Below are 57,671 nucleotides of genomic sequence, written 5' to 3'. Positions count from 1 at the left end.
GCCGTATTCCCGGCAGACGATCGCCGCGTGGCTCATCATGCCGCCGATGTCCGTGACCGTGGCCTTGATCTTGCCGAAGATCGGCCCCCAGGACGGTGCCGTGACGGTGGCCACCAGGATTTCGCCCTGCTGCACCTCGGATAGCTGGTCCGCGTCGGTGATGACGCGTGCCAGGCCTTCCACGACGCCGGGTGAGGCGGCCATGCCGCGCAGACCGCCGCCTTCGACTGCTTCGCCGGCCCCAAGCCATTGCTGGACCTGTTCGGTGGTGATGCCCCAAAGCATCCGGGTGAAGGGTTCGGTGATGATCTCCGGCGGGGTGTTCAGTGCCGGTGCGGGCCGGGCGGTTTTGAGCGCATCCACGATCCCGCGGCGGCGCTCGATTTCCTCCGGCCAGTAGTCCGGACCAATGGGCTTCGCGCCGACACCCCATCCGGTGACGAGGTCGAAGAGCGCGTCACGGACCTCGTTGCGGCCCAGGTAGAGCAGGTCGTCCGGTTCGGTCCAGAAGCCTTCAGCCTGCATCATGCGGGACAGTTCGCGGATCTTGCGCCAGAAGACGCCCATGGTCCAGTGCTCGATGTAGAAGTTGTGGTTCTCCACGTACGGGTAGGCGGTGGCGGCAAGGCCGCGCTTGGCGTCGAAAAGTGCCAGGTTTCCGCCTTCGAGCAGGTCCCGGTATTCCCCGATGATGCGGTCGCGTTCGATGATCAGGGCCTCGACCGGCCGCATGATTTCCTGGCCCTCGTCCACGCGGCGGATGTAGTCGGCGATGTAGCCGAGCGGGATTTCCTGGTGTTCGTTCCAGTACTTGTCGTGGCCGTAGAAGCCGTTGCCCACGGTGAAGTTGAACCACGGGTCCTTGGCGGCCTCGTACTGGGCCGTCCAGCGGTCCCCGCCGGGGGCCGCGGCGATGGCCGCCAGGGTGGACCCGACGTCGTCGGTGTTGCCGAAGAGCGACTGCAGCTTAAGTTCGACGGCCAGTTTAGCCAGCCCCTTCAGCTCGTCATCCGGGCGGAAGAGTTCCATGTCCACGCCCTGGACCATCGTGGCGATGGACTGGTCGGGGATGTTGGGGAAGACCTGCTTGCAGAAGTTGAAGAAGTCCAGGTAGGCGATGTAGCCGAGGTTGAGGAACTCGAAGTGGTACTGCCAGTTCTGGTAGGCCAGCTGGATCAGCCGGTCGTAGCTCTCAAGCAGCTTCTCGGAGCCGTCCTTGCCCTTGCCAGAGAGGATGTCCTCCATCGGGACCACGTCCGGGAGCTTGGGGAAGGAGATGGTTTCCATCTCGTCGATGGTCCCCTTGACCTTGATGTGCCACTGCTTGAGGAGCTCATCCCAGTTCTGGAAGTAGTGGCCAACCCGCTGCTCGAACAGGGGCACCCGCGCGGCGATCTGGTCCTCGGGCACCGGGATGGGCGACATGTAGAGGTAGCCCAGGTGGACCCGGAATTCGATGCCGTTGGCGTTGGGGATCATCAGGTGCCGGGCGTTGTACTGGCCCAGGCACTTGACCGCGAATTCGCCGCCGATGGTCTCGAAGGGCTTGAACACGGTGGGCCAGTGCTGGCTGTCGCAGAACCAGAACTTGGCGTCCTCCTGCTCCTTGAGCTTGTCCTGGAACACCAGGTAGTAAGGGTAGATCTTTTCCCAGCCCTCGGCGCCGGCGGGGACCGCAAGCTCGGAGGGCTTGGGGAAGGATTTCAGGGACATGGCGGTCCTTTCAGTGCGGGCTCGGCGTTGAGCCTGGGTGAGGGAGCGGGATAGGGGGTCAGGACTTGTTAGGTGAGCTGGCGGGGGCTGAGTCCGCTGAAGTAGCCACCAGCGGCAGCAGCCGACGGGACAGTCGGCTTGGAGGAATGCACCGTCTCGGGGCGGGACTGGAGCAGGAGCAGGTTTTCGCCGTCGGGCAGGTCGCCGTCGAGTGCCCATTCGATGTCCTGCGGGCATTTGTAGTGCTTCTCCGCGCGCTTGGCCATTTGCGCTACGGCCGCGAGTTCGGCGTCGCTGAGGCTGCGGCGGCCGCGGCGTTCGGCGTCGACCTCCCGTTCCACCAGGCGGCCGGCCGCGGCGTCGGGGACGAGTTCGGCGTGCTTGTCGCCGAGGTGTTCGAAGATGACGGCCAGGGTGACCTTGTCCAGCATGATGTTGTCCGGGGTGACCTGGCCGGAGACCACCATTTCGCCGACCCCGTAGGAGGAGTCGATGGTGATCTTGGAGCGGTCGCCGTTGGTGGGGTCCATGGTGATCGCGACGCCGGAAACACGGGCGTTGACCATCTTCTGCACCACCACGGCCATCGACAGGCCCTCGTTGGGGATGTTGTTCCGGAGCCGGTAAATGATTGCGCGGGAGGTAAAGAGTGAGGCCCAGCACTGCCTGATGTGCTCGGTGACGGCCTTGACGCCGTCGAGCCAGAGATAGGTGTCCTGCTGGCCGGCGAAGGAGGCGTCCGGGAGGTCCTCGGCCGTGGCACTGGACCGCACGGCGACCGGGACCGGCTCCTCAAAGCGGGACATCAGGGCGTTATAGGCTCCGACGGTGAGCTCGCGCATCGCCTGCGGCACCGGGCGGGAGCAGATGTCCTCGCGGATGGCGGCGGAGACCTTATCCACCTGGCCCATGTCCCCGGGGTCCAGATCGGCAAGGAGCTGGTGGATATGCCGGGTGATGCCGGCTTCTTCCATAAACGCATCGAACTGCGCGGTGGTGACGACGAAGCCGGGAGGGACTGGCATTCCGGCGGAAGTCATAGTGACCAGCGAGGCGCCCTTGCCGCCCAAGTTTTCAAGTTTCGGCTCGATGCCGCCGTCGAAGAACTGGATGTATTCGTTGCTTTGCATGTTTTTTAGGCCTTCCAGCTGACGGGGACGGTCTCGGGAACGCGGAAGGAGAGGTTTTCGCGGAAGGTGGTGGCATCCGGCCTCTCCAGCTGCAGCCCGGGGGCGAGCCGGGCGACTTCCTCGAGGGCGATTTTGGCCTGCAGCTTGGCGAGCATATTGCCCAGGCAGTAGTGGATGCCGAACCCGAAGGACAGGTGTTCGCGGGCATTGGTGCGGGTGATGTCGAAGTCCTCGCCGGAGCTGAACTTGCCCTCATCGCGGTTTGCGGCGCCCATCAGGAGCAGCAGCTGCGAGCCTTCCTCGATCGCCACCCCACCGACTTCGGTGTCTTTGAGGGCTTTGCGCCGCCACCCGACAATCGATCCGGCGTAGCGGAGGACCTCGTCGATGGCCGCAGGGATCGTCTTGGGGTCTGCTACGAGCTGCTTCCACTGCTCGGGGCGGGCCAGGAGTTCACGGAGGGCGTTGGAAATCAGTGTGGTGGTGGTCTCGTGGCCGGCGAAGAGCAGGCTGTAGAGGACGGAGGCGATCTCGTGGTCGGAGATCTCGGCGCCTTCCTGCTGCGATTTCACCAGGTCGGCGGTGAGGTTGTCGCCGCCTTCCTGGTGGGCCACCCTGACCAGGCGGAGGCATTCCTGCCAGTACTCCACGAGGTTGTGGGCGTGCGGGATCTGTTCCTCGTCGCTGAGGTCGCCCCAGGTCATCGCGGCGCGGGAATCACTCCAGCGTTTGAAGGTGTCCACCTGGGACACCTCCGCTCCGATCAGGGTCAGGATGGTGATGGTGGGGACGTCGTAGGCGAGGTCCCTGACCATGTCGCCGCGGTGGTCCGGGCTGGCCAGCATCTTCTCCAGCAGTTCGACGACGTTCTGCCGGATAAAGGGTTCCAGCGCCTTGTAGCGCCGGGGAGTGAAGGCCTTTTGGACCACGGCACGGATGCGGGTGTGCTCCGGCGGCCGGCGGGCGGACAGGCCCGAGTAGGCGGTGAAGCCGCCGTCTTCCATGATCTTCTTTGCTGCGGCGCCGCGTTCGCGGACGGGAGCCTGGGCATTTTCGCTGGAGAAGGTCTGCCAGTCGTCGAACACGGCTTTGATGTCGTCGTAGCGGGAAACAACGTAGAGGCCGATCCGCTCGTCGAACATCACCGGCTGCTCGGCCCGGAGTTCGGCGTACGCCGGAAACGGATCCTTCATCTGGAACGGCTCGTAGCCATGGTGCCCGGCGGGGGCTTCGGCGCCGTGACCATAGGGGCAGCGGCCGGCCGTTTCTGTCGACGATGACATCTGGGCTCCTAGATTTTTGGTCCCGCCGGCAGCGGCAGTGCTTGCCGGGGGTTCTTATTCATCAGTGTGGCCCCGATCACCCGCGCCGGACAGGACTGGCTTCCACTCAGTGGAAGCCAGTTGTCTTCCGTCACGGTGCGACGGCGACGGCGACGGCTCAGGCCGTGCCGGCGAAGTTGCTGCCGAGCAGCGTTTCCAGCGGGATCCGGGCCGTAGCGCGCTCGATCTGAGCGGCGATGCCCCGCAGGACGGGCAGGTGCCGGGTCATCGTGTCGGCCTGGCTGGTTGGCAGAACCAGTCCGATCGAGGCGCCAATCCGGCCGGTATGGAAGACCGGGACGGCGATCGAGCAGGAGCCCAGCCGGACTTCCTCCAAGGTCGTGGCGTAGCCCTGCTCGCGGATCCGGGTCAGCTCCCCGGACAGCTTCCTGGGGTCCACGTGGGTGTGGGCGGTGTGCCGCTCCAGCTGCCGGTTCAGGTAGGCCTCGCGGACCCAGTCCACTTCGAAGGCCAGGATGACCTTTCCGACGGCGGTTGCATGCATGGGCAGCCGGCCGCCGACCCGGGAGGCCCGCGGGACCCGCCTGGAGCCGTAGACACGATCGATGTAGAGCACCTCATGGCCGGCCCGGACCGCCAGGTGCGCGGTTTCGCCGGTGAGCGAGAACAGATCCTGGACGTAGGGACGGGCCGCATCGCGGAGCTGCCGACCGGTGTTTTGGGCCAGTTCCCAGAGCCGGATGCCGAGCTGGTAGCGGCCGTTGGGCTCGCGGGAGAGGAGCCCCCAGTCGGTGAGTTCGTTGACCAGGCGGTGGGCAGTGCTCAGCGGCAGCCCGGACTTTTCGGCAATGTCGGTGAGGCTGAGAGCGCCCCGGGACTTTTCAAAGGCTTCCAGGATGGCGAGGACCTTCGAGGTTACGGTCCTGCCGGGTTCGCGGCTGCCGCCGGCCATCATGACCTCCTCGTCGCGGGCTCAGGGCCGGCCGTCAGCTGGCCGTTCCCTACCCGGAATCGAGTCTAATCGGCACTGGCCGCGGCACGCTCCGAACGAGCCACGGCCCGCCTAGACATCGATGGTGTCCATGTTCGGGTACCTCGCTCCGGCTGCCGCCCCGGCCGGGGCCAGTTCGTCGAGGCGGGCCAGGTCGTCGGGGGAGAGTTCGACGTCGGGAGCGCCCAGGTTTTCGAACAGACGTTCGCGCTTCTTGGTGCCCGGGATGGGAACAATATGCTCGCCCTGGGCCAGCAGCCAGGCAAGTGCCAACTGCGCCGGAGTGCAGTCCTTCGTATCCGCCAACTCCTTCACCCGATCCACGAGCTGTAAGTTGCGGGTGAAGTTTTCGCCTTGGAAACGCGGGGAATGCCGGCGGAAATCGTCCGCCGCAAAGTCGTCAGGGCTGCGGAATTGACCGGTCAGGAAACCTCGGCCGAGCGGGCTGTAGGGGACAAAGCCGATGCCAAGCTCGGCGAGGACCGGGATTATCTTGGTCTCGGGCTCGCGTTCCCACAGCGAATATTCGGTCTGCAGGGCCGTGATCGGGTGCACCGCATGTGCCCGGCGAACGGTGTCCGCGCTGGCTTCGGATAACCCCAGGTGCCTGACTTTTCCGGCCTGAACCAGCTCAGCCATGGCTCCGACGGTTTCCTCGATCGGGGTGGCCTTGTCGACGCGGTGCTGGTAATACAGATCGATATGGTCCACGCCCAGTCGCTGCAGGCTCGCGTCGCAAGCGGCCCGCACGTAGTCCGGGGAGCCGTTGATGCCGACCCAGGATCCGTCGGCCCGGCGTTCGTTGCCGAATTTGGTGGCGAGCACCACGTCCTCCCGACGGCCGGCAATAGCCCGGCCAACAAGCGCTTCGTTTGTGAACGGGCCGTACATGTCAGCCGTGTCCAGCAGGCTGCCGCCGGCATCGAGAAAGGCCTGGATGGTTGCGATGGACTCTTTTTCCTCGCCACGACCGTAGAACTCGCTCATGCCCATGCAGCCCAGCCCCAGGGCTGAGACGGTGAGTGAACCGAGAGTGCGGGTTTCCATAGATTTCTCCTCAGTCAGATCGGCATGGCGGCCACCGGCGTCCCGTTCCGGAACCTGATGGGACTTGTGTCCCGGCTGCGGGACGTCGCCCAGGTGGCAGGTGGCCACTCTAGGCCCATCCGTCCTGGGGTACAACAAAAATCCGATTCGGCTGCGCTTGCGCGGTCCGCTGCGACTCGCGTCCGGTCGAATCGGCGCGTCCGGTCGAATCGGCGCGGCGGACGAAGCAACAGCACAGCAAAGCAGGCCCGACGTCGGCCGACCGCAGAGCAGCGCTCTCGGACGGGTTTTCTTCGCCTCAGCGCCGCCAGCGGTACGGCGTCGTCGTCGACACCCGGAGCAGGCCGTAGCGTTCCAGGATCGGCCGTGAATATTCGGTTGAATCGCTGTGGATGAGCGTTTTGCCCAGGGTCAATGCGGCGCGGGCCCGGGCCGCGGTGAGAGCGCGGTAGATGCCCCGGCCGCGCCACTGGCTGAGTGTTGCCCCGCCCCAGATTCCCGCGAAGTCAGTGCCTGACACCGGCTCGAGGCGGCCCGCGCTGACAATCAGCCCCTGATGTTCGGCGACCCACAATTCCATCCCGTCGCGGCGAGCCATCCGACGCAGGACTGCTGCAGCGTTTCCATCGGAGACGGGACTGCCAAAAACCCTGTCCTGCATGGCGTTCATGGCCCGGATGTCCTGTTCCTCGGTCACTTTTCGCAGGCTCACACCTGGTGGAAGATCCACCTCGACGCTCAGTTCGCTGGCCGGCCCGATCATAATCGACTCGGTCTCGTCGGGCTCGAATCCGTGCTTCAGCAGCGCCTCGTGGAGTCCGGGCGCATGATCGTGACCGCGGGTTTTCCATTCGATCCGCACAATGGCCGGATCGCGGCGGTAGAACGCCAGCGCTTCGGCCACCCATCGCGCGATCGTCTCGGCGCCGGCCCCAGCAAGGTCTTGGTAGGTGACGAAACCTCGTCCGCCCTCGAAGGTCACGAGCCGCAAGGGACCCAGCCGCTCCACGGCGGCCGCGCCGGGGGTCTCCGCGTCCGTGCGGAGCTGCTGGTCGTACCTCTTGAGGAGTCCTGAAATCGCCATCGCTCCACGGTACAGCGGCCGGCGGGGGCGCACGTAGGATCGGCACATGACAATTGACGAGTGGGAGCGCAGCGTAGCCGCATTCTGGACGGCCTTCGAGGCAGCACCGAGTGACGCCGACGACGTCATCGAGGAACTGGACGAGCTCGCTGCGGCTTCGCCGGCAACCGACGGCCGGGCAGACTTCGAACGCGCCTGTATCCGCGATTCAACCGGCCGGACTGCAGATGCCGTCTCCTTCTATGACTCCGGGCTTGCTGCCGGGCTCGACCCGATCAGGCAGACCCGCGCCTGGGTGCAAATGGCCAGCTCCGAGCGCGCACTCGGACACACTGACGAAGCTTTGAGGATCCTCTCCCGCACCGACCCGCACGCCTTGGGCGGAGCCCCCGGCGCGGTGCGGGCCCTGGCCCTGCGGGACGCCGGCCGGCACGACGAAGCCCTCCGGGTCGCACTCGAAGCACTCATTCCACATCTGCCGAGGTATCAGCACTCCATCGCGAACTACGCGAGGCTCCTTACAGACGGCTAGCGCCGAACCGGCAACACCTCCCGAAACCGCGGAACATCCCAATTAATCCACTCGGTGTAGTATCTGGTACTGCGTGCCGTTTCCGTGTCCGTTGCGTCTGAAGGAGTTCCCGTGAGTCACCGCCACAACCGGAGGGTATCCCCCACGTCCGGGGACGAAAGCCCCGTTGCCGGCTCAAGCGGGGTCCCGGGCGGCATAATGGCGGGACCGGCATCCCGCCAGCAGAAGGTGCCGGCAACGGCGGGCAGGGACACGGCAGCAGCTCTCCTGATCGGACTCCTGGCGGGCATCCTCGGCCTGGCGCCGTGGCTGATCACCGGCGCACGCCTGCCGCTGCAGAACCTTTGGGGCTCGCAGCTACTGCCCGGACAGATGCCCCTGGCCCTTCTGCCGCTTAGCCAGTACGAAGCCACCACACTGGTGTCGTTAATGACCACGGGCGCTGCGGCAGCCGGCCTGGCGGTCCGGCGCTGGTCCCCGGCGCGCCGTCGCCTGGTCACGTGGTGCGCCGCCGGGGGCGTACTTCTGGTGCAGGCAACAGCAGCGATCCAGGCATTTAATGTGGTCGGCGAGGGCTTGGCGCCCGGCGCGTTGTCACGCCTCTACCTGGCTGGCCTGTTGGCTGGAGTGCTGGCCGCAATCGCCGCCGGGCTGGTGTTGCTCTTGCTCCTCGCAGCCCGTTCTCCGGCCTTGGTCGCGTTGGGGGTTGGCCTTGCGGCCGTTCCGTTTGTGTCCTGGGTGACCTCCGCAGCTGCCGAAGTGGCTGGGGTGGGCAACGCTCCCGTATGGCTGACCTTGCTGTGGCGCTGGTTCCCCGCGGTGCTGGTCGGCGTTGCCCTGGCGTGGTGCGGGCTGCGCCCTGCGGTCCGCGCTGTGGTGTGGGCGGTGGACCTGGGCCTGCTCTGGGTGGTCCCCGCAGGGTTCACAGCAGTCAGCAGTGTCCTGGGCACACGGGTGCTGGGAGGTGACCTGCAGGAAATGTCAGCAATGGGAAGGCAGGTTTTCGCTGCGGCCCTTGGTCCCGCCGGCGGCGCCGGACCGACGGTGCTGCTGGCACTGGCGATCGCTTTGTTGGGGGCTTTCGGTCGATTCCCGGCCAAGAAAGGGTTGAATGCCATTTACCGGACACGGGCGCATGGCTTTCCCCAACCTCCGGGTTAGAAGATCCGCGGGGCCAGCCGGGGACCTGTCTAGACTGGCCCAATGAGGTCGAATTGGGGGATCTTTCGCTCTGCCGCCGTGCTGGTGGCTGCTGCTCTGCAGCTGACCGCCTGCGGCAGCACCGACGTCGTATGCCCTGCCGTCGGGTGGGTCAGCACCATCACTGTGCGGCTCGAAGGCGACCTCACCGCCGTCGACCACGTTGAGCTGTGCACCCCGGCGGGTTGCTCCGTTCCTGTTGTGGCCTCCGCCCAGCCCGCTGCTCCAAAATCTGCGGTTCCCAGCCCGCCGGCTGACCCTTCACCATCCGCAGCACCCTTCACCTCAGCCCGGACAGCGATCAATTCCTGGTTGTTCACCGTCCGGGGCCAATTGCCCGAGGACGTAAAAACTCGTGTGCTCACCCAAGACGGCACCTTGCTCGCCGGGCTGGAATCCCGGCCGGAATGGACCAGGGCGGGTGGGTCGGAAGAATGCGGCGGTCCCATGACCACGCCGCCCATCACCCTCCAGCTCCCGCACCGGCAGCAGTAGCAGCCTTGCCCGCCGACGAAAGGATCAGCCATGACCTTCTTTCAGGACTTCCCGGTACCGCCCACTCCCCCGCGCGGGCGGGCGGTGAGGTACGTCCCGCCGGTCTGGGCCGGCGCCCCGCCCTACGAGCTTCCGGCGGTTGTCCAGATCGGTCAGTTCCTGCACCGGAGCCCGACATTGGTGATGGCAGTCAAGAGCGCCGATGTCTTTTCAACGGGTTGTTCGTTCGATGTGTCATGGACCATCCGCCGGGGCGACCAGACCGATGCGGAGTGGGCGGATCTCAACGACGTGTTTTTCCGGCCCGGATCCGGCCCCCGAAGGGGCTCCGGGGGAGCTTCGATGCTGCACTTCGGCGCGGCTTTCCCTGACGGCTCAAAGTCCAGCACCAGCGCGCATCCGCACGGATTCTTCGAAGGCCCCGGGGAGCCTGCTCCGCCGGTCCTCCTGATGCGAAACGGAGGCGGGAGCGGCGGCGACGACGAGCTCTCCGGCTCCGGCTCGCTCTGGCTCTGGCCGTTGCCACCCGCGGGGAAACTTCGGCTGGTTGCCGAGTGGAAAGACTTCGGCCTGGCAGAGTGCTCCATTTTCCTGGACGGGTCCCGGCTGCGTGACGCCGCTGCCGGAGTGCAGAAATTCTGGTGAGCTGCGCATCGCAGCGCCCGGGCACCCGCCTGCGGCACCCCCCGCCGGGAAGGCGGCAGACTGGGTCGGGGGAGCTGCACACGACCACAAGGAGAATCCATGACCACCGCAATCTCAGTCATCGTCTTTGACGTCAATGAAACCCTCTCTGACATGTCCGCGATGGGGGGACAATTCAGCGACGTCGGGGCGCCGGCTGAGTTGGCCAAGCTCTGGTTCGCGACCCTGCTGCGTGACGGCTTCGCGCTTACAGCCAGCGGAGACAACGGATCGTTCGCCGCGATCGGGGCGGAGGCACTTCGGGGACTTCTGACCGGGGTGGAGCTAAACCGCCCAATGGATGCGGCGGTCGACCATGTTATGGCCGGGCTGACCGGTCTCAAGGTACATCCGGACGTCCCCGCGGGGATTACAGTCCTCGCCGCTGCCGGGTTCCGGCTGATCACCCTCAGCAACGGCTCTGCCCGGATCGCCGCGAAGCTGTTCAGTGGGGCTGGGATCCGTGACGAGTTCGAGGCGCTGCTCTCGGTCGAGGATGCGCCGGCCTGGAAGCCGGCCCGCAGTTCCTACGACTATGCGGCTGCCGCTTCGGGCGCCGCCCCGGCGGACATGCTGCTGGTCGCCGTCCATCCGTGGGACATCCACGGCGCAGCCCGTGCCGGGCTGCGCACCGCATGGCTAAACCGGTCAGGGAGCAGCTACCCGGGCTATTTCGAGTCGCCAGATTTTACGGTCAATGCCCTGACCGAGCTTCCCGGAGTGCTGGCCGCAGCGCACTAAAAAAGCAGCGCCGAGCCCCTCAGCTGAGCTGGCCCGGCGCTGCTTGCGGGTCGCAGCCCGGGGCACGGACGCGACGATGCTTCTAGCCGGTAAATCCTTTATCTTTGAGCCAGGCGGCAGCCGCATCCCGGGGGTTTACCTTCCGGTCGCCGGAGACTTCCTCGTTCAACTTCAGCAAGTCCGCCGTCGTCAGAACCCGTGACACTTTGTTCAGCACTTCCGTGCTCTTAGCGTCCAGCCGGTCCTTCAGCGCCAGCGGCACCACCTGTTGGGCCGCGAAATTGTTCAGCGGATCCGCCAGGGAAACCAGCTTGTTCTGGAGAATCAGCGGTGAGGTGCTGAAGACATCGGCGGCCTGGATCCTGTCATCGAGCAGCGCCCGGACTGTCACCGGCCCGCCACCGTCGCTGAAGGGGACGAATTCCTTAGGCTCGCAGCCGTAGTTCGCTTTGAGCCCCGGGAGGCCCTGGGGCCGTTCCTTGGCTTCCGGCGGCATACCGAGCGCAATCTGATCACACACCTTCCCCAGGTCGGCAAGAGTTTTGAGCCCGAATTTCGCCGCCGTCGCCTCGGTGACCACGATGGAATCCTTGTCCTCCGCTTGGGCCGCTTCGAGCACTGTCAACTCGTCGGGCAGCTTGCCGGGGAGTGCTTTCATGACGTCGTCGGCACTGGCAGCGGTAGCGTTCTTGTCAACGTAGCGGAGCAGATTGCCGCTGTAATCGGGGACGACGTCGATCGACCTGTCCTGCAAGGCCCGCACATACACCTCACGGGAGCCAATTCCTGGCTTCGTCGACGCGGGGATGCCAGCCGCGTTGAGCGCACCCGCGTAAACCTCGGCCAGCGTCTCGCTTTCCGGGAAGTTTGCCGAGCCGATCACCAGGGCAGCCCCCGGGGTGCTGCTTCCCGAAGGCCGGTCATTGTTCAGCGGATCATTTCCGGCGCCGCAGGCGGCCAGCGAGAGCGCGAGCAAAGTCCCCGCTGCCAGCGCGACGGTCCGGGCCAGTGGTTTCATCATGTTCATGTTCCTCATTCTTGAACCCGGCCGGTTCCGGGCCGAATTTTTCGTCCTGATGCGCCTGCACCCGCAGGACCATGGTACTCAGCACCGTCCGCAACTGCGGCAATGGCGCCTCAAGGATGCATTGGTCCGGGAACGCCGGCCGGGCTGACGGGACGCAGTGGCAGCATTTTGCGCGAGCCCGCATTTTCTGCCGCGTCCAGGGTCGGGTACTGGACGCAGGCGGGGACCAGCCGCCTGACATTCTTGGGCACCGGCGCCAGCGTCAGGACGGCATAGGCCAGGATGAATACGGCAGGTCCCCACCAACCCGTGCTGCCGAAGTAGTTCCGGATTTCATCGACCGACGGTAACGGGAACAGCAGGGCTGCCGCCGCCGCGGCAGCCACCAGGGCAAGCAGCAGGCCCAGCTGCAGGCCGGCCCGGAGCCGGCTAGGCCGGCCCGGAGCCGGCTGCCCGCAATGGGTGCGTTCGCTCCCCTCATGTGGCGTCTCCGGGGTCCCCGATGCGCGCCCGTTCCTTGTTCTCGGCCGTGTGAATGGCCCAGGCGGCGTTGATCAGGCCGATATGGCTGAAAGCCTGAGGGAAGTTGCCGAGCAGCTCGTTGCTGTCCGGGGAAACTTCTTCGGCCATCAGACCCAGATCGGTGGCAAAGCCGGAGGCCCGTTCAAAAACGGCGCGGGCACGTCCGGTCTGTCCGGCCAACGCCAGTGCGTGCGCCAGCCAGAAAGTACAGAGCAGGAACGTGCCTTCCTCACCGGACAGCCCGTCGTCCCCCTGGTAGCGGTACACCAGACCGCGGCTGTCGGTGAGCCGTTCATCGATGGCGTTGATGGTGGCCAGCATCCGCGGGTCATCGGCCGGGACAAACCCGACGATGGCCAGCATCAGTGCGGACGCGTCGAGCTCTTCGGAACCGTAAGCCTGGGTGTAGGCGTGGGCGTGGTCGTTCCAGCCGTTCACGCGAATCGAGTCGGCAAGCCGGGCCCGCGCTTGGATCCATTGCGGCACCCGGTCTTCGGCGTCCAGGACCGCGGCGAGGCCGATGGCACGGTCCACGGCGACCCAGCACATCAGCTTCGAGTGCAGGTAATGCCGGGGGGCACCTCGGACCTCCCAGATGCCCTGGTCGGTCGACTGCCACAGTGATGCCGCGGTGTCGGCCGCCCCGGCGAGGAACTTCCGGGTCCCGGGCTCCATCGCGGTGAGGTATTCCGGAAGGGTGGCTGCGGCGTCCAGCAGTTCGCCGTACACATCGAGTTGGCGCTGGTTCCAGGCTCCGTTGCCCACCCGCACCGGGGCACTGTTGCGCCAGCCCGGAAGGTGGGCGAGTTCCTGCTCGGACAAGTCCCGTTCGCCGCCGATGCCGTACATGATCTGCAGCGTCGCGTCGCTGTCCGGCCGGCTGGCAGAGACCGTCGCGAGGAAATGGAAGAACTTTCCGGCCTCATCCGGGCACGCAGCCACCCAGAGCGCCTGCAACGTCATACTCGCATCCCGGATCCAGGTGTAGCGGTAGTCCCAATTCCGGGATCCGCCGGCCACTTCCGGTAATGAGGTCGTCGCTGCGGCCACGATCGCGCCGGTCGGAAAGTAGGTTAGGGCCTGCAGGATCCGGCCGCTGGAAGCCACCAGTTCCTGCCAGGGCCCCTCGTAACTTTGGTGCAGCCGCGACCAGCTTGCCCAGCCCGCCAGCGTGTCCTCAAGCCGCCGCGCGATCTCCTGCGGGTTCCAGAAGGCCGGCAAGCCGGCGCCGGAGTCCTCGTGATGGAGGCCGAACTCCAAAACGTCGCCGGAGCGAAGCACCGGATGCGCCCGGGCAGTACCGTCCACCAGCTCGAAAGGAACGGTGGTGGACAGGGCCAGGATCCGGGTGCCGCCCCGAACAGTGACCCCACCCTCGACCCGGGCCAGCTCCGGCACGTCCCGGCCGTAGTCCGGGCGGGGAGCGAACACCACTTCCATTTCGATCTCCCCGCTGCTGCAGGCCACGTGACGCAGCAGCGTACCCGGCGCCCCGGCACCAAGCTCGTGGCCCCGGATCCCGTCCCCGAGCGCCAATGCGTCGGTGACCGTAACGATTCCCGCGGACGTGGTGTGGGTCGTCTCCAACACCATGGTGGGACCCAGGTAGCGCCGCGTCGAGGAATGCGGCGCAACAGGCCGGATTGACCAGGAACCGGCGGCCTCGCCCAGGATGCGGCCGAAAACGGAAGGGCTGTCGAACCGGGGAAAGCATAGCCAGTCCACCGAACCGTCCCGGCTCACCAGCGCCGCGGAGTTGCAGTCGGAGAGCAAGGCGTAGTTTGCGATCGGTTCGTTGGTCATTGGTGCCCCTGCCTTGTTGCCAACCCTGGCCCGCGGAAAACCGCGGGCGGTTGCCCTTCGTTCTACGACTATAGGCAAGGCCCCGGTCCGGGCTCTGCAAGTGAGGACACATTGCCGGCCGCAAGGCGCCTGGCCACGGACCTAGCCGTGCCGAAGCATCGTGGATTTCCTACTATGCCGAGGCCAGGGCGTCCCACGCGAAACTTGCCAGCCAGTGGCTGGACATAAACTCCTCGGTGCTGACGGAATCCATGCCTGCGGCCAGCAATGGCATCGTCGCGACGTCGAGTACGCGCACGGGCTCAGCCGTTCCCTCCGCTGCCGAGAGCGCTCGGCGGATCCGGATCAGCTGGCCGGCGCGGGTCAGGTTCAACCCGTTGAGGTGTGCCAGATACCCGTCCGACTCATCGGTGACAGTGGCTTTGGCAAGGATCCTGTCATCCGGCGCGAGACCCGGCAGGAACGCTGCAAACCACGCGGCAAAGGCATCCGCGTCGAGCACCCGGGCCATCAGGTCGGCCTCGCTCAAACCGGCGGACAGGAAATCCTGCCCGCTCATTTCCCACTCCCCCGGCCATCCGGCGTCGTCCTTAAACCAGTTCAGTGCCGCTTTCTCACAAACGGCGGCAGCCTGGTCCCTGCCCAGGGTGCGGAAGGCGTCCAGCATCATGCCCAGGCCGAACGCGGCATTGGTATGCAGGCCATGCCGGACCGGGAACTCCGCTTTGGCGGTCCAGCCGGCCACCAGGGAGGCGACAATGTCCACCAGCGGATCCAGGTTCTTGCCCCATTGCCGGATCTGCGCGTCCCGGGAAGAGGCGGCAGCAGCAGCGAGCCGAACCAGCCAGGCCCAACCGTACGGACGCTCCCAGCTGGGGTTCGCCAGCAGGTAAGCACCTTCGACGGCGAGGTTTTCCGCGGTGAGGTTCGCTGCCAGCACCGCCCGGAGGGCGCTGTCACGGCCGGCGTCGAGACCATGCTCCACCAGGACGACGCCGAGCCAGCTCATGTGCACCGAGGAATGCCAGTCGAACGAGGTGTAGAACGCCGGGTGAAGTTCCTGCGGGCTGGCCCGATCCGCCAGGGACGTTTCCACGTGGTGGGAGGCGTAGGGATACTCTCGGGTCAGGTTGTCCAGGACGATGTCCGCGTAGGCCTCGGCGAGGTGGTCCATTTGTTCCGTGGGATTCAGGATCATGCGTGCTCCTTTGAAGGGCAAAGTCAGTTGAAGGCCAGGAAGTACATCAGTGCTGTGTTGGCGCCCAGCAACGGAATTGCCGTGGCGATCTGGGCCCTGATGACTCCGTATTTGTTTTTCATTTCCAATAGCGCCGCCGGGACCAGGTTGAAGTTGGCGGCCATCGGTGTGCAGAGCGTCCCGCAGAAGCCCGCCAGCATGCCGATCGCGAAGATGATCGCTGGATTCCCATGGAAGCCCTGGACCAGGACCGGCCAGCCGATGGCGGCTGTCATGATGGGAAACGCGGCGAAGGCGTTGCCCATCAGCACCGTAAAGAGGAACATCCCAACGGAGTAGACGATCACGGCGGCAATCAGCGAACCCTCCGGAAGTATGCCTTTGGCCAGCGTGCCCACCGCCGTGCCGACGCCGGCTTTGGTGAACAAAATGCCAAGCGTGGAGAGCATCTGCGGCAGCAGTGCTGCCCAGCCGATGGACTCGAGAATGCGGCGCCCTTCGAAAATCGGGGTCAGCTTCTGCTTCGGCCGCAGAATAACGACGGCGACGACGGCAGCCGCGACGGCACCGACGGCCAGTGCCACGAGTGTTGTGTTGGTGGGATCGAAGATGGGTTGTCCACCGATCTTCAGCACCGGAGCGAGCAGCACAATGATCACCGTCACCACCGGCAGGACGAGCGCGGGGATGAAGAGCCTGTTGCCGAACCGGGTGGCGGATACGGCGCGCTCCGCCATGCTCGTGGACCTTGCTTTGCCATCACCAAGGGGTCCCGAACTGGCAAGAGTCACCAGCACCAGCACGGCCACGCCCAGGATCCACGGCGGCGCGGTGCCAGCCTGGACCCAAGTGCCATAGAAGAAGCACACACCCAGCAGTCCCCAAAAAGCCGCACTGCCCCAGCGCTTCGGATGGGTCGTATCGCGGGCAATCAAGAATGCCCAGGCAACAAAAAGAATGCCAATCAGCCAGAAGACAGCTTCAACCTTGATCATGCGTTGCCTCCGACAGTGGCGCTCTGGGCGGTCTTCGCTGCTTGTTGGGTTGCCTGGACGTCCCGGTCCAGCTCGCGGTCGAGCCGCAAGAGACGGAACCCGTGGATCAGGAAGGCGATCACGGCGGACGGGATAGCCCAGATGGCCAACTCAAGCGGCTCCAGGTGGAGCCCGTATGTCGCGTCCACGAAGGTGGTGATCAGCAGGATCGAGCCTACTGCGACAAAAATGTCCTCGCCGAAGAAGACGCCGACGTTGTCTGCGGCAGCGGAGTGGCCCTTGATTTTTTCCCGTACCTTCTCCGGAACCTCGCCGTACCGCCGCAGCGCGGCGCCTTCTGCCATCGGGAAGACCAATGGCCGCACCGTCTGCGCATGGCCGCCGATGCCGGTCAGGCCGAGGGCAGCCGTGGCTTGGCGGACCAGGAGGTACCCCAAAAGGACACGCCCGGCCGTGAGCTTGGCGAGCTTGGAAATCAAGATCTTCGCCTGCTCCTGGAGGCCAAACCGTTCGATGATGCCGATGACGGGAAGGACCACAACAAAAATCGTGACCGACCTGCTGCTGGCGAAGCCGGAACCGAAGGCGTCGAGGATTTGTAGCGGCGTCAGTCCGCCAAGAAGGGCCGTGATGATGCCTGAGGCGGTAACAACAATCAGTGGGTTCATTCGGATGGCAAAGCCGACGATGACCAGCAAAACTCCGATTAGTACGAGCATATCCATCCATCCCCGCATGGATCAGGTCCGCTCTGCGGACGCGAGTAGTTATCGTGGCATGGCCGAGCCGGCCCGTGCCGGGAAGGTGGTCCCCCGCAAAGTGATGCCCATCACCGTGATCCACAGCCTAGGGATTTGTTGAACAATGCGCAAGGCGCCGCCGCGTCCGGCTAATCGGTCATGGCCTCGAGTAGTTGAGCCTCGGCCCGGTCAAGATAGTGGCGCACGAATTCCGCGGCAGCGGCATTGTCCCCGGCGGCCATCAACTCAATCACGTGCGCGTTGTCCGCCACGTAGGGCTCGTGGAATGCCGGATCGGATCCCATCGAGTGGAACACCAGCCGCATTTCCGCCAAGACCTGCTCCATCAACGAATCAAGCCGCTCACTTGCCGCCCGCGCAACCAGGGCCCGGTGGAATTCCTGATTGGCTGCCGCCATCCCGTTGACATCCCCGCTGGAACGGGCCAGCTGGGCCGCGGCGACAATTACCCGCAACTCGTCCAGCGCCGCTGGTTCCTGCCACAGCACGGCTGCAGGTTCAATAAAGCGGCGCACACGGTAAATTTCACGAACGTCTGCCGCGGACGGTCTCGCGACAAAAACTCCGCGGTTGGGAATGCGGGTAATAATATGTTCGGCGTTCAGCGCGGTGAACGCCTCCCGGAGCGTGTTCCGGCTGACACCCAGGGCATCGCCCAGGGCTTCCTCGGATAACTTTGTGCCGGGCGCGAGCTCGCCGGCAGCTATCCGCTGACGCAGTTGGGCTGAGATCCACACACCGGTGTGGGAGTGGGTTGAGCCCTTAGCCATCCGGCGAAGGGAATCCAGTACCGCTTCGAAAGTCATGGTGCTTAGCCTAGTTGGCGGGGGGACACGACCGGCATGCACCAGCGACGGGCGCCCCGGGCGGCTCCGGCATCCTTGGGTAGTCTTGGCGGGCGCGCCTACCGTTCAGTGGCCGCACCCAGGCCCTGCGCCGCGCTCAGCACTTCCGCCAAAGTCGCCATGGAGTTGTCGCCCGGGGTTGTCATCGCCAGCGCACCGTGCGCTGCGCCGATATCGACGGCTTCCTGGACCGGTAGCCCCTGGAGAAGAGCGTAGATGAGTCCGGCGGCGAATCCGTCGCCCCCACCAACCCGGTCGAGGATTTCCAGGTCCTTGCGTTCCGGGGAGACCACAGTTCCTGTCGCTAAGGTGTGGCACATGCCTTGCCAGTCATTACGGCTGGCACTGCTGACCCTGCGGGCGGTGGCGGCCACCATGCGCAGGTTCGGAAACCGGGCCAGGGTCCGGGAGGCGATGGTGCTAAAGCGTTGTTCGCCGTCTTCTGCGGGGACCGGGGGTTCGATAGCCAACCGGTCCAAGAAGTCGGTTTCACCGCCAATGACAATGTCAGCGCTTGCAGTTAGTTGGGTGAAGACGTCGGCGGCACGTTGTTCTCCACCGTGGTCCGCCCAGAGACTGGGCCGGTAATTGAGATCGACGGAAACGACGGTGCCGTGGGCCCGGGCAGCTGCCATGGCGGCAACCGCCGTCGCACAGGCGTTGTAGGACAGGCCGGCGAATATGCCTCCGGTGTGGAACCAACGGACACCTCGAACACCGAAGAGGTCGGCAAAGTCCACGTCGTCGGGACCGAGCCGGGAAGCCGCCGTATTTCCGCGGTCGGAGACACCGCGCGCGCCCCGGATGCCGAAGCCTCGCTCGGTAAAGTTCAGCCCGTTGCGCGCTGCGCGACCCGTCCCGTCATCGGGTACCCAGTTAATCAGCGATGTATCTACCCCGCCTGCGCGGGCCAGGCCTTCTATAAGGCGCCCGATGTCATTGTCAGCAAGTGCCGACACAGCAGCCGTCCGTAGGCCGAAGACTTGGCTGAGCGCCCGGATGGCGTTGTACTCCCCACCTCCCTCCCAGACGTCGAAGTGGCGTGCGGTGCGGATCCGCCCGCTTCCAGGGTCCAGCCGCAGCATGATTTCCCCGAGGGCCACCGCGTCGTAGGCGGCGTCGGTTTTGATGTTCAGCAGCATCAGGACGGTACCGCCTTCTTGCGTTGGTGCCCGGCCAGGTGACCCATTGTTTCTGCGCAGAGCCGAGCCACTTCGTCAAAGTCGCCTGCGCGAATCGCGGCCCGGGGGACCATCCAGCTGCCACCGGCAGCGAACACCGCCGGGTGGTCCAGGTATGTGGTGACATTTTCCGGAGTCAGTCCGCCGCTGGGCATAAACCGCATTTCGGGGAACGGACCGGCCAGGGCCGTAAGCATAGGCAGCCCGCCAGCCAATTCGGCGGGAAAGAGCTTCACATGCCGCAGACCAGCGGCCGCTGCTGCCTGCAGTTCGGAGGCGGTGGCTATCCCTGGAATGGGCGTAAGGCCATGTTCGCGGCAGCGGGCCAGGACGTCTGCGCCGAGTCCGGGGCTGACGATGAACTTCGCCCCGGCATCAGCGGCGAGATCAACGCCCGCGGCAGTCAGCACTGTGCCTGCACCGAGAAGAATGTCGGTGCGGCGGCGCAGGGTTGCGAGCGCCTCCAGCCCTGCCGGAGTTCGGAATGTGATTTCGGCGCACGGAATGCCGCCTTGGACCAGCGCATCGGCAAGCTCGTGGGCCCGGGACGCGTCATCAAGGACGACCACTGGAACAATTCCGATCACGGCAAGTGTTTCCGTGACTGAAGCACTCGCTGTCATCGCCCCAGCCACCCGCCGTCGACCGGCAGTACCGTCCCGCAGACGTAGTCCGATGCAGGGCTGGAGAGGAACACAACGGCCCCGGCCATATCTTCGGCGGCGCCCCAGCGCCCGGCAGGTATCCGGTCCAGGATTGCCTGGGACCGGGCAGGGTCATTACGCAGGGCCTCGGTGTTGTCCGTGGCAATGTATCCGGGGGCGATGGCGTTGACGTTGATGCCGTGGACAGCCCACTCGTTGGACAGGGCCTTTGTCAGCCCTGCAATACCGGATTTGGCCGCCGTATAGCCCGGCACGTTGATGCCGCCCTGGAAACTGAGCAGCGATGCCGTAAAGACCATCTTTCCACCGGCACCGCGGGCGATCATGGCCTTACCAACCTCGCGGCTGAGAACAAACTGGGAGGACAGATTCACCTGGAGAACGTGGTCCCAAAGTTCGTCCGAATGCTCAGACGCGGGGGCTCGTTCGATTGTGCCGGCGTTATTAATAAGGATGTCCACCGGCCGTTCCATTGCCACGAGGTCGGCAGCTAGAACGCGGACAGCATCACGGTCGGCGAAGTCCACCGTCTTGGCGGTGAAAGATCGACCGAGCGATTCGACCGCGCGTGCCACCCCACTGCCGACCGGTTCCAGGGTGGCACTGACCCCGATAATATCGGCTCCCGCGGCGGCCAGGGCCTCCGCTATCGCCCTCCCCAGGCCGCGCTTGGCGCCGGTGACGACAGCGAGCTTTCCGGTCAGGTCAAAAGCCGACGCGTTCACGCCGGCACCGCCTGGCAGTCGATGAGGATCTTCATGGCGTCCCCGGATGCAAGCTGGCTGAACGCCTCCGCGGTCCTTGCCAGCGGCACGATACCGGTGATCAGCTGGTCGGCAGGGATAACCCCGTCCGCCAGCAGCCCCACCGCCGTTTCGAAGTCTCGGCGTTCGTAGACCCTGGCGCCCAGGATCGTCAGCTCCCGCCAGAACACACGCTGCAGGTCAAGTGGCCGGGGCTGCGGGTGGATGGCTACGACAACGAGCCGGCCCCGGACTTTTGCAAGCGCCGTCGCGCCCAGGACCGCCGCAGCCGCACCGGAGACCTCAAAGACCACATCGGCGCCGGCCCCGCCCGTCCAGGCATTCACCCATTCGCCCTGGTCCTGGGTCCGCGGGTCCAGTACTTCGAATCCCAGCTCTTTGATCATGGCTCGGCGGTCGGCATCGAGTTCCAGCACCACCACGGATGCGCCGGCATGCCGCGCGGTGACGGCGATGAGAACACCAATGGGCCCGCCGCCGATGACCACTGCCTTCTCACCGGGCTCCAGCGCTGCCCGGCGGACATCGTGGACCGCTACAGCGACAGGTTCGACAAGGGCGGCGTGATCCAGGCGCAGCGAGGACGGCAGACGGACGAGGACATCCTCCGCAACATTCCAATATTTCTGCAGCGCGCCGGGGGAATCGATACCGATAAAGTTCAGATTCTGACAGATATGTTGATGTCCGGCCCTGCAGGCAGGGCAGTCTCCGCACCAGTCCAAGGGCATGACCGTCACGGCCTCACCAATCTTCCATCCGTTGACGCCTTCACCCAGGGCAGCCACCCGACCGGACATTTCATGCCCGATGACGGCGGGGAGAGTAACCCGGGAGTCCATGTTTCCGTGCAGGACGTGCAGGTCGGTCCCGCAGATTCCGGTGTACGCCACCTCGATCTGGACTTCTCCCGGTTTGGGCGGCTCTTGGATGCTCTTGACAATGTTGATGGTGCTGTTGCCTGTGTACACGGCGGCGGACATATTTTTTCTTCCTTCGGTGGAACTATTTCGGTCCGGGAGACCCGGACCGAAACGGTTGGTTAGTGCTTGGGCCCGGGCCCAAGTCGCGGAGGGTAGGCTCAGACCTCGAGTTCTAGGGCATCCTGAGGCTTCGCGGGGGAATCAGCAGGACCGGCCGTCGGTGCCTTGACGAGGATCAGCGCGATGGCGCCGATCACGGCGAGGCCGGCTGCCAGCCCGAAGGCTGCCGGCCAAGATCCCAGGCCCTGGATTAAGAAGCCCGTCACGATCGGGGCGATGATGCCGGCTAGGTTGGCGCAGAAGTGCACGAATCCCGTGACACCGCCCAGCCGGGACGGGTGTACAAAGTCACGCACGATGGCGAAGAACTGGACGTTGGCCAAGTAGAGGGTCAGCAGCACGATCGAGAACAGACCAACTGCCAGACCCAACGAATTCACTGCTGCGAGCGGAATGCAGAGCAGGCCGCTGAGTCCCAGGAAGAACCCCGTCATCCACTTCCGGACACGGAACGGAGCCCCTGAACGGCGGGCCAGCCGGTCCGAAAGTATCCCGCCCAGCGCCGTGCCGACGGACCCTGCCACCCAGGGCAGAGCCGCAGCCCACGCGAGACTGGAGAGGTTGATGTGCTGGGTCTGGACCAAGAACAGGGGATACCAGGAAAGGAACATGAACAGCAGCCAGCTGAAGCCGAAAAAGGCGATGGAGTTGGCAATCACTGCCGGCTGGCGAAGGTAGAAGCGCAGCGGCGGGACGTGTTCGGTGTTTAGTTCCCGGGCCGACGCGTCGTCGGTAGTGATGAGGGCCAGTTCTTCACGGGTAATCCTCGGGTGATCTGCGGGCTTGTCCCTGATAAGCCAATACCAGAGCGCCGCGATAATGAGCCCCACCGCTCCGAGGACAAGGAACGGGATCCGCCAGTTATTGTTCGAGAGGGCCAGCAGCCCTGCGACGAGGGGAATTCCAACAGCTGCACCCAATGGGTTTGCCGCGAAGGTCAAGCCCATTGCCGTGGCATATTCCTTTTTAGGAAACCAGTTCGTCATGGTCCGTGCCGTGACGGACCCCTGCGGACCTTCACCAAGTCCGAACAGCAGGCGCTGGATAAAGAAAGTGGCGAAGTTGAAACAGAGGGCAGTCAGTGCGATACACAATGACCACCACGCCGCGGCGACGGCCATCGTTTTGCGGGGACCAAATTTGTCCGCCAGCGCACCGCCGGCGAAGCAAGCCGGTGCATACGTGAAAGCGAAAGCGCCCAAAATGATACCCATGGTCCCGGTGCTGAACCCGAACTCATTGATGATTAGCGGTGCAGCAACACCCAGGGCTGCCCGGTCGCCGTAGTTGAGCATGAGCACACCGGCGTTGGCGCCCAGGACCCGCCAGCGGATTCCCTTCACGGATCGGTCAGCCTGCTCGTGGGTAGCAGTCGTTTTCTGGTTCAAAGTCATGAATGGAGTCCTTCCAGGGCAGCAAAGTCCAAATCCACGCCGTGGCCGGGGCGTTCCGGGGCAATAGCAAATCCGTCTTGAATGAGCAACGGATGGGTGATGTAGGCGTCCAGGCCGAAACCGTGTGCCTCCATATAGGAGCGGTTGGGGGCGGCTGCCAAAGCGTGGACTGTCAGGTCGTGCACACCATGGGAGGTTACCGGCAGGTTGTGCGCCTCGGCGAGGGAACAAATTTTTCGAAAAGTCGTGTAACCGCCGCAGTTACTCACATCGGGTTCCGGGAAGGAGAGGGCACCGGCTGTGATGGCCTGTTGAAATTCATAAAGAGTGTGCAAATTTTCGCCGCCGGCGATCGGTTGCCCGCCGTCACGAAGGATGCGGGCGTAACCCGCCACATCGTCGGGAATTGTGGGTTCTTCAATCCAAACTAGGTTAAATTCCGCGAGTGCCCGGGCGGCCCGGATGGCTTCGTCTGCGCTCCACTTCATGTTCGCGTCCACCATCAGCGGGAAGTTATCGCCCAGGTGCGACCGCATGGCAGCGACCCGCTCGAGGTCGTCCTTCAGGACCGGCCGTCCGACCTTCATCTTGATCGCCCGGAACCCCTGCGCCTGAAAACTGTCGGATTGTGCCAGCAGCTCCTGCGTGGTGAGCTCGAGGTCGATGCCGCCGGCATAGACCGGGACCCTCGGGTCAAACCCGCCAAAGAGCCGCCAGAGCGGCTGACCCAGCCGGCGTCCTTTCAAGTCCCACAGTGCGATGTCGATGGCCGAGATGGCCGAGGTAGCGTGTCCGCCGCGGCCGGCGTAGTGCAGTGTCCACCACAGGTCCTGCCATATCTTTTCGGTGTATTCCGGATCGCGGCCCTGAAGCTTGGGCGCCAGATAGCGCTCGATCATCACCGCGACGGCAGCTCCGCCGTCATTGACGGTGTAGGTGTAGCCCAATCCGACGGCCCCGTCACTGTCCGTGATCCGGACCGTGATCAGCTCAAAATCCACCATAAGTCCGTGCGTGCTGTCTGTGAGCGCCTGCGCCAGCGGAATTCGGTACAAGCCCGTCTGCACATTTTCAATTTTCGCCATAGTTCCTCCTTGAACCGGGGAGCATTGTCCAAAAACCGGGAGATGGCCTAAAACCTCAAGAAAACCGGTTTTCTAGATGCGCTCAAGGTATTATGGGCTGGTTGCTATGTCAAGTGTTTTTTAGAAGGTCGAATTCGGCGGATAGCGCCCAGGCCCCGTCCGGTCCGCTGGATAGCCGCGGCGCGGAGTAGGGTGCAGTGGATCAGGAACTTAGGATCGGGCAGGCAACCCGCTCGCGGCTTGTGGACGTTGCTGAACTCGCGGGCGTCACGAAATCCGTAGCTTCACGCGTCCTGAACAATGACCCGACCCTCTCAGTCCGCAAAGAGACCCGCCTTCGCGTCATCGAATCCGCCTCCAGGCTGGGCTACCAACCACACGCCGGCGCCAGGGCTCTTGCCGGATCCAGAACGCGGGCTCTAGCGCTCCTGATCCCTGACCTGACTAACCCCGTATATTCGAGAATTACCCGCGGGGCTTACCAGCAGGCCCGCCTCCGGGGATACGCATTGCTGCTCGCCGAAGATTCCGAAGACGATGGTGTCGACGAAACTTTTGCCGATCTCGTCGCATCGGGCCGGGTGGACGGCCTGCTGATAGCCTCGGCCCGACCGGACCACCCCCTCCTGCGCATTTTGCCCGAAACCGACATATCTCATGTCTTTGTCAATCGGCCGGTTGAAGGCTCCGGCAGGAATGTGACTATGGACTTCGAGGCATCCAGCGCCTGCGCCGTGGAGCACTTGAGGAAACTCGGACATCGACGAATCGGCCACGTATCCGGACCAGCAGCCCTGGCGCCATCCCAACTCAGACGAGACGGCTTCCTCTCAGCTGCCCGCAGCGCAAAGCTTCCCCATCCCGCGGTCGAGTCAGGTGAGTTCAATGAAAAGGGCGGCTACACAGCAACACGTCGCCTTCTTGCCGGGCACCCGGAGATTACCGGCATTTTCACCAGCACCCTCAACCAAGCCATCGGCGCGCTTCACGCGCTGCGTGAGGCGCATGTATCGGTTCCCGGACAGATGTCAGTCATCTCCTACGACGACCTCCCCCTCGCCGGATACCTCGATCCACCCCTAACGACCATCGCGATGCCACTGGACGAACTGGGCCGGGCCTCTGTCGATGCCGTCTGCGCCCAACTCGACGGCGAAAAGCCGCAGAACATTTACGTCCCCACCGCCCCGCAAGTTGTTGTGCGCCAGTCCACAAGCAGCTTGGCAACTTAGGCGCACCCGACCGGACCCGGTCTCCGGCAGGAAGTGACCGTGAATGCGAACACTGGGCCTCGCGACCTCTGGCCGCCTTTGCATGGCCGCCGTTTAGGACGGAAGTCCACCCGGGTGACGCCCGGCATGCCACCGCCGTCGCAGGGGCATTAACTTGGCCATTGCACGATCGAGCGTGGTGATGTACTTTGTAGAAAACCGGTTTTCTTCGGAAGTTGACATTATCGGCTGCGCATTCAGCGCCGACGCGCAGTCTTCTGCAAAATTTGCACTGCAGACATTTTGGTACAACGCCCGCTTGTCATAGGAGACAGAGAATGAGCACGCAAGAAATCCAAAAGACAATAGCACTGTCATGTGAAGCAGGCATCGCTACAATCTCGTTGTCCAGACCTCCCGTAAATGCTTACAATGCGGCCATGCTGGAGGAACTCCTGGAAATCTTGAAGTCGATTGAATCCAGTAGTGACATACGTGTAGTAGTCCTGGAAAGTGCGATCGAGGGATATTTCTCTGCCGGTGCTGACGTTAATGAATTTGCGTCAAACACGAGGGCCGAAAACTTGGCTGTCGTAGAAATGGCACGAGCAGTGACTCTCGCTATTTCCAACAGCAGCAAACCGTATATCGGCGCCATCGCCGGACACGCACTCGGGGGGGGCCTTGAACTGGCGCTCGCTTGCGATATGCGGATCGGCCTTGACGGTACCCAAAGAATTGGCCTGCCCGAGGTTAAACTCGGGCTGATGCCGGGCAACGGCGGCGTTCAGAGGCTGACCCGCGTCGTCGGCCCGAGTCGGGCCGTGGAACTTTGCATGATGGGCGGGAGCATTACCCCGAAACAAGCGGAGACTTGGGGACTTTTCAATCAGCTTTTGTCTTCAGCCGAGTTCCAAAAGGGTGTGAACGTGATAGCAACCACTTTGGCTGCCAGCGCCCCATTGGCTCTTACTGCCGTAAAAAAGTGCGTCGCCCACGGCGTAGCTCAAGAGATTAGTGCTGCGCTCCAAACGGAAAGCTTGTTTGGGGACACACTTTATGAAACTGACGATGCCCGGGAGGGGCTTACAGCATTCGCAGAACGAAGAATCCCGCGCTTTACTGGCAGTTGAAGGCGCAACCCATCCCAGGAGGGCCGCGAGACCCTCCTGCAGCGTTCAACCCAACGGGGTCCGGCAGAGGCTAGCGATCCCTCCCGACCATAACCACTTTCCGGCCCGGGTCATTAACCCGAAGGTATTCGAAGAAGATGAATTGGAGCTATTTTGCGTGAAACACTTGACCTTCCGCTGGAAGGAATTGTTGTGCTTGATTTCAGTCAATTTCTTGCTGGCCCTGTTGCGGCCCTCCGCCTGGCCGACCTAGGCGCAAGGGTTATAAAAATCGAACGGCCCGAAACAGGAGACATCGGCCGCACGCTGGCATTTGCCGGACGGACAGCAGACGGAGACACGGTGTCATTCCATGCAATGAACCGCAACAAGGAAAGCTATACAGCTGATTTGAAAGATTCGACCGACTTGGCGGTTGTTCGGAAACTGATTACTCAGGCGGACGTCATTATCCAGAACTTCCGCCCAGGTGTCATGGAGCGAATCGGCCTCGACTACGAGTCCGTCAGCGAGCTGAATCCCCGTATTGTCTACGCAAGTGCGACTGGCTACGGAAATCACGGACCGTGGAAGGACCGCCCCGGACAGGATCTGCTCGCGCAGTCCATCTCCGGTATTCCTTGGCTTAGCGGGAGCTCCGAGGATGGACCCGTGCCCGTCGGGATCTCCATAGCCGACCACCTCATGAGCTGTCATATCGCCCAAGGGGTGACCGCGCTACTTCTTCGTCGGGAACGGACCGGCAGAGGCGGCCACGTCGAAACGAGCCTGCTCGAAGGTCTCTTGGACTTGCAGTTCGAGTTGCTGAGCACTCATTTAAACGATTCCACTGTCACCGTCGAGCGCAGAGGCAAGAATTCAGCGAACGCTTTCTTGGCTGCACCCTATGGCACGTACCCCACGAAAGATGGATTCATCGCGCTTGCCATGAATCCGATAGCAAAACTGGGCGCCCTCCTAAACGTGACGGCACTTGAAGAGCTGACCGATGCTGCGGCTGCGTGGCAGCAGGAACCCGAGATCGCTAAGATCCTCGCCGCCACGTTCCTTCATGAATCAACCGACCACTGGCTTGAGTTGCTTGATGCTGCGGATGTCTGGTGCGCTCCAGTTCTGACGCTCGAAGAGCTGGTCGCCCACGACGGGTTTGCAGCCATCAACATGACGCAGCAGGTCTCGCGTAAGGCATCAGTCACACAGAGCGGAGAAGACTTCTCTCTGCTGACCACACGGAGTCCAATCCGCGTCGACGGTCAGATTATTAACTGTAATAGGCCGGCTCCGAAGTTGGGCCAGCACAATGAAACGCTCAAGGGGGGAGTCCTATGACCACGCGGCTTCGGGGAATGACCTGGGAACATGCCCGAGGATACGATTGCATGGTCAGCGCGTCCGAGATGTACGCGAAAACAGCGGGCGTTGTTGTTGACTGGCAATATCGGTCCCTCCAGTCATTCGCCGATGCGCCGCTGGAGGAACTTTCACGACACTTTGATCTGTTGGTCATCGATCACCCACATATTCCATTGGCAGCCAGTCAAGGGGCACTTGCCCGTTTGGACGGGGCGGGATTCGATGAGGAGCTTTCAAGGCTTGCCGCCCAGTCAGCGGGGGCCTCCCACTCAAGTTATGAGTACGGAGGCCATCAGTATGGACTTGCAAGTGATGCCGCAACACAAGTGGCAGTTCGTCGACCCGATCTCCTCAGGGATGCCCCTGATGATTGGGAAGCCGTGATGAGGTTGGCAAAACAGGGGAAGGTCCTGTGGGCGGCAAAGCCCATTGACTCGTATTCAAGCCTTATCACCATCGCCGCCAACAACGGCGCTCCTGCGTTTGCTACACCTGGAACCTTTCTTCGTCCGGACGACGGATTCGAAGCGCTGGATCGTATGCACGAACTCGCGGCCCTCGTTCCGGAATTTTGTTTCGAGGCCAATCCAATAGATGTCGCAGAGGCGATGTGCCGGAGCGATGAATGGTGCTATTCGCCGCTGGCATTTGGGTATACAAACTACTCCCGTCGGGGATACCGGGAAGTACGGCTCGCATACTCGGACATTCCTGCAGGTCGCGAAGGTGTCCGGGGTTCACTCCTTGGTGGCGCGGGCATCGCCGTTTCAGCGTACAGCAGCTATGCGGACGAGGCTCGTGCCTTTGCGTTCTGGGTATCGTCCGCCGATACCCAGAACGGAGTCTACTTCCGGTCAGGTGGTCAACCCGGGAATTCCTCCGCGTGGGACAACGAAGAATTAAATTCGCAGACACTGGACTTCTTCAAAGGAACGAAATCAACGATGGAAGGCGCCTACATGCGTCCACGGCTGCCCGCGTATGTCGCTTTCCAGGACACCGTCTCGCCGTGGGTGACGCAGGCGCTCCGAGGAGAAATTTCAGATCAACAACTCATCACATCAATGAACATGGAAGCAGCGAGAATGAGCGATAGCCGTTAGGGCGATGCTTCCGGGCCGCCAGCAGTGGGGTTTCTCAGGTTGAACGCACGCAAGTCGACAAATCAAGATGAAGGGGAACCCATTTCGGCTTCCCCTTCATCTGTCACTTGGGTGAGGTCCATGGCTACCTCACCCAAAGGCGGCAAGCATCAGGGAAGGGCGAGGCAGCGCACCGCACCGCACCGCACCGCACCGCAAGGTGAAGGTAGGTTCCAGCCCCCTCGATTAACCAGCCGGCGCGGATCGCGCTGGCCGATTCGCCGGTTTGCCACTCGGCAATTAGGCCCCGCGTCGCTAATCAGCCCGGGCATCTGGCCGGTTAGAGTGGTGTGCATGACGCTGGGGGACACGGCCACCGAGCCGCTGGTACACATCAAAGATTTTAGGATGGATTTCGGGGACACTACGGTCATCAAAGACCTCTCCTTCGATGTCCGCGCCGGGGAAACTTTTGGCTTCCTGGGCAGCAACGGATCCGGTAAGACCACCACCTTGCGGGCCCTGCTGGGGATTTACCAGCCGACGGCGGGGACGCTCCACATCGGTGGCAGGCCGTTCACCCCCGAAGACGGGGCCCGGCTCGGTTATCTGCCCGAAGAGCGCGGCCTGTACAAAAAAGAGTCCGTCATGGACGTTATGGTCTACTTTGGCCAGCTCAAAGGCCTGGACAAAACGCACGCCAAGGCCTGGTCCCGGGAGTACCTGGACCGGGTTGAACTTGCCGACAAGGCCGGTATGCGGCTGGACAAGCTCTCTGGCGGCCAGCAGCAAAAAATCCAGCTCGGTGTGACAATCATGAACCAGCCCGAGCTGCTGATCCTGGACGAACCGACTAAGGGGTTTGACCCGGTAAACCGGAACCTGCTGATGGACATCATCGAGGAACAGAAGCTCGCCGGTGCGACGGTCATTATGGTGACCCACCAAATGGAAGAAGTCGAACGGCTATGCCAGCGGGTTATCCTGCTCAAGGACGGTACCGCACGCGCCTACGGCACCGTCGCGGAAGTTCAGGACGAATTCGGCGGGACCCATTACCGGCTCTCCTACAACGGCACCCTGCCGCCGTCGGCCCTGTTCGACGTCGTATCCGACACCGGGTCCGACGCCGAACTCTCCCCCCGCCCCGGCGGCGACGAAGCCGCCGTGTTGCGCGAGCTGATCGGCCGGGGTGTGGCCGTGCGGTCCTTCACGACGGCGCGAACGTCGCTGGACGAAGTCTTCATTAAGGTCTACGGCGAGAACCACAACATGGCGGAGGCCTGAACCCCATGGCAGGACAATCCCCAAAGCAGCGAACCACCCCGGCGCCCGTCAGCCCGAAACGGCCGTTCGCCAGGCATAACCTGGGCACCGTTGTCGGTTTCGAATTCAACCGCACCATGAAAAAGCGCGGCTTCTGGATCGCGACCCTGGCCATCCCCGTGGTGCTGGCAATCGTGTTCGCACTGGTCTACCTGAGCAATACCTCCACGGCCGCCAGCGAAGACGCGCAGCGGAACGCCACCGTGGCCTTCACCTACACAGACGACTCCGGACTCATTGCCCCGGACATAGCCACCGCCATGGGTGGCAGGGCCGAGGCGGACCCGGACAAGGCCCTGCAAAACGTCAAGAGCGGGGTGTCGGAGGCGTACTTCGCCTACCCTGCGCAGCCGGCCACCGAGCCGGTAAAGGTCTATGGCACCGACCAAGGAATTTTCGAAAACGGTAAATACGACGCCGTTGCCAAACAGCTCCTGACCGCCTCGGCCCAGGGGGCAGTGGGCTCCCCGCAACTAACCGCCGCGGCCAGCGGCAATGTAAAAACCGAAACACAAACCTTCAAGAACGGCCAGCCAACCGGCGGCTTCGGCTCCGCGATCCCGCCGCTGATGTTCCTGCTGATCTTTTACATCTCCATCATTCTGCTCTCCAACCAGATGCTCAACAGCACATTGGAAGAAAAGGAGAACCGGGTCACTGAGATGATCCTGACAACGCTGAACCCCACCACCTTGATCATTGGCAAAGTCATTGCCCTGTTTATGGTGGGCCTGGTCCAGATTTTGGTCTTCCTTACGCCAATCGCCACCGGCTACCTCTTCTTCCGCGACAAACTTGCCCTCCCGGACCTGGATCTGTCCAGCATTTCATTTGAACCCGGAACCATTATTGTTGGCGCACTGCTCCTGGTGGGCGGCTTCACTGTTTTTACCGGCGTCCTGGTCGCGATCGGCGCGATCATGCCTACCGCCAAGGATGCCGGCACCATCTTCGGGCCGCTTATGGCGCTGATTTTCATCCCGTTCTATGCGATCAGCCTGATCATCTCCGATCCGGGCGCGGTCATCGTGCAGATCTTCACCTACTTCCCGCTTTCAGCGCCGGTCACCGCCATGCTCCGCAACGCTTTTGGCACCCTCAGCCCCGCAGAATCCGTGATCGTTATTGCCGAGCTCTACATCACCGGCTTCCTCATCCTCCGCCTTGCGGTCCACTTGTTCCGCTACGGATCCATCCAGTACTCGGGCAAGCTCTCCATTGCAGGGACCTTCCGCAAACGCAGGACATCCGACGGAAAATGACTCAGACCCGCCGGAGGGCCGATTGTTATGCCACCTGGGCCCGTCCGGCACGCGAGGAAACAGGTTTCGCGAGCTGCGCCGCTAGGCGGGTTCGAGCTGCGTCCTGAGCCGGTTCAGGCCGTCCCTGATCCTGGACTTGATGGTGGAAAGGGGCACCTTCAGCTCCTCAGCGATTTCCCGGTAGCTGAGCGCTCCGAAGTAGGCGAGGACGATCGATTCACGCTGAAGGGCTGAGAGGCAGGCCAGCGACGCGATGAGGAACCGGGCGTCCATCTTCTCCGTCACAGCCTCGAGGACCACGTCGTAGGCGCCGGGCGCACTCGTGGCCCAGCGGTGATCGCGGTTGCGGCTGCTCTGACTGGACCGGACCTTGTCAACGGCCCGCCGGTGCGCAATGGTCATCAACCACGCTGTCGGGGTCCCCATGGCCGGTTGGTACTTCGCCGCGTCCTGCCAGACCACAAGGAACACCTCCTGGACCACCTCTTCGCTGAGCTCACGGTCGACGACCACCCGCTGCACCAGTCCCGAGACCTTGCGGGCGGTTTGACCGTAGAACTCGCTGAATGCCAGGTGATCGCCCTGGGCCGTGCGCAGGAGCAGACTGACAAGGAAGTCCCGGGCCTGTTCGGGCCTCGAAGATACATCTTGCTCTAAAAGATTCATGGCGCCTTCAGGTATCGGCCCGGCAACGACGAGCGGGATGAGGGGTACGCGCAGACCGCTGGCCATAACGCCCTGCTCTCGGCACTGACAGTCACAACAAGCCCGGCCCGGAATGCTCCGGACCGATGAAGAACGCTCGTTCTCACGTCATAGGGTTTACCATAGAGAACGATCGTTATCTAGGCAAGCGGCGCGCCCGAGGAGGTAGTTGCGATGACCACAACAGAACGCGGGCGGCCCGCCCAGCGGGCTGCGGAACGACCGGACGATGACGCATCCCGGGAGAAAGTAATTGCCGCCGCCGCAGTGCTTTTTTATGCCCGGGGCTTTACTGCCGTGGGAATGGACGAACTCCGGACCGAATCGGGCGTCCCGCTCAAGCGCCTTTACCGCTTGTTTCCGTCCAAGGAAGCCATTGTGGAAGAAGTCCTGTTCGCCTGGGAGCGTATGTGGACGTCCGGGGTGACGGCGCAGGTTGAATCGACCCAGGCGCCCCGCGAGCGACTGCTGGCTGTCTACGACTTCCTGGCCAGCTGGTTCACTTCCGAGGGATTCCGGGGGTGCGCCTTTATCAACTCCTTTGGGGAAGTAGGCGGTGCCTCCGGAAATATCACCGACATCGTCAGAAAGCAGAAGAAACACTTCCAGGACTATCTGGCTGAACTGGCGGACGACCTCGGCGCCCCCGCATCGCTGGCCCCGCAACTGGCCATCCTTGCTGAAGGCGCCATCACCACTGCGGCAATAGCCGCCAGCGCCGAGCCCGCGCGCCAGGCCCGGGCGGCGGCGGAGATCCTGATCGACGTTGCGCTCCAGGACACCCCCCAGCCCGGGGTTTTCATGAGGGTGGGGCCTGTCGGGTGTGTTTAAGCGACGAAAGGTGCTTCTGAGCTGGGAAAATAGTGTTGTTGACGCACTGTTCTACCGGCTGAAAGAAGCACCTTTCTGATGTCCAAGATTACCGGAGTTTTCCCGTCGCTTCCTGTCGCCACGACGGGCCAGTCGCTGGTCTCCCATGCCGGGCTGAACGTGGTGACTTCCTTTGTTGACGCCCTTGGGTTCCGGGGCTTGTGCGAGGACCGTTTGGGCCAGTTCGTCCCCTCCGGGGCCCGGCATCGGCCCGGCACGATCCTGGGCTCGTTGGCAGTCATGCTCGCCGGCGGCGGGGAACACGTCTCCGATCTGGACATCCTGCGCACCGGAACCGGCGTCTTCGGAAAGGTCGCCTCGAACGCGACAATCTCGCGGTTCTTTGAGCGGACCGTGACCAACCCGGAGGTCTTCACCTACGGTTTCGCCACGCTGACGCGGGAACTGAGCTCCCGGGCGTGGGAAGCTGCCGGGGACCGGAACCCGGCGTTGAAGGCCACGGCCCTGGACCCGCTCATCATCGACCTGGACGCCACGCTCGTGAGCTCCCACAGTGACAAGGACCAGGCGCACGGCACCTACAAGGGCGGTTATGGCTTCGCCCCTTTCATTGCCAGCGTCGATTACGGGGCGGGCAACGGGACCGGGGAGATCCTGGCCGCGGTGATGCGTCCGGGCAATGCCGGGGCCAACAGCGCAGAGGACCACATCAAGGTATTCACCTAGGCCATCGAACAGCTCCCCGACGATTTCTACGACGAGCACGGAGAGCTCATCGGGGAGAAGGTGCTGGTGCGTACCGACAGCGCCGGGGCGTCCCGGAAATTCCTGCATTACCTCGCATCACTGGGCGTGCAGTTCACGGCGTCCTACCCGGTACCGGTGCTCAAAGCCCCTATGGTCGGTAGGATCAACGACAAAAAGTACTGGCAGCCGGCCTTGGACCAGAACGGGAAGGAACGCGCCGACGCATGGGTTATCAACGCCACCGAGATCCTCGGGCTCACCGACTACCCGGCGGGGACAAACCTGTATCTGCGGGCCGAACCTCTCCACCCCGGGGCGCAGTCGACCTTGCTCGATGCAGACGGACACCGGATCACCGCTTTCCTGACAATCTCACCGCGCTGGCACGGACCCACCCTGGATGCCCTGCACCGGGCCCGGGGACGGTGTGAGAACCGGATCAAAACCCTGAAGAACACCGGACTCGGGAAGCTGCCGTTCTTCGATTTCCCCGCCAACCAGGCCTGGGCCACCATCGCCGCCCTGGCCATGAACCTGGTCTCCTGGCTCCAACTCACCGCGCTGCCAACCGGCCACAAGGCCCGCGGCTGGGACATCAAACGCTGGCGTTAGCGGCTCTTCGCCACCGCCGGGAAATCATCACCCGGGCCCGGCAGAGCAGGCTACTGATCCCCGACAAAGCACCGGAAACCGGCACGATCACCACCCTCCTGGCCGGCATCGCCGAGCTAAAAACAGCCGCCGACACCGGGTCCTGCTGGCCTGAACACCGGACGGCCAGCCCCAACAACGACCAGCACGACCCATCGGAATACGTGGAACCCGACGCCCAACCAGCGACAACAGGCCCCATCCGCACGTCCAAAACAGCAAAAACAGCCGGACCTGAAATTAGCCTCGGCCCTGAACCCCAACCCGACCATCATGAAAAATTCGGGCTAGACCGTGGATCCCGGTCCCTGCTTCCAGGGTCCTGCAGGGAGGACCACCACCGGACGCGCATGCCCAAACCGAAATGGTTTGATCTTTGCCGGAGCATCGATGACCACACAGCTTTGATGGCCCGGCCGCGGGCAGCAGACGTCGCCGGCGTTAGCGCAGGATTAATTCCACAGGGAACACTGGCCTGGCGGGCCTGGCATTTTGGTGCCCCTCTTCAAACGACGAGCTGCCACGAGATCCCTAGCTCAGGTTTGGTCAATACCAACGGCTTGAGGATATTTGTGGGCTGGAGAGCGCCTTTGTTGCAACGTAAATCTCCCCGCCGGGGGCGACTGTCAGCTGCGATTCGTCGGGTGTCACGAAAAGGAAATCTCCCTGTGCCAGGGTGGAGAGTGACTTGTCACCGCGGAACTTTGTTTTACCCTTGATGCACCCGACGATGGCAGGTCCTTCAAGCTTGAGAGCAGATTGAGTGCCCGTGGATATGCGGATCTGGCGGAAATCGGTGATATCCGGCTCGAACGACTCGGTTCCGTCGGATGCGGTCGGCGGCGTCAGGTAGGGAATTGGCATCGGGTCGCATGTGAGCACATCCAGGAGTTCCGGGATGTCTATGTGTTTGGGTGTCAATCCGCCGCGGAGCACGTTGTCAGAGGCGGCCGTCACTTCAACTGCGACCCCTTGCAGGTAGGCATGGATGTTGCCGGCCGGCAGATACAGCGCCTCACCGCGCCTGAGGGTGACGCGAGAGCTTCGAACGTCTCGCTGAGGGCGTAGATCACTTCGGGCTTATGCTGGACGTCCTTGTAGTTTCGGTGTGCCGCGTCAAGCGGTATGCCGGCAGCGTTCTCGCGGGCGAACCCGGTCACGGCTTGCTCCCGCGTCGGGTGGGCTTGGAGGGACAAGGGTGCATCGGCGGCCAGGATTTTCAGGAGGAAGCCCAGCCGTGCCTCCCCGCTGTCAGTGCCAAGCGCAGTGACCGGGTCTGCGGCGATCCAGTGATCGAGGGTCGTGGCGCCATTGGCAAGGTCCTGGTCAAGTATCTGTGCAGGAGATCCTGGATGGTCTCCCAGCCATAGTTCCGCCTCGGGACTGCCGGATGCCTGACGGCCCAGCAATCCGCTGATTGCCGTCAACGAGCCCCACTCATAGTTCCGGGGCTCGTTGGTGATTGGAAGAAACACGGGGTATACCTTTCATGGAGTCGCCCCGGGCTATGGGCTGGCCCAGGTTGGTTGGGTGGGCTGAGGAGAGGGGGCAATCTTGGTGTCATCCGGCGGTGAGTTGGTCTGACTCGGCTCGGCAGGAACCGGTGGGCAGGGTTCCCCGCGTGCTGGGGAGGGCTTTTTTGTGGGCGTTTCGCTGTGAGGCGTAGTCCGTGAAAGCCGTCGCGGTCAGGTCTCCGGTTGGTCAGGAGGGGGCTGATGGCCTGGGATCAGTTCCGTGGGAGCAGCCCGGAACGAGATGTCCTATTTCATGACTTTGGACTGCACGCGATAGGCCAGAGGTGCCTAGGATCGTGGCTTGTTGTTGCCTGCTAGTTGATCGGGTAATCGACAATTAACAAGTCGATGGCGTCGGGCGCGAAGACTTTCCGCATCACGAGTCGGGTGAGTCCATCTACCGCGGCGTGATCGCCGGTCGCCCCAGCGACGACCAACAGGCCTTCTGCGATACGTTCAACGACGTCCTTGAGCACTCTGGAGCGGACCCGCTCTGCGAAGTACGGAATGGTACCGATTGTGCCGCCGAGCACCAGCCTGTTCGGGTTGACTGTCGTGACAGTCGCTGCCAAGGCGCCGCCGAGAACCTCTGCTGCGGAGAGCAGCTGTGCTTCGACGTCGGGCTGGCCCTGTTCGGCCGCACGGGCGATTTCGTCCAGGCTCGTCATGCCCTGACTGTTGAGCCGGTCGATGAGCGAGCTGCCGGAGCTGAAGGTGGCCAGGCAGCCGCGGCGTCCGCACCGGCACAGCGGCCCGTCGGAGGCGACGTGGATATGGCCGATGTCCCCGGCGGCGCCGTGAGCGCCGCGAAGAATGGTCCCGTCGACGACGATTCCGCAGCCGATGCCGGTGGCGACTTTGACGTAGACGGTGGTCTCGTTCTCGGTGGTGCATTCGCCCAGGGCACCGGCCCGGGCGTCGTTTTCGACCACAATGGGAACCTGCCACTGGCTGGATACGGAGGTCACCACGGCATCCGGTTCCCACTCGGGGATCGTGGTCGGGTGGACGACATATCCGGTGCCGGCGTCCACGGGAGCCGGCACGCTCACTCCGATACCGATCAGGGTTTCCCCGGTGCCGGCGTCGAGGAGTTCGGTGCCGATCCGGATGAGCGGCTGAAGGACGGTGTCTTCGGGTGCGTTGATCCGGTGCTCCACCGAGCGTGACCTGAGCTGCCGGCCGTTGGTGTCGGATACCGCGACGGTCGCGTGGGTTTGGCCCAGCGCGAAGGACAGGACCACACGGCCGCGGTCCTCGAAGCGGATTTTGCGGGAGCGCCGGCCCCCGGTTGCTTCCATGCTCTCGGCCTCGTAGATCAGATTCCGGCGCAGCAGCGTCTCCAGCCGCTCATAAAGGGTGGCGCGGGACATGCCGGTGCTGGCCAAGAGCTGCTGGCGCGACATACCGCCGGTGGCCCGGATCAGGTCCAACAGATGGCCGTGCGAGGTCGCGCCGCTGAGCCTGGCGGGTACTCGTTCGATTGTCATTGGTCCTCCTGTCCGGCTGATCATCCTACCGGCCGTCCTGTTGTTCTCCCGCTGCACCGCGGGACCGCGGCGGCCTCGGTCACGCCATGGCCCTGTCCCGGGCGAGCTGCAGGACTCCGAAGACGGGCTCCTGCGCCAGCACCCGGATGTCGGTGAGTCCCCGGTCCTCAAGGTGCCTCGTGATGCTTTGCTGGAAGGTCGGCTGGTTGGTCACCAGGCCGCCGCCGAGCACGACGGGACCGGTGATGCCGATCCGGGCGGCCACGGCGGCCGCCTGTTCAGCCAAGTGCCGGGCCCCGGCGTCGATGATGGCGAGGCTGGGGCCGTGGCCGGCGTTGGCGGCGTCGAAGACCAAGCGCGAGGCGTCGGCCCAGTAGTGGCGTCCGGCGGTGCCGTGGAACAGGCTGATCAGTTGCTCCGGGGAGGCGAGACCACAGTAATCGAGCAGCTCACGGGTGAGCGGATCGATGTCCTGTCCGCGGTTGGTGCGGTCAAGGCTGTGCCGCACCGCTTCGCGGCCGAACCAGTAGCCGCTGCCTTCATCCCCGAGGAGGTAGCCCCAGCCGCCGGCGCGTCCGGTCTGCCCGGCGGCGTTGGTTCCCCACGCAGCGGAGCCGGTTCCGGAAATGATGGCGATCCCGGTGTCCGTGCCGCCGGCCGCGAGGATGAGCCGGGTGTCGTGGATGACGGTGACGTCGGCGCGCGGGGCGTGGGGGGCGATGAGTCGGCGGAGTTGCTCGGCGTCGGCTTCGGTGTCGATGCCGCCGGCCCCGACGAAGACGGCGTCGGCGTCGGCCGCTCCGAGGCCTGAGAGGAGTTCGCCAAGCCGCCGGGCCGCTTCCTCCAGCGTGACGTTCTGAACGTTGGCGCTGCCCGTGGACCGGTCATCGGTGACGGCGCCGTCGACGATCCGGATGCCGCGGGTCTTGGTACCGCCGATGTCGAGTCCGATGATGGTCCCTTGGTGTGTGTCGGTCATAGCCAGTCCTCCGCGATCCTCTTGGTTGTGGTCTGCAGGATGTCCGCAGCTTCTTCGATGCACGCGCGGACGTCCTGCCTGGTGTCTGTCAGGGCGTACGCCTGGGCGATGCCAATGCCCTCAAGTTGGTCGGGTGTGAGTTTGCGTTGTCCGCAGACGGCGATCACCGGTACGCCGGCTGCCCGTGCGGCCAGCGCCACGCCAGCTGCCGCTTTGCCGCTCAGCGTCTGGACATCGAGGGAGCCTTCGCCGGTGATGACGAGGTCGCGGTCGGTCAATCCCGTAATGATGTCGTCGAGTCCGGAAAGCCGCATCACCACCTCGACGCCGGGGTGCTGCTTAGCGTCTAGCACCGCCATGGCGGCATAGCCGAGTCCGCCAGCAGCGCCGGATCCCGGCCGGAGCTCGGTGTCCGGAGCTATGCCCGGGGTCCGGCCCAGAACCCCGGCGAAGCGGGACAATCCGCCGTCCAGCTGCGCGACGTCGGCGGCCGTGGCCCCTTTCTGCGGGCCGTAAACGGCTGCCGCGCCTTGGGGTCCCACCAGGACGTTGTCCACATCGGACGCCAGGATGAAATGACAGCCGGACAGACGCGGATCCAGCGAGGACTGGTCGACGGCGGCGAGGCCGCTCAGGGCACCGCCCCCGGGTGGAAGTTCCCTGCCATCGTCGGCACGCAGGGACATCCCCAACGCCTGGAGGAAGCCGGCCCCGCCGTCGGTGCAGGCACTGCCGCCGACTGCGAGGACGATGGTCGTGGCCCCGGCGTCGAGCGCGGCGAGGACGAGTTCGCCGGTGCCGTAGCTGCTGGCTGTCAGGGGCTCCAGGACACCGCCAGGCAGCCGTTCCAGCCCGGACGCCTGGGCCATCTCCACGACCGCGGTCCCGCTGGGCCGGTCGAGGGCGAACACTGCGGTCAAGGGGGCGCCGGTGGGTCCGCTGACCTTGGCCTCGATTTCCTCGTAGCCGGCGGCACCGGCAGCGGCGACGGTGCCGTCGCCGCCGTCGGCGATGGGGACCGAGACGATGTCCAGCCCGGGCCGGGCCCGGAGCAGCCCGGACCGGAGGCTGTCGCAGACCTCGGCTGCGGTGAGGGAGCCCTTGAACTTGTCGCAGGCAATGAGGACGGTCATCTTGCGGCGCCGATCCATTCCAGGGCGGCGGCAGCCGTCCACGCCTGGTTCAGGCTGCCCAGGGGTTCGCCGGTGAAGGGCTCGTAGTATTCACCGAACTTCAGGTCCGCGAGTTGGCGCAGGGACGCGGACTTGAGCGTCTCGTATAGTTCGTTCTGCCCGTCGCGCTTCGCCGCCCAGCCGAGCAGCAGATTCAGGAACGGCCAGACGGGGCCGCGCCAGTAGGTCCGGGAACGGAAGGCAGGGCTTGCCGGCGATGTGGACGGCGGCAGGGGGAACCGCATGTCCGGGTATCCCATCCAGTCCGGGCCCTGGAGCAGGTTCCGCTGAACGGCCATGGTCGCGGGCTCGCCGCCGGCGACGAGGGCTGCGAAGCCGGACACCGTCTGGGTCGAGATCCACTCTCCGGCCAGGACGTCGTAGTCGCGGGCCAGCCCGGTCTCCGGGTCAATACTGGACGCGACACCGTTCCGGAACCGCACGGCGTAGCCGCGCAGCTCCGCGGCGTCCTCCGGGCGGCCGATCTCGTCGGCCAGGTCAGCGAGGACGTCGGAGGACGCGGCCATGATGCCGGAGAAGAAGACGTCCCTGACCCGGAAGTCGATGATGTCCTGGACGGCACGGTCGTCGAAATCGACGGATGCCATCTGCTGGACTAGCCACAGATACTTGGTGTACTCGGCGTCATCGGGGCGTTCGCTGACATCGGCGACGTGGAGGGTGTCGCGCCGGGTGAACGGCTCGACCGTCCCGGGGTTGATCCGGGAGTAGGGGCCGTCCCAGCGGGGGGAGTTATCGAACCCTGATTCCCAGCCGTGGTGGATCTCAATGAGGCCCACCCCTTCCGGGTCCCGGACCTCGGCGAGCCAGCGGTGCCACGCCAGCCAGCCGTCGAAGGATTCGGACAGGAAGGCCTCGGCCGCTTCCTGGTCCGCCCCGCCGTTTTCCCGGCCGCGGTCCACAATGTGCCGCACGGCGATGGCGTGGACGGGAGGCTGGCAGATGCCGCTGCTCTTGAACGCCTCGGGGCGTGCCGCCGCGGAAGCGGTGCCCCAGCGGTCAAAGCCCGGGAAGTAGCCGGCGGAGTTTTCGCTGAAGACGATGTGCGGGATCATGCCGGTGGACCACTGGGCGGCCTGCAGGGTTTTGAGTTCGGTGATCGCCCGAGCCACGTCGTAGCGGGCGAGCCCGATGGCGACGAAGGCTGCGTCCCAGCTCCACATGTGCGGGTACAGGTTGGGTGCGGCGCTGGTCATGGTGCCGAGGTCGTTGAGCTTCAGGACATCAATGGCGGACTGGCGCAGTTCCTCGACGCCGATGCGGGTTGCGGTGTTCACTTGGCCTCCAGTGCCATGGACGTCGCGCCGTCGTAGAAGCGCATGGTGTTCGGGGAAAAGGTGAGCCAGATTATCTGGTGCGGCGCTGTCCGGAACGTCGGCGGCGCCTGGACCTTGATGTCCTGGCCGTCGACGTCGACCGTCAGGAGCACCGAGGAGCCCATCGGTTCAACGACCAACACGGTGGCCGGGACGTCGCCGGAGGCCCGGTCCGTGGCCACCCCGATGTTTTCGGCGCGGACGCCGAGGACGATGTCGGCGTTGGCGAAGGAGCGCAGCATCGAGGGGGCGTGCAGGTTCTGGTCGCCGACGCGCAGCGCGTCACCGCCGCCGTTGACGGCGGCGCTGATGAAGTTCATGGGCGGAGAACCGATGAATCCGCCGACGAACTTGTCCGCCGGGGCATCGTAGACGTCCAAGGGGTCACCGAGCTGGGCGATGCGGCCCTTGCGCATGACGGCAACCCGGTCGCCCAGGGACAAGGCCTCGCTCTGGTCGTGCGTGACGTAGACGGTGGTGGTTCCGAGGTCCTTGACGATCTTCTTCAATTCGGACCGGAACGTCAGGCGGAGCAGGGCGTCCAGGTTGGAGAGCGGCTCATCCATCAAGAGGACGTCGGCATCCATCACAATGGCCCGGGCCACCGCGACGCGCTGGCGCTGGCCGCCGGAGAGCTGGGCTGGAAGCCGGTCCAGGTACGGGGTGAGCTGCAGCAGCTCGGCGGCCCACTGGACCTTGCGCTCGATTTCCTTGGCGTCGACCTTGGCCATCTGCAGACCGAAGCCGATGTTGTACCGGACCTTGCGGTGCGGGAACACGGCGTAGGACTGGAACACCATGGACATGTTGCGCTTGTTCGGCGGCAGGTAGGTGACGTCGCGGCCACCGACCGAGATCGAGCCGGAGTCCGGGAGTTCCAGTCCGGCCAGCATCCGCAGCAGGGTGGTCTTGCCGCAGCCGGAGGGGCCCAGCAGGACGGTGAAGTCGCCGTCCTTGATGTCCAGGGAGACATCGTCCGTGGCGCGGTCGGTGCCGCCGGGGTAGGTCTTGACGAGGTTGGAGATGGAGATATCAGCCATGATCGGCTCCTTCTAAGGTGTTTCCGGGAAGTGTTGGGGGAGGACGGAGCATCAGCGGATCGTGGAGCCCCACATGTTGGTCAGATACCGCCGCATGAAGGCGATGAAAATGATCGAGGGGATGACGAGCGCGAAGCCGCCGGCGAAACGGTAGGCCAGGGGTGAATCCGACAGCGATGTCAGAACCTGGGCCGGTAGCGTGCGGTGGTCCAGTGTCAGGATGGAGGCACCCAGCACTTCGTTCCAGGACATCACGAAGGTGAAGATCGATGCCGCCGCCAGTCCGGGCAGTGCCATCGGCATCACCACCCGGGCGAAGGCACCGAACGGGCTGCAGCCGAAGATGCGCGCGGCCTCTTCCACATCGACCGGGACGCTGAGGAACACGCTGGCCGAGATCAGGATGGTGGTGGGCAGGGCCAGCGAGGTGTGGAGCAGGATGACGCCGTAGGTCGTGTCATAGATGCCGGTGGTCAGGAACAGCTTCGCGAGGGGAACTGAGAGGACCACGATCGGCAGGGCGCGGGTGAACAGCAGGAACAGCTGGTAGGGCTCTTTGCCGGGAAACGCGAACCGGGCCAGGGCATACCCGCCCGGGACGCCGATGAGCGATGAGAAGAGCAGGGTGCCCACGCCGACGATGACGGAGTTGCCCAGAGCACCGAAGATTCCGGTGGAGGACAGGAACGCGTTGAGGGTGTCAAAGGAGATGCTGGTGGGCAGCAGGCTCAGCGGGAACTCGTTGAGGGATTCGCGCGTCGAGAGTGCCGCCAGCGAGATCAGGTAGATCGGGACCAGCATAAACAGTGAGATGGTGACGCAGGCGATCTGCAGGTAAACCCGGTGCCGGCGCTGCCGCTGGAGGGGTGCTGTGTCTACGGTGGGGGTGCTCATCGTGTGCCTCCCTGCCCTTTCTCGCGGAGTGCCCGCAGGTAGAAGATGGAGGTCAGCATCGACGCGACGAGGATGACCAGCGCCAACGCCGCGGCGACATTCGGGTTCTGCAGGGCCGTGTACCAGCGGTAGGTTTCGCCGACGACGAGGGGGAAGTTCTGCCCCGTGAGTGCCTGGGCGACGGCGAACGTCTGGAACGCCAGGATGGTGCGGAGAATCAGCGCCACCTGCAGGCTGGGCTTCAGGAGCGGGAGAGTCACGTGACGCAGGCGCTGCCAGAAGGTGGCGCCGAAGACCTGGGCGGCCTCGTCGTAGTCCTTCGGGATGCCCTGCATGCCGGAGACGACAATCACCAGGACCAGTGAGGTGGAGCGCCAGACTTCGGCAATGAGGACGCAGAGAAAGAGTGTCGCCTGGTTGTCGTAGGCGAGCCAGGAAATGCCTTCGATGCCGATTCCCTGCAGGAAAGAGTTCAGGTAGCCGCGGTCGTTGAAGATGGACAGCCACACCAGGCCGGCGGCCAGGTCACTGAGCGCCAACGGAATGGCCCAGACAAAGAAGTGCAGCTTGTTCAGCCGCGGGTTGGACCGCAGAAGCAGGGCCATGGCGATGGCAATTCCGAATTGGAGCGGGATCATGACCGCAATCAGCAGGACCGTGTTCCGCACTGCGGGCCAGAAGTACGGATCCTCGACCATCCGGTTCACGTACTGGAGGGTGAATCCCTGCTCGTTCTGGAAGGCCTGCAGGACGCCCTGGATAAGCGGCCAGCCGAGCAGCAGCGTCATAAAAACAATGGACGGGCCGATCAGCCAGATGGCCGGCGGCACACGGCGGGGCCGTGGCGGGGCTGAGACTGAAGCCGGACTGACCGGCGGGGACTGGACGGTCACTACGCTACCTCGCATTTCGTACCGGGTGAAACGGGATCGGGAGCCCAGCAGGGCACATCCAGCGCGTTGAGGATGGTGTTGAGCTGGGCGGCCTGGCGGTCCAGGGTGGACTGGACAGGGGAGCCGTTGAGGCAGATCTCCTGGAAACAGTTCTTGAAGATCTGGGAGACTTCCCCGTCCTTGGACCCGAGCCCGACGGGCGGCAGGGCCAGGAGGGCCCCGGGCGATCGCTGCTGGAGGCGGACGGCAGCCGCTTCGAGGGCGACGGCGCCCCTGAGGTCGGTGGGCAGTTCTGTCTGGACCACGGGGAAGAACGCGTTGCTGCGCAGGGTTTCAATCTGCGTGACAGGTTCGGAGAGTCCGCGGACGGCCTGTTCGGCCCGCTCACGTTCGCGCCCGCCCTTGGGCAGCGCGACGCCAGCGACGATCAGCATGTAGCCGCGGCCCTGCGGTCCCCGCGGGGCCGGAACCATCAGCCAGTCATCCGGCTTGTCGGCCGGCGCGCCCACGAGCCGGGCGACGTGGTCCCAGGCCACAAGCACTTCGCCGCGGGCCAGGGGTTCCTGCATCGCGTCGTAGTTGGTGGATGCCGGGGCCATGTTGTCCCACAGCTCGCGCATGTAGTTCCAGGCCGTGACGGCGTCAGGGTTCCGGAACGTGGTGATCTGGCCGCCGGTGAAGCTGGGGAGCAGGAACCCCTGGTAGAAGCGGTGGTGCAGGCCCTTGGGGCCGGCTGGCATACCGAACACCGGACGGCCGGCACCCTGCTTGGCTGCCTTGGCCCAGGCCAGGAAGTCCTCATAGCTGAGGTCGTTGACGTCCACGCCGCTGGGCAGCCATTCGAGGGCTTTTTTGTTGACGGCCACCACATACGTTGCCTGCATCCAGGGAACGTATTTGGAGGTGGTGCCGCCGACTTTCGTCAGTTCGAGGATGTCCTTGCCGAAGCCGCGCCCGGCCAGGTCGCGGATCAGGGGATCGACGTCCTCGAGCGAGTCGGCGAGCGGGGCCAGGTCACCGTGCAGGCCGCCCAGGAGGGAGAGGCTGACGTTGCCCGAATCAACCTGGGACCGAACGGTCGAGGCGAAGACCCCGGCGTCGACCGGGTTGTAGGCCACGGGGACCTTGAGAAATTTCTTGAGAACAGCTTCGTAGCGCTGTTTTTCCTCGACGGGCGTGAACTGGGTCGAGAGGAATCCGACGGTGCCCTCACCGGCGGCCGCGCCGCTGGTATCGAAGCCGGCACAGGCGGAGAGGAAGGGCAGGGACATGGCGGTTCCGAGTCCCGCGAGGAGGAGGCTTCGTCGTGAAGGCTGGCTCTGCGGGGGGTGCAAGTAGTTCTGGTTCATTGACTGCTCCAATCAGGTGCGCGCCGCTGCAGCACCTTCTGTCTAATGATGAGACAAAAGCAGTTATGTGTCAAGGACCACATCCCGCGGGGCCCGTCGAGACTGGACGACCGGCTCAGGTCCCCCGTGCCGGTCGATGACCCCCGCCAAAACAGGCTCGCCCTCGCACTAAGGGAACTGGGCAAAATGGAACGCACCCTCGTCCTGCTCGACTGGCTCCAGGACCCCAGCCTGCGCCGCAAAGTCACCGCCAGCCTGAACAAGGGCGAGGCCCGGAACACCCTCGCCCGCGCCGTCTTCTTCAACCGGCTCGGCGAGATCCGCGACCGCTCCTTCGAACAACAGCGCTACCGCGCCAGCGGACTGAATCTCCTCACCGCAGCCATCGTTCTCTGGAATACGGTCTACCTCAACCGCACCATCACCACCCTGACCAGCAACGGCGGCGACATCGACCCCGACCTCCTGCGGTTCCTCTCACCCTTGGGCTGGGAACACATCAACCTGACCGGCGACTACACCTGGCCCCGCGCCAACCACCTCAAACCCGGCAAATACAGACCACTCCGACGCCCGGCAAAACCTTAGCGTCGGATATTTCACTTTTGCACAAGCCACCCACTACCGTCACCAGCAAAGAACGCCAGCGTTGTCGAATGATGCCCGCCGACGGCACCTGCTCGGGGATGACGGAATTGTCCTCGCAGCAGTCCGGATAAGGTCCCATTCAGACGGTTCCGACAGATTCGTGACTCCAGCTCGGATTCGAAGGGGACCATCACAGTTGACCCTAGTGAGTGTGCGCCTCCGTTCGGGGGCCTGATCTCCAATGCCGGCAGAGCCTGCCCATCCGAGGACTAACCCGGAGCGGATCCCGTGGACGGTGTCCAGCTAAGCAGGGGAACGCCGATCCCCCAGCTGCATCCGCGGTTGCCCGGCGTCCGGCGGCCCGGCCTGGCCCCCGGCGTCCGTCCCGCCAGCCTGATGACATGACTTTAAATGTTCTCTTTTTTCCCTTGACGTTGCTTATTGTGCGTTTATGATAGATAGTGATGTGAAGCGAATCACACCTTGTGTCATTTCAAAGGAGAAATCATGACCATGCACGAAGACGCACTGCGCCGGGCTTCAAGCCAAGGCGGCTGGGACCGGCGGACCTTGCTGAAGACCTTCGGCGCCGGGGCCGTGGCCATGGCCGGGATTCCGCTGCTCACGGCGTGCACCGGCGGCACGGCCCCCAACGCCGGAGGCAGTGGCAGCTCCTCGCTCTCCTTTGGTTCGGGCTCTTCTGACGAAGTTCCCAAGGCCGCCTATCAGGCCGTGACGGATGCTTTCACAAAAAAGACCGGCATCGCCGTGAGCACCAACGTTGTTCCGCACAACGACTTTCAGAACAAAATCAACACCTACCTGCAGGGAAGCCCGGACGACACCTTCACCTGGTTTGCCGGATACAGGATGCAGTATTACGCCGATAAGGGGCTGCTGGCCCCGATTGATGACGTCTGGGAAAAGGTGGGCGCCAACTACTCCGACGCCATGAAAAAGGCCTCAACCGGCAATGACGGCAAGATGTACTTCATCCCGAACTACAACTACCCGTGGGGCTTCTTTTACCGCAAGAGCCTCTGGACCGAGAAAGGCTACGAAGTCCCGGAAACGTTCGATCAGCTGACAGCGCTGGCGAAAAAGATGCAAGGCGACGGGCTGATCCCGATCGAATTTGCAGACAAAGACGGCTGGCCGGCGATGGGCACCTTCGATTACCTGAACATGCGCCTCAACGGCTACCAGTTCCACATGGATCTCACGGCGCACAAGGAATCCTGGGACCAGAAGAAAGTCAGCGACGTGTTCGACACCTGGAAGGCCCTGCTGCCCTACCAGAATCCCAATGCCTTGGGAATGACATGGCAAGACTCCGCCAAGAACCTTGGCGATAAGAAATCCGGGATGTACCTGCTGGGATCGTTCCTGACCCAGCAGTACACGGACAAAACTGTCGCCGACGACATCGACTTCTTCCCATTCCCGGAGATCGCGATAGAAGGCCGTGACGCCGTCGAGGCCCCCATCGACGGCCTGCTGCTGTCCAAGAAGGGCGGCCAGAACCAGGCGGCACGGGACTTCATGGCCTACCTCGGTACCCCGGAGGGACAGGACGTGTACGCCTCCGTCGACTCCGCCAATATTGCAGCCGCCAAAGGCACCGACACATCCGGGTTCTCGCCGCTGAACAAGAAGATGGCCGACGTCATCTCCAACGCCAAGAGCATCAGCCAGTTCTTCGACCGCGACGCCCTTCCCGCGATGGCCAACAACGTCATGATCCCGGCCCTGCAGTCCTTCATCAAGGACGGCAGCGTGGACGTGAAAAACCTGGAAGCCCAGGCCAAGTCGCTGTACGCCGCCCAGTAGCCCCGGCCAAGCCAGATCGAGGAATCGTCTTAGTGAGTACATCAACCAACACAAACCCCGCCCCGGCGCGGCGCTCCGGCGCTGCCCCGGTGCGGCGGGTCCGCCGGCTGTCCCGCAGCGACAAGTGGGTCCTGGCCTTTATGGTGGGCCTGCCGACTTTGATTCAGCTGGTCCTTGTCTGGATTCCAACGCTGCTCTCCGCCGCGTTGTCCTTCACCCGATGGAACGGCCTGACCCTGGAGGACATCAAACCCGCCGGGGTGGACAACTATGAATTCATCGCCCAGAACTACCCGCCGTTCTGGCCCGCGGTGCAGCACAATGTGCTGTGGCTGATCTTTCTGGCGCTGATCGCCACACCACTGGGGCTGCTGCTCGCGATCCTGCTGGACCAGAACATCCGCGGCACCAAGATCTACCAGAGCATCTTCTTCACTCCCGTGATGCTCTCACTGGCACTGATCGGCGTCATCTGGCAGTTGTTCTACAACCGGGATACCGGCCTGTTGAACTTCCTGCTCGGAACCGCAGGAACGCCGCAGGCAGTCGACTGGTTCGGCGATTCGAGCGTCAACATCTGGGCTGCCCTGGTGGCCGCCACCTGGCGGCACGCCGGTTACGTGATGATCCTGTACTTGGCGGGGCTCAAGGGCGTTGACCCAACCCTGCGTGAGGCCGCCCAGATCGACGGCGCCAACGCCGTGCAGACCTTTTTCCGGGTGATCTTCCCGGCCATGCGCCCGGTCAACGTCATCATCATCGTCATTACAGTCATCGAGTCCCTGCGGGCCTTCGACATCGTCTACGTCATTAACCGCGGCACCAACGGCCTGGAGCTGATCAGCGCCCTCGTGGTCCAGAACCTCGTCGGCGAAGGCCAAGTGATCGGCGTCGGCTCAGCCCTGGCAGTCATCTTGCTGGTTATCTCGCTGGTTCCCATCACCTTCTACCTCTCCCGCGCATTCGGAAAGGACAAAGAGGCATGAGCATCTCCAATCCCTCCCGTCCCGACGTGGGCGGCAGGAAACTCCAGCCCACGGCCGCGAACCGCGCGGCAGGGCGCGCCGCCGGAAAACGAACATCCGCGAAGCGGCACTACGGAACCCACATTTTCCTGAGCGTTATGGCCATTATGTGGCTGATTCCGCTGGTGTGGACCCTCTTCACGGCACTGCGGCCGAAGGCAGACACCGACAAATACGGCTACTTCAGCCTCGGTGGCTCCTTCAGTTTCGACAACTTCGTGCAGGCATGGACGCAGGCCGGTTTCGCCCAGTACGCATGGAACTCCGTCCTGATCACGGTCCCCTCGGTCCTGCTGATCCTCTTCTTCGCCTCCATGATGGCTTTCGCCGTCAGCCGGGTGAACTGGAAGTTCAACATCACCCTGCTGATCATGTTCACGGCCGGGAACCTGCTGCCGCCCCAGGTGCTGGCCGCTCCCCTGTTTGAAATGTTCAAGCACTTCGAACTGCCGTACAGCATCAGCGATTCGGGCAACCTGCTCAATACCTACATCAGCGTCATTGCCGTTGATACCGCTTTCCAAATCGGCTTCGTCACCTTTGTGCTCTCCAACTACATGAAGGCGCTGTCCTCCGAGTTGACGGAGGCCGCCCTCGTGGACGGTGCGGGCATCTGGCGCCAGTACTGGGAGATCATCCTGCCGCTGTGCCGCCCGGCGCTGGCGGCCATGGGCACCTTGGAAGTGATCTTTATTTACAACGACTTCTTCTGGCCTCTTCTTTTTATTCAAAGCGGGGACCGGCTTCCGCTGACCACGGCCGTGAACAACCTCCAGGGCCAGTTCCTGTCCAACTACAACCTCATTGCCGCGGGCGCCATGATTACGGCGATCCCGGCCCTGATCATCTACCTCATGCTTCAGCGGCACTTCGTCGCCGGACTGACCCTCGGCTCCAGCAAAGGATGAATGTGAGCAGCAACCACAACGCCGCAATGGACTACATCAGCGCCCGTCTCGGCTCCGAAGGGTCGCCGATGCTGGCCTTTGGCGGAGATTACAACCCCGAGCAGTGGCCCGAGGAAACCTGGGACGAAGACGTCCGGCTGATGCGCGAGGCCGGCGTCAACCTGGTCAGCGTGGGCATCTTCAGCTGGTCCCTGCTCGAACCAGCCGAGGGCAGCTACGAATTCGGCTGGCTGGACCGGGTCCTGGACCTGGTGCATGCCAACGGCATCCGGGTTGACCTGGCGAACGCCACGGCCTCCCCACCGCCCTGGTTCAGCCACAAGTATCCCCAATCACTGCCGGTGACGGCCGACGGCGTGCGGCACAGCTACGGTTCCCGGCAGGCTTTTGCCGCCTCAAGCCCGGACTACCGCCGCGCCGCCGCGGCACTGACCGAGCAGATCGTGCTCCGCTACAAGGACCATCCGGCCGTGGTGATGTGGCACGTCCACAATGAGTACGGCTGCCACAACCAGCCTGACTTCTCCGACGGTGCCGCTGCCGGTTTCCGGCGCTGGCTCGAACTTCGGTACAGCAGCATCGATGCCCTCAATGCCGCGTGGGGAACCTCATTCTGGTCCCAGCGCTACTCGGCCTGGGCGCAGATCCTGCCGCCCCGGACGTCCGGGACCTGGGTCAACCCGACCCAGCAACTGGACTTCGCCCGGTACTCCTCCGATGAGCTGCTCGAATGCTACACGGCCGAGGCGGCCATCATCCGCTCGCACTCGGGGCATCCAGTCACCACCAACTTCATGGGCTTCAACATGGGCCTGCACCAGCCCGTGGACTACTGGCGCTGGTCCGAGGAAACGGATGTGGTCTCCAACGACCACTACCTCATTGCCGAAGATCCGCGGAATTTCCAGGAGCTGGCGGCAACGGCTGACCTCACCCGCGGCTGGGCCAAGGGCAAGCCGTGGCTCCTGATGGAGCATTCCACCTCGGCGGTCAACTGGCAGCCCCGCAACATCGCCAAGGCGCCAGGCCAGATGCTCCGCAATGCCATGCAGCACGTGGCCCGCGGCGCTGACGGTGCGCTCTTTTTCCAGTGGCGGGCCTCGCGCGCGGGCGCCGAAAAATTCCACTCCGGAATGCTGCCGCACGCCGGCACGGACACCAAAGTCTGGCGCGAAGTCGTCCAGCTGGGACAGGCGCTGCGCAGCCTGGCCGAGCTCAGCGGTTCGGTTGTCACCGGCGCCTCCGGCCAGGTGGATGTGGCTATCCTGCACGACACCGACGCCCGCTGGGCCTCGGAACTGGACTCGCACCCGAGTGTGGACGCCTCGAACATCGCGGAAACCAGGCGCTGGCACGACGCCTTCTACCGGGCCGGCGTTCCCACGGACTTTCGGCAGAGCACCGAGGACCTGGCCGGTTATCGCCTGGTGGTCGCGCCGATGCAGTACCTCGTCACCGACGCCGGGGCGGCAAACCTGGAAGCCTACGTCCGCGCCGGCGGCCATCTGGTGGTGACGTATTTCTCCGGTATCGTGGACGAAAATGACCACATCAGGCTTGGCAGTTACCCGGGGGCGTTCAGTGCCCTGCTGGGGGTACGGATGGAAGAGTTCTTTCCGCTTTGCGCCGGCGAAAGCGTCCGGCTCAGCGGCTTCGGTGCGGGCTCCTGCTGGAATGAGCTGGGGCGTACCACCACCGCCGAGGTCCTGGCGGCCATCGACGAGGGGCCGGCCGCCGGTTCCCCCGCCGTGACCCGCAACCTCGCCGGAAGCGGCCGTGCCTACTACGTCGCCACAACACTCGCGCCGGCGGGCCTGGGCGAACTGCTCGGCGTCATCTGTGCCGATGCGGCCGTGCAGCCTCTTGTCCCGGATCTGCCGGCCGGTGTCGAAGTGACCCGGCGAAGCAAAGACGGAACAGACTGGACGTTCTGCATCAACCACGGAACACAGGACGTCCGGCTGCCGCTGGCAGGCGTTGACCTGCTTACCGGCACCGAGCTCGACGGCGGGCTCGGGCTGGAAGCCGGGGCCGTCGCCGTCGTCCGTTCCACCGCCCGGCAGGGCAGCCCCTCCGCCGCCAAGTCAACCCACTCAAGCCTGTAAGGACTCCGCATGCTAGCCGCAGCCCGTCATTCCGCCATTCTCGCGGAGGTCCAGCGTGAGCGGATTGTCCGCGTCACGGACCTCGCCAAGATGCTCGGCGTCTCGCTGATGACCGTGCGGCGCGACATCGAGGCGCTCGACACGGCCGGCGTACTGGAAAAGATCCATGGCGGGGCCAAGCTGCCCGGCGGGGCCAGCACCCACGAGCCGGGCTTTGAGCTGAAAGTGACGCAGCTCAAGGACGAAAAAATGGCAATCGCCCAGGAGGCGGCCGCCCAGGTTCGCGAAGGCATGGCCGTGGGGCTCAGCGCCGGAACCACTACCTGGGCGCTGGCCCAGCTGTTGTCCCCCGGTCCCCGGATCACGGTGGTCACCAACTCGGTGCGGATCGCCGACGTTTTCCACCAGAATTCCTCTGCGTCCACTGTGATCCTGACCGGCGGCGAGCGGACCCCTTCGGATGCGCTCGTCGGGCCGCTGGCCACCTCCTCACTCAGGCAGCTGCACCTGGATGTGCTGTTCCTCGGCGTCCACGGGGTCGACGCCGATGCCGGGTTCACCACACCAAACGTCCTGGAGGCAGAGACGGACAGGGCTTTCGTCAGTGCGGCCCGCCGGGTGGTGGTGCTCGCCGACCACACGAAGTGGGGCACCCTGGGTATCAGCACGATTGCGAGCCTCGAGGATGCCGACGAACTCATCAGCGACGACCTCCTGGGCGGTGAAGCCCGGCGCATTCTTGGCGAACGCGTGGGGCGGCTCCGGCTTGCTCCTGCCGGCGGCGCCCGGCCCGTCCCCGCCGCACGCCTCCTTGCCACGCCGGGCTGACCGGTACGGCCCGCCCACCCCGACCCCCTATGCCTGGAGCTACCGTGAACAACCCGGACCTCACTCGTGCACCCGAGACCCCTTTCCCCCTCCCTGGGCCGCTCTACCTGCGCCGCTCAGGAACGTCACTGCTGATCGATTTCCGCACCGGTGAACCCGCCCTGCTGCACTTCGGCGCAGACCTTGGCCCGGCTCTTCCGGACCTGTCCCTGTTGGGCGACCCCGTGCCGCACTCGGCCCTCGACATCCCCGTCACGCTCGGGCTGATCCCGCAGGCATCCTCCGGCTGGCGGGGGCGTCCGGGCCTCCGCGGTCACCGCAACGGACTGGCGTTCTCGGCCCGCCTGCGCGTTAGCGCCGTGGAACGATCCAGCGGGACGGACTGCTCGGCCATCATCACCCAATCCGACCCAACCGCGGGTGTCACCGTCCGCACGGAGGTCAGGATCAACGACGGCGGCCTGCTCCAGCTCCGGCACCGGCTCGATAACAACGGGACCGATCCCTACAGCGTCGAGGAACTCGCGGCGGTGCTTCCGGTGGGCCGCGCCGCCACCGAGATCCTGGACCTGACCGGGCGGTGGTGCCGGGAGTCGCACCCCCAGCGGATGCCGCTGGGCCAGGGAACCTGGGTCCGCTCCGGGCGGCACGGCCGGACCGGCCATGACGCCTCGCTCCTGCTGGCCGCCGGCACCCCCGGATTCGGCAACCGCCACGGGCAGGTGTGGGCCGTCCATCTGGGCTGGAGCGGCAACCACGAGAGCTTCGTCGACGCCGCCCCCGACGGCCGCACGGTGATCGGGGCCTCGGAGCTCCTTGGCTCCGGCGAGATCACCCTCCCCGCAAACACCGGCTACGAGACGCCCTGGTTGTTCGCGGCGTACTCCGCGGAGGGGCTGGACGGTATCAGCGACGCGTTCTATGCCTGGTTCCGCCAGCGCCCGCACCACCCCGGCGCACAGTCCGGCAAGGCCCGCCCGGTGGTCCTCAACGTCTGGGAAGCGGTGTATTTCGACCACCGGATGCCGGTACTGCTTGAACTCGCCGAATCCGCCGCCCGGCTCGGGGTGGAACGCTACGTCCTGGACGACGGCTGGTTCCGGGGCCGGCGCCATGACGGTGCGGGTCTCGGCGACTGGTACGTTGACGAGGACCTGTGGCCCGAAGGCTTGTCCCCGCTGATTGACGCGGTCACCGGCCACGGGATGGAGTTCGGGCTCTGGGTCGAGCCAGAGATGGTCAATGAAGACTCGGACCTGGCCCGGACCCACCCGGGCTGGATCGCCGGCCCGGCCCCGCGGCCGTCCAGCGACGGCGGACCGGCTGGCCGGCTGCCGGAGCGGTGGCGGCACCAGCAGGTCCTGGACCTGGTCAATCCGGCGGCCTGGCAGTACATTTTCGACCGGCTCGATGCCTTGCTGCGCGAAAACAACATCACCTACCTCAAGTGGGACCAGAACCGGGACCTCGGCGAAATGGGCCACGCCGGCCGGCCGTCAGTGCACGCCCAGACAGGGGCCGTTTACCGGCTCCTCGACGAGCTCCGCAAGGCCCATCCCGGCGTCGAGATCGAAAGCTGCTCCTCCGGAGGTGCCCGTGTGGACCTTGGCATCCTGGAACGCACGGACCGGATCTGGGGCTCGGACTGCAACGATGCCCTGGAACGGCAAACCATCCAGCGCTGGACCGGGATAGTGGTCCCGCCGGAACTCGTCGGATCCCACATCGGACCGACCCGGAGCCACACCACCGCACGAACCCACGACCTTTCCTTCCGGGCCATCACGGCCATGTTCGGCCATTTCGGCCTCGAATGGGACGTCCGGCACCTCGATGATTCCGAGCGCACCGAACTTGCGGCAGCAATCGCCCTGTTCAAGGAATACCGCTCGCTGCTGCACACCGGACGTATGGTGCGGGCCGACGAGCCAGATCCGGCCCTCCGGCTGCATGGCGTCGTTTCGCACGACGGCGGCGAGGCCCTCTTCGCACTGGTGTCCGTGGCGACCTCGTTCGCTGAAGTCCCCGGCCGGATTGCCATCCCGGGGTTGCTGCCGGATGCCGTGTATCGGGTGGAAGCGGTCTACCCGGCGCCGGACGACATGCGGGCGTTCCTGCAGGCCGTGCCGCCGGCGTGGCTAGCCGGAGGCGTCGAGGCGACGGGCCGTTTCCTGGCCGGTTCCGGACTTCCGATGCCTGTCCTCAACCCGGAGCACGGGCTGCTCCTGACCGCCCGCCGGGTCACCGCTGCCGGGCCAACCCCAGCCGGCGGCCACGCCGTGAGGAGCTCCTGACATGGGCCAGATTGCAAAGCGCTCCTACAAGCTCTCGGACGGCCGGGACATCATCTACTTCGATGATGCCGATACCGTCCTGCCGCCTGAACGCGGGGACGATCTCCGCGAGCCGGCCGTCCGGCCGCCCACGGCCACGATGCGCCAGGACGCCCTGACCGGAGAATGGATTTCGATCGCGGCTGCCCGGCAGAACCGGGTGGTCCTGCCACCCTCGCATCTGGACCCGCTGGCACCCGCGTCGCCGGACAATCCTTCGGAAATTCCGAGCCGCTATGACGTCGCCGTCTTTGAAAACAAATCCCCGTCCTTCGGGCCCGGGCTGTCCGGCCCCGAAGCGCCCGACACCCTGGACGATCTGGCCCGGGTCGGGCTGGGGCGCAGCCGGCAATCAGTGGGCCGGTGCGAAGTGGTGTGCTTTTCCCCCGAACACACCGGTTCCCTCGCCGGGATGTCGTTGTCCCGGATGCGCACGGTTGTGGAGGCCTGGGCAGACCGGACGGCCGCGCTGTCGGCGCTGCCCGGCGTCGAGCAGGTCTTCCCTTTCGAGAATCGGGGCGAGGCGATCGGTGTGACGCTGCACCACCCGCACGGACAAATCTATGCCTACCCCTTTATCACTCCCCGCACTGCCCAATTGGTCCGCACCATCGAAAATTACGGCGGCTCGCTGTTCGAGGACATCCTTGACTTTGAGCAGAACTCCGAGCGGGTGCTGCTCCAGGGTGAGCATTGGACGGCGTTTGTGCCGTTTGCCGCGCGCTGGCCACTGGAAGTACACGTCCTCCCGCACCGGCACGTCCCGGATCTCGCCGCCACAACGGGCGAGGAACGCGATGAGTTCTCCCGGCTTTACCGCCGGCTCCTGCGCGGCATCGACGCCCTCTACGACACCCCCACGCCCTACATTTCGGCGTGGCATCAGGCCCCCGTCCACGTCCACCGGGACGACATCCGCCTGATGCTGCAGCTGACCTCCCCCCGCCGGGAAAAAGACAAGCTCAAGTTCTTGGCAGGTTCCGAGGCGGCGATGGGTGCGTTTATAGCGGACATCCCGCCGGAAACCGCCGCAGCACGGCTCCGCAAGGCCATCGAAAAAGCCGGCGGCGGGCCAGCCGGGGCGGCCACGGAACCGCCCGTCGCAGGTCAGCGCACGGCAGGACAGGAGCACCTCCGGCCATGAACGACGTCCTGCACCGTGGAAGCAAGTACTTCGAAAGCCAGTTCGGCGGCGCGCCGGACGGGCTGTGGTCGGCGCCGGGCCGGGTCAACCTGATCGGTGAGCACACGGACTATAACGACGGCTACGCGTTTCCGATCGCAATCGATAAGCGCACCACTGTGGCGGCCCGCGCGCGGGAAGACCGCCTGCTGCGGGTGGCCAGCAGCTCCTATCCCGGCGTGGTGGAGGTGAGCCTGGACCACCTCGACCCGGCTGCGCTCACCGGCTGGGCCGCCTACCCGCTGGGCGTTGCCTGGGCGATGAGCCAGCCGCCGGGAGGTGCCGGCGACGCCGGTGCCACCATTGCCCGCGCCGGGCTGACCGGCATGGATCTGGCACTGATCTCGGACGTCCCGGCCGGCGCCGGCCTCTCTTCTTCCGCTGCCGTCGAATGCGCCGTGGCCCTCGCCCTGAATGAGCTGTGGGGACTTGGGCTGGACAGGCAGGAACTGGCCAGGATCGGCCAACTGGCCGAGAACCGTGTGGTCGGCGCGCCCACCGGCATCATGGACCAGTCGGCTTCACTTCTGGGCGAGCCGGATCATGGCATCCTGCTTGACTGCCAGCACCTCACGACCGAGAGTATTGCCCTCGGCTTAACCGCCGCCGGGGTGGGGATCCTCGTGATCGACACCCGCACCAGCCACTCGCACGCGGACGGCGGCTATGCCAGCCGACGCCGGTCCTGCGAGGACGGCGCCCGCACCATGGGCGTCGCCAGCCTGCGGGCCCTTGGCCCCGGCGACCTTCCCCGCGCCGAGGCCCTGCTGGACGGGCAGACCTTCCGCCGGGTCCGCCACATCATCACGGAGAACCAGCGGGTATTGGACACCGTCGCCGCGCTGCGGACATCGGGCCCTGCCGCCATCGGATCATTCCTCAACGAATCACATGTCTCGATGCGCGACGACTTCGAAATCTCCACGCCGGAACTTGACCTCGCCGTCTCCAGCGCCCAGGAACTGGGCAGTATCGGCGCCCGCATGACCGGCGGGGGCTTTGGCGGCGCCGCGATCGCACTGGTGCGAAACAGCGACGCCGCCAGGGTCGCCGAGGGAATTGCCCGTGAGTTCTCCGACGCGGGCTTCGCCGCGCCGCACATCTTTCCGGTCAGCGCGTCGGCCGGTGCCCGGCGCGAACGGTAACACCCACGTCGGCACCTTTGGTGTCCGCGGGTTGGCCGCTTAGATGCTGCGATGGTCCCGGACTGAAGCTTCCAAGGCATCAAGTCCGGGCGCCAACGCCGCATCGACTGCCATCGGGTCCTCGACATTGAGCCGCTGCATGCTGCGGCGGCTTTCGGGCGCCGTGTTGATTTCGTGGTCACCGGCAAGAAGCCCGGCCATGAGGTCCGTGATGACTGCCTCGACTGTCCGGCGCTCCCAGCCCTGATCAGCACCGGCGTTCTGGGTGGACATCATCGCGGTGTCCGTCGCCCCCGGATACACCGTGGCCACGTGCACGCCGGTGCCGTGCAGTTCACGCCGCAACGATTCCCCGAAGCGTGCCAGCCCGGCCTTTGTGGCAGCGTAAACAGCGTAGAACGGCATACCCACCAGCGCGATGCCACTGGAAATATTGAGCACAATACTGTCCCTCGCTGTGCCGCTGGCCCGCAGTTGCGGCAGGAGGGCCCGGGTCAGCAGCAGCGGCGCGGTGAGATTCAGGTCGATCATCGAGCGCACATCCACCTCGCTGGAGAGCTCCAGGCGGCCCGCC

Annotated in this window: 51 protein-coding genes and 2 pseudogenes (2 of these 53 only partly in view); 22 read left to right on the top strand and 31 right to left on the bottom strand. The window is 64.5% G+C overall.

Annotated elements, in window-relative coordinates; genetic code table 11:
• From QI450_RS16980 to QI450_RS16955, 6 genes are all read right to left on the bottom strand, one after another.
• Nucleotides 1–1,713, bottom strand: partial view of a PEP-utilizing enzyme gene (locus QI450_RS16980; RefSeq protein WP_226773495.1) — the 5' portion only. It extends 156 nt beyond the left edge of the window; only the first 1,713 of its 1,869 coding nucleotides appear in the window; the start codon lies at nt 1,711–1,713; its stop codon lies off the left edge, out of view.
• A 68-nt stretch (nt 1,714–1,781) separates the two neighbouring features.
• The gene (locus QI450_RS16975; protein WP_226773494.1) at nt 1,782–2,843 is read right to left on the bottom strand and encodes a PEP/pyruvate-binding domain-containing protein; all 1,062 of its coding nucleotides are present in this window, start codon (nt 2,841–2,843) and stop codon (nt 1,782–1,784) included.
• A 5-nt stretch (nt 2,844–2,848) separates the two neighbouring features.
• A complete protein-coding gene (locus QI450_RS16970) occupies nt 2,849–4,126 on the bottom strand; it encodes a cytochrome P450 (RefSeq protein ID WP_226773493.1) in 1,278 nt (425 codons plus the stop codon).
• A 157-nt stretch (nt 4,127–4,283) separates the two neighbouring features.
• On the bottom strand, nt 4,284–5,078 hold the full coding sequence (locus QI450_RS16965; RefSeq protein ID WP_226773516.1) for an IclR family transcriptional regulator: 795 nt from the start codon (nt 5,076–5,078) through the stop codon (nt 4,284–4,286).
• A 111-nt stretch (nt 5,079–5,189) separates the two neighbouring features.
• A complete protein-coding gene (locus QI450_RS16960) occupies nt 5,190–6,164 on the bottom strand; it encodes an aldo/keto reductase (RefSeq protein WP_226773492.1) in 975 nt (324 codons plus the stop codon).
• Nucleotides 6,165–6,462: 298 nt separating this feature from the next.
• Nucleotides 6,463–7,248, bottom strand: coding sequence for a GNAT family N-acetyltransferase (locus QI450_RS16955; protein WP_226773491.1), 786 nt, complete (start codon nt 7,246–7,248; stop codon nt 6,463–6,465).
• A 46-nt stretch (nt 7,249–7,294) separates the two neighbouring features.
• Here QI450_RS16955 and QI450_RS16950 point away from each other — a divergent pair, with 46 nt between their 5' ends.
• The 5 genes from QI450_RS16950 to QI450_RS16930 all read left to right on the top strand — a co-directional run bounded on the left by QI450_RS16950 (nt 7,295) and on the right by QI450_RS16930 (nt 10,900).
• Nucleotides 7,295–7,780 (top strand): tetratricopeptide repeat protein, encoded by a 486-nt coding sequence (locus QI450_RS16950; RefSeq protein WP_226773490.1) that lies wholly within the window; start codon nt 7,295–7,297, stop codon nt 7,778–7,780.
• 111 nt (nt 7,781–7,891) lie between these two features.
• A complete protein-coding gene (locus tag QI450_RS16945; RefSeq protein ID WP_226773489.1) occupies nt 7,892–8,941 on the top strand; it encodes a hypothetical protein in 1,050 nt (349 codons plus the stop codon).
• Between the two features lie 42 nt (nt 8,942–8,983).
• Complete coding sequence (locus tag QI450_RS16940; RefSeq protein WP_226773488.1) at nt 8,984–9,475, top strand: hypothetical protein; 492 nt, start codon at nt 8,984–8,986, stop codon at nt 9,473–9,475.
• A gap of 30 nt (nt 9,476–9,505) precedes the next feature.
• Nucleotides 9,506–10,120, top strand: coding sequence for a hypothetical protein (locus tag QI450_RS16935; protein WP_226773487.1), 615 nt, complete (start codon nt 9,506–9,508; stop codon nt 10,118–10,120).
• 99 nt (nt 10,121–10,219) lie between these two features.
• Nucleotides 10,220–10,900, top strand: coding sequence for a haloacid dehalogenase type II (locus QI450_RS16930; protein ID WP_226773486.1), 681 nt, complete (start codon nt 10,220–10,222; stop codon nt 10,898–10,900).
• Nucleotides 10,901–10,982: 82 nt separating this feature from the next.
• Here QI450_RS16930 and QI450_RS16925 read toward each other — a convergent pair whose 3' ends face one another.
• The 13 genes from QI450_RS16925 to QI450_RS16865 form a co-directional block, all read right to left on the bottom strand.
• Complete coding sequence (locus tag QI450_RS16925) at nt 10,983–11,927, bottom strand: ABC transporter substrate-binding protein (protein ID WP_226773485.1); 945 nt, start codon at nt 11,925–11,927, stop codon at nt 10,983–10,985.
• Nucleotides 11,928–12,037: 110 nt separating this feature from the next.
• Entirely contained in the window at nt 12,038–12,313 is a 276-nt protein-coding gene (locus QI450_RS16920) for a hypothetical protein (protein ID WP_226773484.1), read from the bottom strand.
• Nucleotides 12,314–12,404: 91 nt separating this feature from the next.
• The gene (locus tag QI450_RS16915) at nt 12,405–14,252 is read right to left on the bottom strand and encodes a glycoside hydrolase family 15 protein (RefSeq protein WP_226773483.1); all 1,848 of its coding nucleotides are present in this window, start codon (nt 14,250–14,252) and stop codon (nt 12,405–12,407) included.
• Nucleotides 14,253–14,424: 172 nt separating this feature from the next.
• On the bottom strand, nt 14,425–15,450 hold the full coding sequence (locus QI450_RS16910) for a DUF2891 family protein (RefSeq protein ID WP_226773482.1): 1,026 nt from the start codon (nt 15,448–15,450) through the stop codon (nt 14,425–14,427).
• A 23-nt stretch (nt 15,451–15,473) separates the two neighbouring features.
• Entirely contained in the window at nt 15,474–16,445 is a 972-nt protein-coding gene (locus QI450_RS16905) for a DUF979 domain-containing protein (RefSeq protein ID WP_226773481.1), read from the bottom strand.
• On the bottom strand, nt 16,442–17,164 hold the full coding sequence (locus tag QI450_RS16900) for a DUF969 domain-containing protein (protein WP_226773480.1): 723 nt from the start codon (nt 17,162–17,164) through the stop codon (nt 16,442–16,444). Before QI450_RS16900 ends, QI450_RS16905 begins: the two co-directional genes overlap by 4 nt.
• A 170-nt stretch (nt 17,165–17,334) precedes the next feature.
• Complete coding sequence (locus tag QI450_RS16895; protein ID WP_226773479.1) at nt 17,335–18,012, bottom strand: GntR family transcriptional regulator; 678 nt, start codon at nt 18,010–18,012, stop codon at nt 17,335–17,337.
• Nucleotides 18,013–18,110: 98 nt separating this feature from the next.
• The gene (locus tag QI450_RS16890) at nt 18,111–19,193 is read right to left on the bottom strand and encodes a sugar kinase (RefSeq protein WP_226773478.1); all 1,083 of its coding nucleotides are present in this window, start codon (nt 19,191–19,193) and stop codon (nt 18,111–18,113) included.
• The gene (gene eda / locus QI450_RS16885) at nt 19,193–19,855 is read right to left on the bottom strand and encodes a bifunctional 4-hydroxy-2-oxoglutarate aldolase/2-dehydro-3-deoxy-phosphogluconate aldolase (RefSeq protein WP_226773477.1); all 663 of its coding nucleotides are present in this window, start codon (nt 19,853–19,855) and stop codon (nt 19,193–19,195) included. The genes QI450_RS16890 and eda overlap by 1 nt, the downstream gene beginning before the upstream one ends.
• On the bottom strand, nt 19,852–20,622 hold the full coding sequence (locus QI450_RS16880) for an SDR family oxidoreductase (protein ID WP_226773476.1): 771 nt from the start codon (nt 20,620–20,622) through the stop codon (nt 19,852–19,854). The genes eda and QI450_RS16880 overlap by 4 nt, the downstream gene beginning before the upstream one ends.
• Entirely contained in the window at nt 20,619–21,644 is a 1,026-nt protein-coding gene (locus tag QI450_RS16875; protein ID WP_226773475.1) for an alcohol dehydrogenase catalytic domain-containing protein, read from the bottom strand. Before QI450_RS16875 ends, QI450_RS16880 begins: the two co-directional genes overlap by 4 nt.
• 98 nt (nt 21,645–21,742) lie before the next feature.
• Nucleotides 21,743–23,098: an MFS transporter gene (locus QI450_RS16870; protein WP_226773474.1), complete on the bottom strand. Its 1,356-nt coding sequence runs from the start codon at nt 23,096–23,098 to the stop codon at nt 21,743–21,745.
• A complete protein-coding gene (locus QI450_RS16865) occupies nt 23,095–24,183 on the bottom strand; it encodes a mandelate racemase/muconate lactonizing enzyme family protein (RefSeq protein ID WP_226773473.1) in 1,089 nt (362 codons plus the stop codon). The genes QI450_RS16870 and QI450_RS16865 overlap by 4 nt, the downstream gene beginning before the upstream one ends.
• Before the next feature lie 197 nt (nt 24,184–24,380).
• Here QI450_RS16865 and QI450_RS16860 point away from each other — a divergent pair, with 197 nt between their 5' ends.
• From QI450_RS16860 to QI450_RS16835, 6 genes are all read left to right on the top strand, one after another.
• Nucleotides 24,381–25,415, top strand: a complete 1,035-nt coding sequence (locus tag QI450_RS16860) for a LacI family DNA-binding transcriptional regulator (RefSeq protein ID WP_226773472.1) — start codon at nt 24,381–24,383, stop codon at nt 25,413–25,415.
• 317 nt (nt 25,416–25,732) lie between these two features.
• Nucleotides 25,733–26,527: an enoyl-CoA hydratase-related protein gene (locus tag QI450_RS16855; RefSeq protein ID WP_226773471.1), complete on the top strand. Its 795-nt coding sequence runs from the start codon at nt 25,733–25,735 to the stop codon at nt 26,525–26,527.
• A 153-nt stretch (nt 26,528–26,680) separates the two neighbouring features.
• Complete coding sequence (locus tag QI450_RS16850) at nt 26,681–27,856, top strand: CaiB/BaiF CoA-transferase family protein (protein WP_226773470.1); 1,176 nt, start codon at nt 26,681–26,683, stop codon at nt 27,854–27,856.
• Nucleotides 27,857–27,906: 50 nt separating this feature from the next.
• Entirely contained in the window at nt 27,907–28,983 is a 1,077-nt protein-coding gene (locus tag QI450_RS16845) for an extracellular solute-binding protein (protein ID WP_226773469.1), read from the top strand.
• A 333-nt stretch (nt 28,984–29,316) separates the two neighbouring features.
• Nucleotides 29,317–30,249 carry an ATP-binding cassette domain-containing protein gene (locus QI450_RS16840; RefSeq protein ID WP_226773468.1) on the top strand — a complete coding sequence of 311 codons (933 nt, stop codon included), beginning with the start codon at nt 29,317–29,319 and terminating at the stop codon, nt 30,247–30,249.
• Nucleotides 30,250–30,254: 5 nt separating this feature from the next.
• On the top strand, nt 30,255–31,550 hold the full coding sequence (locus QI450_RS16835) for an ABC transporter permease (protein WP_226773467.1): 1,296 nt from the start codon (nt 30,255–30,257) through the stop codon (nt 31,548–31,550).
• 81 nt (nt 31,551–31,631) lie between these two features.
• On the opposite strand, the gene QI450_RS16830 is transcribed toward QI450_RS16835, so the two are convergent.
• Nucleotides 31,632–32,216 (bottom strand): sigma-70 family RNA polymerase sigma factor, encoded by a 585-nt coding sequence (locus QI450_RS16830; RefSeq protein WP_226773466.1) that lies wholly within the window; start codon nt 32,214–32,216, stop codon nt 31,632–31,634.
• 213 nt (nt 32,217–32,429) lie between these two features.
• Here QI450_RS16830 and QI450_RS16825 point away from each other — a divergent pair, with 213 nt between their 5' ends.
• Together QI450_RS16825 and QI450_RS16820 are read left to right on the top strand one after the other, a co-directional pair.
• Nucleotides 32,430–33,086, top strand: a complete 657-nt coding sequence (locus QI450_RS16825) for a TetR/AcrR family transcriptional regulator (RefSeq protein WP_226773465.1) — start codon at nt 32,430–32,432, stop codon at nt 33,084–33,086.
• A gap of 78 nt (nt 33,087–33,164) precedes the next feature.
• Nucleotides 33,165–34,522: pseudogene (locus QI450_RS16820) on the top strand (IS1380 family transposase); the annotation flags it as partial.
• 508 nt (nt 34,523–35,030) lie between these two features.
• On the opposite strand, the gene QI450_RS18145 reads toward QI450_RS16820, so the two are convergent.
• The 10 genes from QI450_RS18145 to QI450_RS16775 form a co-directional block, all read right to left on the bottom strand.
• Nucleotides 35,031–35,441, bottom strand: coding sequence for a hypothetical protein (locus tag QI450_RS18145; protein WP_309485667.1), 411 nt, complete (start codon nt 35,439–35,441; stop codon nt 35,031–35,033).
• Entirely contained in the window at nt 35,438–35,959 is a 522-nt protein-coding gene (locus QI450_RS18140) for a type I phosphomannose isomerase catalytic subunit (protein WP_309485666.1), read from the bottom strand. Before QI450_RS18140 ends, QI450_RS18145 begins: the two co-directional genes overlap by 4 nt.
• A 353-nt stretch (nt 35,960–36,312) precedes the next feature.
• Complete coding sequence (locus QI450_RS16810) at nt 36,313–37,488, bottom strand: ROK family protein (RefSeq protein ID WP_226773464.1); 1,176 nt, start codon at nt 37,486–37,488, stop codon at nt 36,313–36,315.
• Nucleotides 37,489–37,567: 79 nt separating this feature from the next.
• Entirely contained in the window at nt 37,568–38,467 is a 900-nt protein-coding gene (locus QI450_RS16805; RefSeq protein ID WP_226773463.1) for a BadF/BadG/BcrA/BcrD ATPase family protein, read from the bottom strand.
• The gene (locus tag QI450_RS16800; RefSeq protein ID WP_226773462.1) at nt 38,464–39,600 is read right to left on the bottom strand and encodes a glycerate kinase; all 1,137 of its coding nucleotides are present in this window, start codon (nt 39,598–39,600) and stop codon (nt 38,464–38,466) included. Before QI450_RS16800 ends, QI450_RS16805 begins: the two co-directional genes overlap by 4 nt.
• A complete protein-coding gene (locus QI450_RS16795; RefSeq protein ID WP_226773461.1) occupies nt 39,597–40,937 on the bottom strand; it encodes a glycogen debranching protein in 1,341 nt (446 codons plus the stop codon). The genes QI450_RS16800 and QI450_RS16795 overlap by 4 nt, the downstream gene beginning before the upstream one ends.
• On the bottom strand, nt 40,934–42,016 hold the full coding sequence (locus QI450_RS16790) for an ABC transporter ATP-binding protein (RefSeq protein WP_226773460.1): 1,083 nt from the start codon (nt 42,014–42,016) through the stop codon (nt 40,934–40,936). The genes QI450_RS16795 and QI450_RS16790 overlap by 4 nt, the downstream gene beginning before the upstream one ends.
• Before the next feature lie 51 nt (nt 42,017–42,067).
• Nucleotides 42,068–42,910 (bottom strand): carbohydrate ABC transporter permease, encoded by an 843-nt coding sequence (locus QI450_RS16785; RefSeq protein ID WP_226773459.1) that lies wholly within the window; start codon nt 42,908–42,910, stop codon nt 42,068–42,070.
• A complete protein-coding gene (locus tag QI450_RS16780) occupies nt 42,907–43,803 on the bottom strand; it encodes a sugar ABC transporter permease (RefSeq protein WP_226773458.1) in 897 nt (298 codons plus the stop codon). The genes QI450_RS16785 and QI450_RS16780 overlap by 4 nt, the downstream gene beginning before the upstream one ends.
• Nucleotides 43,803–45,152, bottom strand: coding sequence for an ABC transporter substrate-binding protein (locus QI450_RS16775; protein WP_226773457.1), 1,350 nt, complete (start codon nt 45,150–45,152; stop codon nt 43,803–43,805). Before QI450_RS16775 ends, QI450_RS16780 begins: the two co-directional genes overlap by 1 nt.
• A gap of 141 nt (nt 45,153–45,293) precedes the next feature.
• Between QI450_RS16775 and QI450_RS16770 the strand changes: the two are divergent.
• From QI450_RS16770 to galK, 9 genes and pseudogenes are all read left to right on the top strand, one after another.
• Nucleotides 45,294–45,740 (top strand): annotated as a pseudogene (locus tag QI450_RS16770) (Tn3 family transposase); the annotation flags it as partial.
• A gap of 507 nt (nt 45,741–46,247) precedes the next feature.
• Nucleotides 46,248–47,570 (top strand): extracellular solute-binding protein, encoded by a 1,323-nt coding sequence (locus QI450_RS16765; RefSeq protein WP_226773456.1) that lies wholly within the window; start codon nt 46,248–46,250, stop codon nt 47,568–47,570.
• Between the two features lie 89 nt (nt 47,571–47,659).
• Nucleotides 47,660–48,556 (top strand): sugar ABC transporter permease, encoded by an 897-nt coding sequence (locus tag QI450_RS16760; RefSeq protein WP_226773515.1) that lies wholly within the window; start codon nt 47,660–47,662, stop codon nt 48,554–48,556.
• Nucleotides 48,553–49,503: a carbohydrate ABC transporter permease gene (locus QI450_RS16755; RefSeq protein WP_226773455.1), complete on the top strand. Its 951-nt coding sequence runs from the start codon at nt 48,553–48,555 to the stop codon at nt 49,501–49,503. Before QI450_RS16760 ends, QI450_RS16755 begins: the two co-directional genes overlap by 4 nt.
• Nucleotides 49,500–51,608: a beta-galactosidase gene (locus tag QI450_RS16750; protein ID WP_226773454.1), complete on the top strand. Its 2,109-nt coding sequence runs from the start codon at nt 49,500–49,502 to the stop codon at nt 51,606–51,608. Before QI450_RS16755 ends, QI450_RS16750 begins: the two co-directional genes overlap by 4 nt.
• Before the next feature lie 9 nt (nt 51,609–51,617).
• On the top strand, nt 51,618–52,436 hold the full coding sequence (locus QI450_RS16745; protein WP_253031583.1) for a DeoR/GlpR family DNA-binding transcription regulator: 819 nt from the start codon (nt 51,618–51,620) through the stop codon (nt 52,434–52,436).
• A gap of 44 nt (nt 52,437–52,480) precedes the next feature.
• On the top strand, nt 52,481–54,730 hold the full coding sequence (locus tag QI450_RS16740; RefSeq protein WP_226774701.1) for an alpha-galactosidase: 2,250 nt from the start codon (nt 52,481–52,483) through the stop codon (nt 54,728–54,730).
• A 1-nt stretch (nt 54,731) separates the two neighbouring features.
• Nucleotides 54,732–55,913, top strand: a complete 1,182-nt coding sequence (gene galT / locus QI450_RS16735) for a galactose-1-phosphate uridylyltransferase (protein ID WP_226774702.1) — start codon at nt 54,732–54,734, stop codon at nt 55,911–55,913.
• On the top strand, nt 55,910–57,097 hold the full coding sequence (gene galK / locus QI450_RS16730; RefSeq protein WP_226774703.1) for a galactokinase: 1,188 nt from the start codon (nt 55,910–55,912) through the stop codon (nt 57,095–57,097). The genes galT and galK overlap by 4 nt, the downstream gene beginning before the upstream one ends.
• 39 nt (nt 57,098–57,136) lie before the next feature.
• Here the strand turns inward: galK and QI450_RS16725 are convergent, their stop codons facing one another.
• Nucleotides 57,137–57,671 carry the 3' portion of an SDR family NAD(P)-dependent oxidoreductase gene (locus QI450_RS16725; RefSeq protein WP_226774704.1) on the bottom strand. The gene runs 278 nt beyond the window's last position, so only the last 535 of its 813 coding nucleotides appear in the window; its start codon lies off the right edge, out of view; the stop codon is at nt 57,137–57,139.

The sequence above is a fragment of the Arthrobacter sp. EM1 genome (genome assembly GCF_029964055.1).
GTDB lineage: Bacteria > Actinomycetota > Actinomycetes > Actinomycetales > Micrococcaceae > Arthrobacter.
This window is presented reverse-complemented; position numbering and strand designations above follow the sequence as displayed.

Bases quoted from the DNA above. Each gene is read 5' to 3' on its own strand.
- QI450_RS16975 (WP_226773494.1), bottom strand. From the start codon at position 2,843: ATGCAAAGCAACGAATACATCCAGTTCTTCGACGGCGGCATCGAGCCG.
- QI450_RS16970 (WP_226773493.1), bottom strand. From the start codon at position 4,126: ATGTCATCGTCGACAGAAACGGCCGGCCGCTGCCCCTATGGTCACGGC.
- QI450_RS16965 (WP_226773516.1), bottom strand. From the start codon at position 5,078: ATGGCCGGCGGCAGCCGCGAACCCGGCAGGACCGTAACCTCGAAGGTC.
- QI450_RS16960 (WP_226773492.1), bottom strand. From the start codon at position 6,164: ATGGAAACCCGCACTCTCGGTTCACTCACCGTCTCAGCCCTGGGGCTG.
- QI450_RS16955 (WP_226773491.1), bottom strand. From the start codon at position 7,248: ATGGCGATTTCAGGACTCCTCAAGAGGTACGACCAGCAGCTCCGCACG.
- QI450_RS16950 (WP_226773490.1), top strand. From the start codon at position 7,295: ATGACAATTGACGAGTGGGAGCGCAGCGTAGCCGCATTCTGGACGGCC.
- QI450_RS16940 (WP_226773488.1), top strand. From the start codon at position 8,984: ATGAGGTCGAATTGGGGGATCTTTCGCTCTGCCGCCGTGCTGGTGGCT.
- QI450_RS16935 (WP_226773487.1), top strand. From the start codon at position 9,506: ATGACCTTCTTTCAGGACTTCCCGGTACCGCCCACTCCCCCGCGCGGG.
- QI450_RS16930 (WP_226773486.1), top strand. From the start codon at position 10,220: ATGACCACCGCAATCTCAGTCATCGTCTTTGACGTCAATGAAACCCTC.
- QI450_RS16925 (WP_226773485.1), bottom strand. From the start codon at position 11,927: ATGAACATGATGAAACCACTGGCCCGGACCGTCGCGCTGGCAGCGGGG.
- QI450_RS16915 (WP_226773483.1), bottom strand. From the start codon at position 14,252: ATGACCAACGAACCGATCGCAAACTACGCCTTGCTCTCCGACTGCAAC.
- QI450_RS16910 (WP_226773482.1), bottom strand. From the start codon at position 15,450: ATGATCCTGAATCCCACGGAACAAATGGACCACCTCGCCGAGGCCTAC.
- QI450_RS16905 (WP_226773481.1), bottom strand. From the start codon at position 16,445: ATGATCAAGGTTGAAGCTGTCTTCTGGCTGATTGGCATTCTTTTTGTT.
- QI450_RS16900 (WP_226773480.1), bottom strand. From the start codon at position 17,164: ATGCTCGTACTAATCGGAGTTTTGCTGGTCATCGTCGGCTTTGCCATC.
- QI450_RS16895 (WP_226773479.1), bottom strand. From the start codon at position 18,012: ATGACTTTCGAAGCGGTACTGGATTCCCTTCGCCGGATGGCTAAGGGC.
- QI450_RS16890 (WP_226773478.1), bottom strand. From the start codon at position 19,193: ATGCTGCTGAACATCAAAACCGACGCCGCCTACGACGCGGTGGCCCTC.
- eda (WP_226773477.1), bottom strand. From the start codon at position 19,855: ATGACAGCGAGTGCTTCAGTCACGGAAACACTTGCCGTGATCGGAATT.
- QI450_RS16875 (WP_226773475.1), bottom strand. From the start codon at position 21,644: ATGTCCGCCGCCGTGTACACAGGCAACAGCACCATCAACATTGTCAAG.
- QI450_RS16870 (WP_226773474.1), bottom strand. From the start codon at position 23,098: ATGACTTTGAACCAGAAAACGACTGCTACCCACGAGCAGGCTGACCGA.
- QI450_RS16865 (WP_226773473.1), bottom strand. From the start codon at position 24,183: ATGGCGAAAATTGAAAATGTGCAGACGGGCTTGTACCGAATTCCGCTG.
- QI450_RS16855 (WP_226773471.1), top strand. From the start codon at position 25,733: ATGAGCACGCAAGAAATCCAAAAGACAATAGCACTGTCATGTGAAGCA.
- QI450_RS16845 (WP_226773469.1), top strand. From the start codon at position 27,907: ATGGTCAGCGCGTCCGAGATGTACGCGAAAACAGCGGGCGTTGTTGTT.
- QI450_RS16840 (WP_226773468.1), top strand. From the start codon at position 29,317: ATGACGCTGGGGGACACGGCCACCGAGCCGCTGGTACACATCAAAGAT.
- QI450_RS16835 (WP_226773467.1), top strand. From the start codon at position 30,255: ATGGCAGGACAATCCCCAAAGCAGCGAACCACCCCGGCGCCCGTCAGC.
- QI450_RS16830 (WP_226773466.1), bottom strand. From the start codon at position 32,216: ATGAATCTTTTAGAGCAAGATGTATCTTCGAGGCCCGAACAGGCCCGG.
- QI450_RS16825 (WP_226773465.1), top strand. From the start codon at position 32,430: ATGACCACAACAGAACGCGGGCGGCCCGCCCAGCGGGCTGCGGAACGA.
- QI450_RS16810 (WP_226773464.1), bottom strand. From the start codon at position 37,488: ATGACAATCGAACGAGTACCCGCCAGGCTCAGCGGCGCGACCTCGCAC.
- QI450_RS16805 (WP_226773463.1), bottom strand. From the start codon at position 38,467: ATGACCGACACACACCAAGGGACCATCATCGGACTCGACATCGGCGGT.
- QI450_RS16800 (WP_226773462.1), bottom strand. From the start codon at position 39,600: ATGACCGTCCTCATTGCCTGCGACAAGTTCAAGGGCTCCCTCACCGCA.
- QI450_RS16790 (WP_226773460.1), bottom strand. From the start codon at position 42,016: ATGGCTGATATCTCCATCTCCAACCTCGTCAAGACCTACCCCGGCGGC.
- QI450_RS16785 (WP_226773459.1), bottom strand. From the start codon at position 42,910: ATGAGCACCCCCACCGTAGACACAGCACCCCTCCAGCGGCAGCGCCGG.
- QI450_RS16775 (WP_226773457.1), bottom strand. From the start codon at position 45,152: ATGAACCAGAACTACTTGCACCCCCCGCAGAGCCAGCCTTCACGACGA.
- QI450_RS16765 (WP_226773456.1), top strand. From the start codon at position 46,248: ATGACCATGCACGAAGACGCACTGCGCCGGGCTTCAAGCCAAGGCGGC.
- QI450_RS16755 (WP_226773455.1), top strand. From the start codon at position 48,553: ATGAGCATCTCCAATCCCTCCCGTCCCGACGTGGGCGGCAGGAAACTC.
- QI450_RS16750 (WP_226773454.1), top strand. From the start codon at position 49,500: ATGAATGTGAGCAGCAACCACAACGCCGCAATGGACTACATCAGCGCC.
- QI450_RS16745 (WP_253031583.1), top strand. From the start codon at position 51,618: ATGCTAGCCGCAGCCCGTCATTCCGCCATTCTCGCGGAGGTCCAGCGT.
- galT (WP_226774702.1), top strand. From the start codon at position 54,732: ATGGGCCAGATTGCAAAGCGCTCCTACAAGCTCTCGGACGGCCGGGAC.
- galK (WP_226774703.1), top strand. From the start codon at position 55,910: ATGAACGACGTCCTGCACCGTGGAAGCAAGTACTTCGAAAGCCAGTTC.